The sequence below is a fragment of the Micromonospora haikouensis genome, assembly GCF_900091595.1.
Lineage (GTDB): Bacteria > Actinomycetota > Actinomycetes > Mycobacteriales > Micromonosporaceae > Micromonospora > Micromonospora haikouensis.
In genome coordinates this window covers 170,487-221,375 of sequence record NZ_FMCW01000011.1, presented here as the reverse complement: position 1 = coordinate 221,375, position 50,889 = coordinate 170,487, and the positions used below count along the sequence as shown (strand labels likewise).

The following is a 50,889-nucleotide window of genomic DNA, read 5'->3' as shown; positions in this document are numbered from 1 at the left end:
CGCATCATCCGCTCGACCGGGTAGTCGCGGGTGTAGCCGTACCCACCGAGCAGTTGCACGGCGTCGGTGGTGATCTCCATGGCGGCGTCGGAGGCGAAGCACTTGGCCGCCGCGCCGAAGTAGGTCAGGTCGGCGTCGCCCCGCTCGGACCTGCCGGCGGCGGCGTACGTCAACTGGCGGGCCGCCTCCAGCTTCATGCCCATGTCGGCGAGCATGAACTGGACGCCCTGGAACTCGGCGACCGCCTTGCCGAACTGCTTGCGCTCCTGCACGTACCCCTTGGCGTAGTCGAGCGCGCCCTGCGCGATGCCGACGGCCTGCGCGGCGATGGTGACCCGGGTGTGGTCCAGGGTCTTCATGGCGGTGGCGAAGCCGGTGCCCTCCGCGCCGATCATGCGGTCGGCGGGGATGCGGACGTTGTCGAGGTAGACCTCGCGGGTCGGCGAGCCCTTGATGCCGAGCTTCTTCTCGGGGGCGCCGAAGCTGACGCCCTGGTCGGACTTCTCGACCACGAACGCCGAAATGCCCTTCGATCGGGCTGTGGGATCCGTCACGGCGAAGACGGTGTAGAAATCCGACACTCCGGCGTTGGTGATCCACCGCTTCACGCCGTTGAGCACCCAGTGGTCGCCGTCGCGGACCGCCCTGGTGGTCATCGACGCGGCGTCGCTGCCGGCCTCCGGCTCGGAGAGGCAGTAGGAGAACATCGCCTCCCCGGCGGCCACCGGGGTCAGGTAGGCGCGCTTGAGCTCGTCGGAGCCGGCCAGGATCAGCGGCATGGTGCCCAGCTTGTTGACCGCCGGGATCAGCGAGGACGAGGCGCAGGCCCGGGCGACCTCCTCGATCACGATGGCCGTGGCCAGGGCGTCCGCGCCCGCGCCGCCGTACTCGACGGGGATGTGCGGGGCGTGGAAGTCGGCGGAGCGCAGCGCGTCGTAGGACGCCTTCGGGAACTCGCCCGTCTCGTCCGCCTCGGCGGCGTGCGGCGCCACCTTCGCCGCACAGACCTCACGCACCGCCTCGCGGACCGCCTCGTGCTCCTCGGGCAACCGGTAGACGTCGAACGACTGCTCTGCGGCCATGTCGGCCCCTCCCCTTCACGGCTATCATGCCCAGTCTGTAGCGTCTCGGAACCGCCGACCGCGCAGACTGAAGGATAGCGACCAGCGCTCAGTTGATCCTTACCGGCGCGTAGGCTCGGGCCTGACCGAGGCGTCGAAGCGACGCGGCGCGCGGAGGTCGACGCGGCACGGCGAGCAGAAAACGACACAATTCCCCTTCGGTGCCGGCCAGGCGCCGCAGCCGAATGCGACGCGAGCAAGCGCCGCCAGCGCGAGCGGAGAAGACAGGCGTGACGATCCCGTACCCGAACACCCAACCGATGCCGGCCATCGCCGCGGTCACGCCGCCGTCGGGCGCGGCCCGACCCCGGGTCACCTTCCTCGGCACCGGGTACCTCGGTGCGACGTACGCCATCTGTTACGCCGAGCTGGGCTACGAGGTGCTCGGCTTCGACGTCGACGCCGACAAGATCGCCAAGCTGAACGCGGGCGAGGTGCCGATCCACGAGCCCGGCCTCGACGAGCTGCTGCGGCGCAACCTGGCCGCCGGCCGGCTGCGGTTCAGCACCGACATCGCCGAGACGGCCGACTTCGGCGACGTGCACTTCATCTGCGTGGGCACCCCGCAGCGGGCCGACGGGATGGGCGCCGACCTGTCGTACGTCGAGGCGTCCGTCACCGGCCTCGCCCAGCACCTGACGCGCAAGGCGCTGATCGTCGGCAAGTCCACCGTGCCGGTGGGCACCGCCGAGTGGGTGGAGCAGCTCGTCGGCAAGCACACCCCGGCCGACCTCGGCGTCGAGGTGGCCTGGAGCCCCGAGTTCCTCCAGGAGGGCTTCGCCGTCGACGACGTGCTGCGCCCCAACCGGATCGTGGTCGGCGTCAAGAGCGACTGGGCCAACGGCATGCTCTACGCCGCCCACAAGGGGGTCTTCGACCTGGCCGCCACCGAGGACCGGGAGGTCCCGCTGGTGGTCACCGACTTCGCCACCGCCGAGCTGGTCAAGGTCGCCGCGAACGCCTTCCTGGCCACCAAGATCTCGTTCATCAACGCGATGGCCGAGGTCTGCGAGGTCGCCGGCGGCGACGTCACCCAGCTCGCCAAGGCCATCGGGTACGACCCCCGCATCGGCAACCGCTTCCTCCAGGCCGGCCTCGGGTTCGGCGGCGCCTGCCTGCCCAAGGACATCCGCGCGTTCCAGGCCCGCGCCCAGGAGCTGGGGGCCGGCGAGGCGCTGCGCTTCCTGCACGAGGTCGACCTGATCAACCTGCGCCGCCGGACCCGGGTGATCGCGCTGGCCGCCGAGCTGCTGGGCCGCCGCGCCGGGCCCGCCGGCCCGGACCTGTCCGGCACCCGGATCGCCGTGCTCGGCGCCACGTTCAAACCCAACACCGACGACGTACGCGACGCACCGGCGCTCGCCGTCGCCGGGCTGCTCGGCAAGGCCGGGGCGGACGTGCACGTGTTCGACCCGCAGGGCGCGGAGAACGCCCGCCGGGTGGCCCCCGAGCTGACGTACGAGTCCACGATGGCCGACGCGGTGACCGGGGCGGACCTGGTCTGCGTGCTCACCGAGTGGGCCGACTTCCGCAACGCCGACCCGGTGGCCCTCGGCGAGCTGGTCGCCGGCCGCCGCGTGGTCGACGGCCGCAACTGCCTCGACGCGACACTGTGGAGCCAGGCCGGCTGGGAGTACCGGGGCATGGGCCGCCCCTGACCCCCGACCGACACCGGTGACGGCCGGCCACGGACCTCGTCCGGGGCCGGCCGCCGCACGTCGGGGCCACCGCTCGGCCGCCCCGGTCACCCCGTCGGCCGCTCCGGTCGGCCCGGTGGCGTCCCCGGTCACCCATTCGTCACCGCCGAACCGCCGACAGGTGTCGAAATCCGCGCCGGCTCAGGGCATGCTGCGACAGTGGTAGTCCACAGTGCGGGCCGGCCGGGTGGAGGGGTGTCGTGCAGACCTTTCAGTGCTCCTCGTGCAGTCGGGAGATCAAGCCGGCCGCGCAGTGCCCGCACTGCGGCGCGCACCAGCCCCAGTGGGCCGGTCACCTCGCGGAGGTCGAGCGCTCGATCGCGGAGATGAAGGCCCGCGAAGCCGCCATCGCCGCCGAGCAGCGGCAGATCGCCGCGAAGATGCAGGCCGCCCTCTTCCAGCGGGACATCCTGAGCCACGCCACCGAGGAACGCCTCAAGCAGGCCGCCCGCCCCCGGCGGGTGCTGCGCCGCCGCCCCGGCCGCCGCCCGCCGACCGTGACGACGGGGGCGCCGCCCCGGGTGCCCCGCCAGGGCGCCGCCCCGCCCCCGCCGCAGGATCCGCCGCCGCCCCCGCCGCCGGCGACCGCCCGCTGGCTGGACGTCGACGACCCCGAGAATCCGCCGGAGGCGTCGTCCCGGGAGGTGCAGAACATCCCCCTCGGGCTGGGCGCGCTGCTGCTCGCCGTGGCCGCGGTGGTCTTCGCCGTGGTGGCCACCAGCTCGATGGACGCCCTGTCCCGGCTCGGGGTCCTGCTCGTCGCCACGGTGCTGCTGCTGCTCGCCCCGCCGGTGCTGGCCCGGCGCGGGCTCACCTCGACCGCCGAGACGATCTCCGCCGTCGGCCTGCTGCTGGTGCCCCTCGCCGGGTACGCGCTGTGGGCGGTGGACCTCATCGGCGGCGGGGGGGCGTCCGGTGCGGTCTTCGCCGGGGTGATCTTCCTGGTCACCGCCGCCGTCGGGTTCGGCTACGCCCTCTTCACTGGGCTGCGCGCGCCCCGCTTCGCCACGGTGCTGGCCGCGCAGCCGGTGCTGCCGCTGCTGGCGTACGACCGGGTGTCCGGGCCGGCCGGCTGGGCCCTGGTGCTGACCGTCGTCGCCGTCGTCGACCTCTGGTTGGCCCGGTCCCCGGTGACGGTGGAGCGGCCGGTGCGTGCGGACCCGCCGGGCGGCCGGATCGCCCCGCCCGCCCCGCCGCCCCGGCGGCCCAGCGAGGACGACCGGCCCGCCGGAGCCGACCCGTCCGCCGAGGACGCCGTGCAGGACCGGCCCACCCGGGGCGGCCGGCCCGGCGGGGAACGGCGGCCGGAGGGCGACCCGGAGGAGGCCGGCGAGGTGCTCGACGCCTCCGGCGGGGTGCCGGCCGGCGAGCCGCCCACCCGCCCGGTGCCGGCCCTGCGCGAGCTGACCTGGCTGCTGCACGGCGTCGCGGTGGTGCTGGCCCTGGCGTACGCGGTGACCGCGCTGCTGCGCGCCGCCTCGGTGCCGACGGCGGCCGGGGCGGGCGCGGTGCTGCTGCTGGCCGCCCTGGTGGGGTTGGGCGGCGCGCTGGTGCTGCGCCGGCCGCCGCTGCCGGACGTGGCCGCCGGTGTGCTCACCCTCGCGGTGGTCGGCGCGCTGGGCCGGGTCGCGGCGGTGGCCTTCCCCGGGCGGGCCCTACTGCTCGTCGCCGCCGTCATCACGGTCACCGGCCTGGCGGTGCGGGTCCTGCCGGAGGTCGCCCGGCGCGGCCCGCAGCTCGCCTCGGCGGCGGCGCTCACGGTCAGCGGCCTGGTGGTGGCCGTCGGCGCGCTGCGCGCCGGGCTGGCCCCGGCCCTCGCGGCAAGCCCGGCCTGGGCGGCCGACCTCGACCGCTACCCCGCCGAGCTGGCCGCCTCCGTCGGCCCGGCGGCCTGGCAGCTCGCCGCCAGCGCCTTCCTGCTCACCGTCGCCGCCGTGCTGGCGCTGCCGCCGCAGATCCGCCGCGAGTTCGCGGTGGCCGGGGCGGCGCTGACCGCGCTGGCCGTCCCCGCGTCGTTCGGCCTGGGCTGGGCGGCCGCGCCGTGGCCGATGGTGGTCGCCGCCGTCGGCATCGGCGCGGTCGGGCTCACCGCCACGACGACCCGGTCCGCCACCGTGCACGCGGTCGCCGCCACCGTCGTCGGCCTGCTCGGCGCGGGCGCCGGGCTGGCCCGGCCGGCGCTGACCGCCGCCGTGCTGCTCGCCCTCTTCGTGGGCGGCGCGCTGGTCGCGGTGGTGCCCCGGGTCCGGATGACCGCCGCAGCCGCCGCGGACACCGTCGCCAACTGGGCCGCGGGCGGGGCGGCGTTCGCGCTGCCGGGGGCGGTGGCGGCGTTCGTCGCCGCGACCGTGCCGACCGACCCGACGCCGACCCCGGCGAGCCTGCGCGTGGTCACCGTGCCGGTGCTGGCGGCGAGCTTCCTCGCGGTCTGCGTCACCCTCGGCTACGCGGCCCTCGTGCAGGTCTCCGAGCGGCGCATCCCCATGCCGCTGGCGTTGGGCACCGGGCTCGGGGCGCTGGTGGTGACGGCCGCCGCGTTCACCGCGCCGGGGGCCACCGCCGCCGACGCCTGGGTGGGCGCGCTGCTGTTCGTGGCCGGCCTGCTGGTCTTCCTCGCCCCGTCGATCGACGCGGGGAGGCGGGCGGACGTGACGCTCGACGGCTCCGACCTGGCCACGGCGGCGGTCACCGCGGCGCTGGTCGCGACGCTGGTCCGGGTCGCGGCGGTGCTCACCCCTGGCGGGCAGCTCGTGGTGGCCGCCGCGCTGGTGGCGGCGGTCGCGGCGGTGGCACGGGCGATGCCGGAGGAGTGGCGGCGCGGGCCGATCCTCGGCCTGGCCGTCGGCGGCGCCCTGATCGGGCTGCTCGCGGGCTGGAGCGCGCTGCGCGGCGGCTGGGGCGTGCTGGCCACCCCCGGCCCGATCTGGGCGGGCGACCTGTCCGGCTGGCCGGCCGCGCCGACCGGCGGGTCCACCTGGCAGGCGCCGGTCGCCCTGGCCCTGCTCGGCATCGCCGCCGCAGTGCTGCTCCCGCATCCGTGGAGGCACGACGTCTCGGGTGCCGCCGCCGTCCTCGCCACCATCAGCCTCCCGGCCGCCTTCGACCTGCCCTGGTGGTCCCCGGTGGTGGTCGGCCTGGCGGTCGCCACCGCCTTCGGGACGGCCGCCGCCGCGGCGCTCGACCCGCGCGCCGGGCTGTCCCGGGCGACCGTCGCCGGGGCGGTCGCCCTGCACGCGGCCGGCGCCGGGCTGGTCCGGCCGTGGACGACCGCGCTGGCGCTGGGCGGGATCGTGCTCGTCGGCGTGGTCGTGGCGGCCCTGTCCCGGGTGTTCGCCGCCCCGCTGGTGGACGACGTGGAAGCGGACGGGATGCCGCCGCACCTGGTGCAGATCGGGGGGATCGCGGCCGGGGCCGCGCTGCTCGCGCTCCCCGGCGCGATGGCCGCCCTGGCCGCCGACTTCGGCCGGTCACCCGAGGTGGTGCTGACGGCCGCGTTGGCCGCGTCGAGCCTGGGCCTGGCCGCGATCGCCGCGGTCCGCCGGCAGGTCCCGCAATATCTTCCGTACGCCAGCGCGGCCATCGTCGGCGGCGCGACCGTCAGTGCCGCCGCCGCCATCGTGGCCGGGCTGCCCTCCGGCGTGTACGCGGCGGCCGCCGCGCTGCTCGGGGTGCTCGCCGAGCTGGTCCGCGCGTCGACCGTGCCGCCGGCCGGCTCGGCGCAACGGGTCCGGCGCTGGACGGTGCTGCTCGACGGCGCGCTGCGCCGGGCCCCCGACGACGACGGCACGGCGGTGCGCTGGCGCGTCAGCCCGGCGGCGGGGGCGCTGGCCGCCGCGGCGCTGCCCGTCGCGCTGGCCGTGTTCTCGCTCGCGCCCGCCCTGGAGGTGGCGCTGGTCGAGCCGTACCGGGCGCTGAAGCGGGTGTGGCAGGGGCCGCCGCCGGAACTGCTCGCCCCGCCCGCCGACGCGGTCGACCCGACGCACGTGCTGACCGCGCTGCTGCTCACGCTGACCGCGGCGCTGGCCGCCGTCGGGCTCAGCGGCGGGCGACGGTCCCGGGCGGTGCCGGTGGTGCTGCCCGGGGCGGCGGTGACCCTGCTGATCACGCCGACCGCCCTGGGCCACGGCTGGCCGGTGAGCGTGCTGGCCGCCCTGTCGGTGTTCACGATCTCGATGCTGGGGCTGGCGCTCAGCCCGCCCCCGCCGATCGCGGAGCGGGCGCGGTCGCTGCGTACCGCCCGGGTGCTGGTCTTCGTGATCGGCCTCGCCGGGGGCGGGGCCGGGCTGCTGGGCAGCCTGGCCACCCGGGAGTTGACCCTGTTCACGCTGGGCGGGGCGGTCGGCGTGGGCGTCGTCGCCGCCCTGTACGGCACCACGCAGCGGGCCCGCATCCTCGGCTGGCTGTTCGCCTCGCTGACGGCGCAGCTGTTCGTGCTGGTCGTCGGCCTGGTGGCGGGCCTGGCCGCGGTCTGGTCCGCGTTCGGGGTGCTGGCCGTCGGGGCGGCCCTGCAGGTGTTCGCCGCGACCCTGCCCCGGCTGCGCCGGCCGGAGGCCCGGCGCGAGGCGGCCACGGTGGAGTGGAGCGGGTTCGCCGCCGCGCTGATCGCCCTGGCGCTGGCCTTCGACTCGCCCCGGCACATCGCCGCGCTGCTGGCCGCCTGGGGTGCCGTGCTCGGGGTGGCGGCGGCCCGGCCAGGGCGGCAGCCGGTGGAGCGGCGGATCCTGTTCTGGGCGGTGGTCTTCTGCGAGATCGTCGCCTGGTGGATCCTGATGCGGGTCGCCGACGTGGCGCTGCCGGAGGCCTACACCCTGCCGTTCGCGGCGCTTGCCCTGCTGGTGGGGGTGCTGGAGCTGCGGCAACGGCCGGACCTGTCGAGCTGGGTGGCGTACGGGCCCGCGCTGGTGGCCGCGTTCGTGCCGACCCTGGCGATCGTGCTGGCCACCGACTCCAGCATGCTGCGGCAGGTGCTGCTGCTGCTCGGCGCGGTGGCGGTGCTGATCTTCGGCACCACCAGCCAGCAGCAGGCCCCGGTGATCGTCGGCGCGACGGTCACCGCCATCGCGGCGGTGCACGCGCTGTTCAGCCTCGGCCCCTGGCTGGTGCTGATCCCGGTGGGGCTGGTGCTGCTGGTGCTCGGCGCGAGCAACGAGCGCCGCCGCCGCGCCCAGGACCGCCTCCAGACGGCCCTGCGCGGCATGAGATGACGATCGATCAGGTCAGGGTGGCGTGGAGGGCGGCTTCCTTGTCGGCGACCAGCTGCTCCAGGCTCGCCTGGTAGGCCACCATGCGCGCCCGCAGCCCCTCGTCGGCGGCGGCGAGGATGCGGACGGCGAGCAGCCCGGCGTTGCGGGCGTTGCCGATCGACACGGTGGCCACTGGCACGCCGGCCGGCATCTGCACGATGGACAGCAGCGAGTCCATCCCGTCGAGGTGCTTGAGCGGCACCGGCACGCCGATCACCGGCAGCGGGGTGACCGAGGCGACCATGCCGGGCAGGTGGGCGGCCCCGCCCGCCCCGGCGATGATCACCTTGAGGCCTCGGTCGGCGGCGGTGCGACCGTACTCGATCATCTTGCCGGGGGTGCGGTGGGCGGAGACGACGCCCACCTCGTAGCCGACCCCGAACTCGGCGAGGGCCTCCCCGGCGGCCTTCATGGTCGGCCAGTCGGAGTCGCTACCCATGATCAAACCGACGGTGGTCATGCCGGCGTCCCTTCCGTCAGCCAGTGGGCGGCCCGGGCGGCCCGCGCCCGCACGTCCGCCAGGTCGTCGCCGAGCACCGTGACGTGCCCGATCTTGCGGCCGGGTCGCACCTGCTTGCCGTACAGGTGGACCTTCGCGCCCGGCTCGGCGGCGAAGAGGTGGTGCAGCCGCTCGTCGATGGAGATGCCGCCCGGCTGCCCGCCGAGCACGTTCGCCATCACCACGACGGGGGCGGCGAGCGAGGTGTCGCCCATCGGGTAGTCGAGCACGGCCCGCAGGTGCTGCTCGAACTGCGACGTGCGGGCCCCCTCGATCGTCCAGTGGCCCGAGTTGTGCGGACGCATGGCCAGCTCGTTGACCACCAGCCCGGCCGGGGTCTCGAACAGCTCCACGGCGAGCAGGCCGACCACGCCGAGCGCGGTGGCCAGGTCGATGGCGAGCTGCTGGGCGGCGACGGCCAGTTCCTCGGGCAGGCCCGGCGCGGGGGCGAGCACCTCGACGCAGATGCCGCCCACCTGCACGGTCTCCACCACCGGGTACGCGGCGACCTGCCCGAACGGCGAGCGGGCCACCTGCACGGCCAACTCCCGGCGCAGCGCCACCCGCTCCTCGACGATCAGCCGGGTGCCGCCGGCGAGCAGGGTGGCCGCCAGCTCGGCGGCCTGCACGGCGTCGTCGACCAGCCAGACGCCCCGACCGTCGTAGCCGCCCCGGGCCGCCTTCAGCACCACCGGCCAGCCCTGCGCGTCGCCGAAGGCGACCAGGTCGGCCGGCTCGGCGACGGGCCGCCACGCCGGGTTGGGCGCGCCCAGCTCGCCGAGCCGCTCCCGCATGACCTGCTTGTCCTGGGCGTGCAGCAGGGCGTCGGCCGGAGGGAAGAGCTTCACCCCCTCGGCGGCGAGGGCACGGATGTGCTCCGTCGGCACGTGCTCGTGGTCGAAGGTGACCACGTCGCAGCCCTTGGCGAAGGTGCGCAGGGCGGCGAGGTCGGTGTGGTCGCCGTACTGGACGTCGGCGGCGACGAGGGCCGCCCCGTCGTCCGGGGCCTGCGCGAGCACGCGCAGCGACTGACCGAGGGCGATCGCGGCCTGGTGGGTCATCCGGGCCAGCTGGCCGCCCCCCACCATGCCGACAACTGGCAGACCGGTTCGGGTATCCATCTCGCGGGCCAGCCTAGCGGCGGCTCCGCCGCCATCGGGGCGAGGGGTATAGCGGGGGACCCCGCTATACCGAAGGCGTTAACAAGGGGCCCTTCCTTACAGCTGGGCGAGGAGGTCGTCGACGGTCGTGACCGGGCGTTGGCAGACGAACCCCCGGCAGACGTACGCGGTGGGCCGCCCGTCGCGCATCGGCCGGTCGGCGAGCAGCGGCACGCCCGGCTGGTCGGGCCGGCCCGCGACCAGCACCGCACCCGGCGGGGCGTGCCGGTACGCGGCGGCGACGAGCGGGTCGCCGGCCGGGTCGTCGGTCACCACGGCGATCTCGAACGGGCCGGACAGCAGCGCCTCGCCGGCCGCCGCCGCGTACCCGGTGAACCGGGCGTGCCGGGCGACGATCGGCGCGACGGTGGCGAGGGCCGCCTCGGCGGCCTCCCGGTAGCGGGCCTCCCCGCTCAGGGCCGCGTACGTGACCAGGGCGGCGGCGAGCGCGGACCGGCCGGACGGGGTGGCGTTGTCGGTCGGGTCGGCCGGCCGGGCCACGAGCTGCTCGGCGTCGTCGGCGGTGTCGTAGAACCCGCCACCGGGGGCGGCGAACCGGGCGAGGGCGGTGTCCAGCAGGTTGCCGGCCAGCTCCAGCCAGCGACCCTCGCCGGTGAGCTGGTGCATGGCGCAGAACGCCTCGGCCACGCAGCCGTAGTCCTCCAGCACCCCGGCCGGCTCGCCGACCACGCCGTCGCGGGAGACCCGGCGCAGCCGGCCGTCGACGAGGTGCACGGTGGCCAGGTGTTCGGCGGCGTCCCGCAGCGCGCCGTCGGCGACGATCGTGACGCCCTCCAGCAGGTTGGCGTCGGCCTCGTCGCCGCCCGCGCCGGTGCCGGTGCCGGTGCCGGTGCCGGTGCCGGTGCCGGTGCCGAGGGTCTCGACGAGGCGGACGAACTCGGCGAGCGCGGTGATCGCCAGCCCGTTCCAGGCGGCCACCACCTTGTCGTCGCGGGCCGGCTGGGGGCGGGTGTCGCGGGCCGCGAGGAGCCGCCCGACGACGTCGCGCCAGCGGCCCCGGACCGCCGGGTCGGCGTCGTCGACGTCCCGGGCCAGCCGCAACACGCTCGTGCCGTGTTCGAAGGTGCCGGATTCGGTGACCGCGAAGAGGTCGGCGGCCCAGCGGCCGTCATCCTCGCCGAGGACCTCGACGAGCTGGGCCGGGGTCCAGGCGTACGTGAGCCCCTCGACGCCCTCGGTGTCGGCGTCCAGCGCGGACGCGAAGCCCTCGCCGGGCCGGTGCAGCTCGTCGGCGAGGAACCGGGCGGTGTCGCGGGCGACGCGCCGGGCGAGCGGGTCGCCCGTGAGCCGCCACAGGTGGGTGTAGACGCGCAGCAGCAGCGCGTTGTCGTAGAGCATCTTCTCGAAGTGCGGCACCGTCCAGTGCCCGTCCACCGAGTAGCGGGCGAAGCCGCCGGCCAACTGGTCGTGGATGCCGCCCCGGGCCATCGCCTCGGCGGTGTGCCGGGCGATCTCCAGGCTCTCGGCGGAGCCGGTGCGCTGGTGGTGACGCAGCAGGAAGAGCAGGTTCAGGTGCGGCGGGAACTTCGGCGCCCCGCCGAAGCCGCCGTTTTCCCGGTCGTACTCCCGGGTGAGCTGGGCGGCGGCGGCGTCGAGCAGGTCGGCGGTGAGCGGGGCGGTCGGGCCGCCGACGGCCTGCGCCCCGCCGATCGCCTCGACCACGGCGGAGCCCTGTTGCAGCACGGCCTCGCGCTGCTCCCGCCAGGCGGTGCCGACGGACTCCAGCAGCCGGACGAAGTTGGGCTTCGGGAAGTAGGTGCCGCAGAAGAACGGGGTGCCGTCCGGGGTGGCGAAGACCGTCATCGGCCAGCCGCCCTGCCCGGTCATCGCCTGGGTGGCGGTCATGTAGACGGCGTCGACGTCGGGGCGCTCCTCGCGGTCCACCTTGATCGCCACGAAGCCGTCGTTGAGCAGCTTGCCGACGGCCTCGTCCTCGAACGACTCGTGCGCCATCACGTGGCACCAGTGGCAAGCGGCATAGCCGACGGAGACGAGCACCGGCACGTCGCGCCGCTTCGCCTCGGCGAACGCCTCGTCGCACCACGGCCACCAGTCCACCGGGTTGTCGGCGTGCTGGAGGAGGTACGGGCTGGTGGCGCTCGCGAGTCGGTTCACCCGTCGACCATATCCACCGGGCGGCGGTACCGCGCCGGCCGCCCGCAGGTCTTCCCCCATTCACGTTCATGTATTTATATCGGTGCATGCCCGGCGACGGTCGCCGGCCCGCCGAGGAGGCACGCATGCGCCGATCCCGTTCCCTGCCCGCGCTCACGTCGATCGCGGTGCTCGCGGCGCTCGTCGCCGCCAGCCCCGCCGAGGCCGCCGTCGACCCCGGCGCCCGGGTCTCGGCGACCACCGCCGTCGGCACGCACAACGCGTACGACAAGGGGACGTACGACTACCTGGCGCAGGCCCTCGACGCCCGGCCCGGGATGATCGAGCTGGACGTGTGGCCCGACATCGTCGCCAACCAGTGGCGGGTCAGCCACTCCAACCCGCTCGGCAACAACAACAACTGCGTCGCCGCCACCAGCGCCGCCCAGCTCTACACCGGCACCCGCAACAAGAACCTCGAACACTGCCTCGACGACATCCGGCTCTGGCTCGCCGCCCACCCCGACGCCGGCCCGCTGCACCTCAAACTGGAGCTGAAGACCGGCTTCAGCGCCCGCACCGGGCAGGGGCCGGCGCAGCTCGACGCGCTGCTCGCCGCCCGGCTCGGGTCGGCCGTGTTCCGCCCCGCCGACCTCCTGGGCGGGCACGCCAGCCTCGACGCCGCCGCCCGCGCCGACAACTGGCCCACCCGACAGCAGCTCGCCGGCCGGGTCGTCGTGCACCTCATCCCCGGCACCGTCGAGGAGAGCAACCCCACCGACAAGCTGTGGACCGACATCGAGTACGCCCAGCACCTCGCCGCGCTCGCCGCCGCCGGCACCCTCGGCTCGGCGCAGGCGTTCCCGGCCGTGCACCGCGCCCAGGCCGGCGACCCCCGCACCCGGTACGCCGACACCGCCCTGCGCCCCTGGTTCGTCGTCTTCGACGGCGACGCGTCGGCGTACGTCACCGGCGGCATCGACACCGCCTGGTACGACACCAACCACTACCTGCTGGTGATGACCAGTGCGCAGAACGTACCCCCGGCGGTGGGCGACACCGACCCCGACGCGGCGGCGGCCCGGGTGGCGCAACTGGCGCGGGCCCACGCGAGCATCGCCTCGGCCGACTGGGCGGCCCTGCCCAGCGTGGTCGACGACGTCCTCCCCCGCGGCTGACCGATCCGCGCCACAACACTACCGAGGGCAGCCATTCGATCGCTCTGCGCGTAACGTGCGACGTGGTGCCTGTCGACAGAGGCGACGGGCACCACCCAGCCCCGTACCTGGAGCGGTCATGACGAGCTGGAAACCGGTGCGAAGGCACCCAGCCTGCAGGTGGCTCGCCGGCTCGACGATGCCCTGCGCGCCATGGGAGAACTCGTCGCGCTGGCCGGCTCCCGCCCAGGCTTACGCCGCCGCGAACTCGTCGCCGCCGGCCTGGCCGCAGCGCTGCCCCACTCGTTGCTCACCCACGGTCGACGCATCGGCACGGCCACCCCCGCTCGACTCCTCGAACGCACCGCACGCCTGCGCCGCCTGGACAATCATCTCGGCGGTGCCGACACCTACCACCTGTACGCGGCCGAGGTCGATGCGACCGCCGCTAAACGTCCACCGACCGGGCCACCCACGCCAGATAATCGGTAGAACCACGCACGATCGGCACAGCGATCACCTGAGGATTGCTCCACGGATGCGCGTCGAGCAGATACCGCTCCAACTCTGGGTAGCGAGCGGCAGTGGTGAAGAACAAGATCTGCCACTCCTCGCCGACGCCCCGCTCGCCGTGGTGCCAGAACACGCTCGTCACCGGCCCCACGACCTGAGCACCGGCGGCAAACCGGCCAGCCACCGCGCCCTCGGCGAGAAGTACGCCACTATCGCGGCTGTCCGTCGCCGTGGCCACCTGGAGATAGTCAGTCATCAAGCTCACCATATCGGGCCCATTCGTCTGCTGACGGGACGGACAAGCTGCGGACGCAAACCTCCTGGACGTGTCCGGGCACCGATCCGAGGCTGAACAGGAAGGCGCCGCACGGCCGACTGAAGGAGCGCAGGTCACATGATCGACGACGCGCCGTCCGGTGGGCCGGCCACGCGCCGGAGCCGGGCTCCGCCGCCCGTCGGTAGACTTACCCGGCCCGTGAGCTGCCCCGATTCCCGATCCCCAGGAGAGCGCAACCGTGCAGGTATCCCAGGCCCTGGACATCATGGAAGCCCTCTTTCGGGCCGCCGAGCACCCGGACATCACCGCCGTCGAGCGGTACGGCCGGGACGACCAGCCGGGCGGCCAGTCCCCGCCGGGCGTGAAGGTCGTCCACCGGTCCGGATCGACCGGGATGCTCTGGGCTGCCGTGCCGCCGCGGGACGCCGCAGCGGTGCAGCCGCCCGACGAGATGCCGCCGCCGAGGCTGCGCGCGGCACGTGTTCTCGTGTTCGCCCACCGGCTTCTCGACGCCGCACGGCCAGAGCAGTTCGCCGGCTGGGAGCTGTGCCGTCAGCCCGGCGTCGAAGTGCCGGTCGCCGCCGCGCTCCGGATCACCACCCACGACAAATCGGTGCTCTACCTTCGTGGCACGTCCGCCAGCGGAGCGGGTGCCGAGCCGGAACAGGACCCTCATCCGGACTATCTGATCCCCGAAGGAGTCCAGTCATGGCACCTCAGAGTCAGTGCTCCGTCTGCGGAGCCCGCGTCGGCGTAGCCGTCGGCAAGTCCTGCCCGCCCCACCAGGCCCAGGGCAGCCGAGGCACCTGCCCCGGCAGCGGTCGCTCCACGGTGTGAACAAGCCGGCCCCCGTGCTCGCCGAGCACGGGGACCACTTCACGTACGGGTCAGGAGGCGCCGTCTGCGCGCAGCGGCACGACGTTCGCCTGAGACGTGTCCACCAGCGACCCGAGCACCGCGCTGATCTTGTCGGCCGGCATCGGCTTGAAGAAGTGGTAGCCCTGGGCGGCCGTGCAGCCCAGCTCAGCCAGGGCGAGCCGCTGCTCGGCGGTCTCCACGCCCTCGGCGACCACCCGCAGGCCCAGCTCGTGGGCGAGGCCGACGGTCGCCCGGACGATGGCCGCCGCCTCCGGCGAGTCCGCCATCCGGATCACGAACGACCGGTCGACCTTCAGCTCGTCCACGGCGATGCGGGTCACGAACGCCAGCGACGAGAAGCCGGTGCCGAAGTCGTCCACGGCGAGCTGCACGCCCATCGACCGCAGGGTGGCCAGCACCTCGTCGATGACCTCCAGCTCGCTCATCACCACCGTCTCGGTGATCTCCAGCACCAGCCGCTGCGGCGGCACCTGGTGGCGGCGCAGCGCCTCGCCGATCTCGGCGGGCAGCCGGGGGTCGAGCAGGCTGCGGGCCGACAGGTTCACCGAGATCGGCACGTCGAGGCCGGCGCGGGCCCACTCGGCGGCCACGGTGAGCGCCTTGTCCAGCACGTACCGGGTGAACGTGCCGAGCTGCTCGCTGTTCTCCACCGGGCGGATGAAGTCGCCGGGGCCGAGCCAGCCCCGACGCGGGTGCCGCCAGCGGATCAGCGCCTCCACCCCGGTCGGCGCGCCGGTGGCGAGGTCCACCGCCGGCTGGAGCGCCAGCACCAGCTGGTCGTCGGCGGCGAGGGCCTCCCGCAGCTCCGCGAGCAGCGCGAGCTGGTCGGTGCTCGCGGCGTCCTTCGAGCTGTCGTACGCGGCGACGCTGCCGCCGCCCTCCTTCGCCTGGTACATCGCGATGTCGGCCCGGCGCAGCAGCTCCGTCAGGTCGGCGGTGCCGGCATCGGCCACCACCACCCCCACGGACACCTCGACGGACATCCGCACCCCGGCCACCTCGGTCGGGGCGGCGAGCCGCTCGGCGATCTCCCGGGCCTGGCGCAGCGCGTACGCCATGGGTGCGGTCCGGGCACCGACCACCGGAACCGACGTCAGCAGCAGGGCGAACTCGTCGCCGCCGAGGCGGCCGAGCAGGTCCCCGGAGCGGGTCAGCGCGCCGAGCCGGTTGGCGGTCAGCCGCAGCAGCTGGTCACCGGCGGCGTGCCCGAGGGTGTCGTTGACCTCTTTGAACTGGTCGATGTCGAGCAGCAGCAGGGCCACGGGGTGGTCGTGCGCGCGCTGCCGCAGCGCCTGGTCGCCCTTGCCGAGCATGGCGGCCCGGTTGAGCAGGCCGGTCAGCGGGTCGTGCACCGCCTCGTACGACGAACGGGCGGTGACGAGGCGCAGCTCGCGGTGGGTGGCGGCGTCGTGCAGGGCGGCGGCGAGGGCGTCGGAGTATGCGGCGGCGGCGTCCTGCTCGCGGGCGTCGGGGGGCGCCGAGCCGGGGAACCGGACGCGCAGCTCGCCGACCCGGCTGCTGCCGACGGTCAGCGGGCGGACCAGCTCGTGCGGGCCGGCGGCGGAGCCGGTGGGCGGGTCGATCTCCCGGTCGGTCACCCGGCCCCCGCTGTCGCCCCGGTAGCGTCGCCACCGGCCGTCGCCCCGCGCCACGTCCACGTCGACCAGCTCGGCGCCGAAGAGGGTCAGCGCGCCGGTGACGGCCGCGGTGGCGACGCCCCGCTCGTCGAGCTGGTTGAGCGCTGCGGTGGCCTCGGCGAAGGCCCGCCAGGTGCGCCGCTCCTGGTCGGCCCGCAGCCGGTGCCGGTAGGTCTGCTGGAGCAGCCACAGCACGGGCGGGAACGCGAGCAGCCAGCGGGCGTCGAGCTCCAGCAGCGCCACGGCGGCCAGGCCGACGGCCACGTTCCCGACGAACATGAGCAGCTTGGCGCGCAGCGCGGCGAGCAGCGGCGGGCCCATCGGCACGCCGTGCCGCAGGGCGACGGCGACCCCGCCGAGCCAGGCCGTGGCGAGCAGGTACGTCACCGCGCCGGCCGCCAGCGCCAGCGCCAGCTCCGGGGTGGGGGTGGCCAGCAGGGGCGCGCCGAGGGCGCTGGTGACCGCGACGGCGAGGGCGGTGGCGGCGCTCAGCGAGGCGGCGATGCGGACGGTCTCCAGCGGCGGCTGACGGTCGGCGGCCAGGGAGAGCAGCGCCCAGGCCAGCCCGGCGCCGACGAGGGTGGTGGCCGGGAGCCAGCCGGCGGGGACCAGGTGGAGCCCGACGACGAGGGCCGCCTCGCCCCAGGTGGTGCTCACCATTCCGGAGGCGGTGCGGAAGCGCAGCCGGGCGAGCTGGGCGACCACGACGACGGCGACGCCGATGCCGAACCGGGCGGGTGCCGGGAGCGGGTCGTCGGGCGGCAGGTGGGTGGGGAGGGTGAGGCCGATCGCGGCGGCCACGAGGGCGGTGAGCGCCACGGCGACGGTCAGGGCGAGGACCCGGTGCGGGGTGCTCCGTTCCGCCGACCGGTCGGGGTCTCCGGCGGTGCCCCGCCCCGGCGGACCGGATTCGGTGCCGGCCCGCGCCTGCGGGTCGGATTCGGTGCCGGCCCGCCCCGACGGGCCGGGATCGGCGCTGGCCGGCTCCGGCAGGCCGAGCGGATCGTCGGCCCTGGCGGAGGTCACCGACCTCCCCCGTCCGCCGGTCGCCGCACCGCGCCGCGGGCAGTCGGTCGCGCCGCATGGCGGCGGGCAGCCGATCGCGCCGCACCGCAGGCAGCCGGGCAGAGCGCCGCAAGACGGACAGCCCGTCGCACCGCACAGCGGGCAGCCGTCGCTGACCCGGTCATCGGTGCCCCCTCCCGCGCGCGGCCCGGGGACTTTTGGTCCCCCGGCGGAAGGCTAAGCCAAAGCCGGGGAGCGCAACAGGGGGCGACGGCCGGCTTCGGCGTGAATCACGCCCCGATCACCCGTTTCCGTGCTGCTGGGGGCCCTTCGGGGCGGTCGAGCGTGAGTCGTGCCCCAAGGTCCCGTCTGTCGGATCGACGACTGTGGCGTCGGCCCGCCCCGCGTCGGTGGCCGCTGGCCCGCCCCCGACGGCGGCGTCCACCCGGCCCGCGTCGGCGGACTCGCCGGGCGCGGGGAAGTGGTCGGGCAGGCGGCGCAGCCGGGAGTTCATGTTGCGGATGAGCAGCACGGTGGCGGTGCCCAGCAGCACGATGAGGAAGAGGCCCATCGGGCCGGCCAGGCCACCCGTACGCGTGTCACCGAAGTTGTTCTGCGCGAGCACCTGGGCGGCGGTCAGCATGGTGTTCCTCCGGATCGTGGCAGGACCCCAGGGTAGCCCGGCGCCGGATCGGCGGTCACGGCCGGCTCGGTGAGCCGCACGGGCCGTGCGGCCCGCGCAGCTCCGGCCGGCACGGCCGGCTCAGCAGGCATGGGCCGTCTCGCGGACCCCGGCGAAGAGGTCGGACTCGGGCAGCGGGCTGTCCACCACCGAGCGGGCGAGCTGGAAGTCCTCCGTGGGCCAGGCCTGCCGCTGGAGCTCCATCGGCACGTGGAACCAGAAGCCGTCCGGGTCGATCTGGGTGGCGTGGGCGCGCAGCGCATCGTCGCGGACCGGGAAGTAGTCGGCGCACTCGACGCGGGTGGTGATCCGGGGGCCCTTGTCGGGGCGGTCGTCCCAGCGCTTGAGCCACTCCTCGTAGGGCGACGCGAGGCCGGCGGCGAGCATGCCCTCGTGCAGCGCCAGGATCTTGCCCTTGGAGAAGCCCACGTCGTAGTAGAGCTTGAGCGGCTGCCAGGGGTCGCCGAGGTCGGGGTGGCGCTCCGGGTCGCCGGCGGCGTCGAACGCGGCCACGGTGACCTTGTGGGTCATGATGTGGTCGGGGTGCGGGTAGCCGCCCTCCTCGTCGTACGTGGTGATCACGTGGGGACGGAACTGCCGGATCAGCCGCACCAGCGGGCCCGCGGCCACCTCGACGTCCTGGAGGGCGAAGCAGCCCTCGGGCAGGGGCGGCAACGGGTCGCCCTCGGGCAGCCCCGAGTCGACGAAACCCAGCCAGGCCTGCTCGACGCCGAGGATGGCGCGGGCGGCGTCCATCTCGGCGCGGCGGATCTCGGCGATGTTGGCCCACACGTCCGGCCGGTCCATCTTGGGGTTGAGCACGCTGCCGCGCTCGCCACCGGTGCACGTCACGACCAGCACGTCGACCCCCTCGGCGACGTACTTCGCCATGGTCGCGGCACCCTTGCTCGACTCGTCGTCGGGATGCGCGTGGACGGCCATGAGACGCAGCTGCTCTGCCACTTGCGGCGCTCCTCGTCTGTGCCCACCGGCGCTGCCTGCCGGCGTCGCCCGCCGACCTGTCATCCTTACCTCAGCGAAGGTGACTGAGGACTCGTCCACGAGCCGGCGCCGGGCTGGAAAGATTGGACTCTGCCATTCTTGCCGATGGGGCCGACAACAACGCCAGGAGACCGCCGCCGGTGACCGAGACGCACGCCACAATCACGCCGGGTGCGCCCGTGTTCCCGCCGGGCCGCTACGGCCGGCGCAGGGAGCCGGGCCGACGCCGGCCGGCGCTGGTCGCGCTGCTCGCGACAGCCCTGGTGGCGGCACTCGGGCTGGCGGCGTTCAGCATGTACGGCAAGTACGGCGACCCGACCTACGACGCCCAGGTGATCACGTACACGGACATCACCGACTCCCAGGTGGTGGTCGACTTCCGGGTGACGGTCCCGGCGGGCGGCTCGGCGACCTGCGTGCTGCGGGCCCGCTCCCACGACGGGGCGGAGGTGGCCCGCGAGGAGGTCACCGTGGCCGCCCGGCCGGGCGAGTCCCAGGCCGCCGCCCGGCACCGGCTGGCCACCACGGCCCGCCCTTTCATCGGTGAGGTGGTGCGCTGCCGACCGGCCGACTGAGCTGCTGAAACGCCACCGCGCCACGCGCACCGCGGGTCTTGCCGCCGGCACCCGCGGTGATCGTCCGCACCCGGACGGGCACGGCACTGGTAACTTGGTAGTTCACCCGTCAGCCAGTCCGCACAACCGAGGAGATCGCCTGTGTCCAACAAGGGGAACGAGGCGCCCGCCACCTGGCTGTCCCAGGACGCGCACGACCGCCTCCAGGCTGAGCTCGACGAGCTGATCGCCAACCGGCCCGTGATCGCGGCCGAGATCAACGCGCGGCGCGAGGAGGGCGACCTCCGGGAGAACGGCGGCTACCACGCCGCCCGCGAGGAGCAGGGCAAGCAGGAGGGGCGGATCCTCTACTTGAAGGAACTGCTCCGCACCGCCAAGGTCGGCGAGGCGCCGAGCGCCGACACGGTCTCCCCCGGGATGGTCGTCACGATCTACTTCGACGACGACACCGACGACACCGAGACCTTCCTGCTCGGCTCGCGGGAGATCTCCTCCACCACGGAGCTGACCGTCTACAGCCCCGAGTCGGCGCTGGGCAAGTCGATCCTGGGCAGCCGGCCCGGCCAGACGGTGACCTACACCGCGCCGAGCGGCGCGGACATCAAGGTGACGGTGGTCAGCTTCGAGCCGTTCACCGGCTGACCCGGCCGTCGAGCCGAACAACTGTTAACAAGGGCCCCTTGTACAACGGAATGCGTTAACAAGGGGCCCTTCCTTGCACCGGCAGCAGCTCAGCGGTCGGCGGCGAAGACCACCTGGTAGCCGCTGGCCCGCAGGGCGCTGATCAGCGTGTCGGAGTGCTCGACGCCCCGGGTCTCCACCGACAACGCCACCTCGACCTCGCCGAGCCGCAGGTGCGGGTTGGCCCGCTGGTGCTCCACGTCGACCACGTTCGCCCGGTGCTCGGCGATCTCGCTGAGCAGCGAGGCGAGCTGCCCGGGGCGGTCCGAGCAGCGCACGGTCACCCGCAGGTAGCGTCCGGCCGCCGCGAGCCCGTGCTCGATGACGCGCAGCATCAGCAGCGGGTCGATGTTGCCGCCGGAGAGCACCGCCACCACCGGCGTCTCGACCTCCAGCACGCCGGCCAGCAGCGCCGCCACCCCGACCGCGCCGGCCGGCTCGACGACCTGCTTGCCCCGTTCCAGCAGCATCAGCAGCGCCCGGGAGATGTCCTCCTCGGAGACCGTGACGATCTCGTCGGCGAGCTTGCGGACGTGGTGGAAGGTGATCTCCCCCGGGCGGCCCACGGCGATGCCGTCGGCGATGGTGCTGAACGCCGGCAGGCGTACCGGCTCGCCGGCCGCCAGCGAGGGCGGGTAGGCCGCCGCGCCCGCCGCCTGCACCCCGACCAGCCGCACGTCGGGCCGCAGCGCCTTCGCCGCCACCGCCATGCCGGAGATCAGGCCGCCGCCGCCGACCCCGGTGACGATCGTCCGCACGTCGGGGCACTGCTCCAGGATCTCCAGCGCCACGGTGCCCTGACCGGCGATCACGTCCGGGTGGTCGAACGGGTGGATGAGGATCGCCCCGGTCCGCTCGGCGAAGGTCTGCGCCGCCACCAGCGACTCGTCGACGGTGTTGCCCATCAGCTCGACCTGCGCGCCGTAGCCCTTGGTGGCGGCGACCTTCGGCAGCGGCGCGTTCACCGGCATGAAGACCGTCGAGTGCGTGCCGACCAGCCCGGCGGCGAGGGCTACCCCCTGGGCGTGGTTGCCGGCGCTCGCGGCCACCACCCCCCGGTCGCGCTCCGCCGCCGACAGCCGGGAGATCCGCACGTACGCCCCGCGCACCTTGTACGAGCCGGCGCGCTGCACGTTCTCGCACTTGAGCCACACCGGCCCGCCGAGCGCGGCGCTCAGCGGGCGGGAGGGCTCCAGCGGGGTGGTGCGGGTGACGCCGGCGAGCAGCTCCCGCGCGGCGCGTACCTCGGCGAGGCCGACCAGTTCCGTCATGCCCCGATCGTGCCACCCGCCCCCTGCGGGAGCTGCGGGGACGTCGCCGACGCCCCGCCCGGCGACCAGCCGGGGTGACCGGGCCAGGCCTGTGCGGCCCGGGCGATCCGGTCCTGCTGGGCGGCGGATATCCGGCGGAGCAGCACGATGAACGAGACCCCGGCGACCAGGCAGACGGCGCAGAGGAGCAGCCGGGTGTCGAGCGTGTCCTGGTAGTAGCGGACGTAGCTGCCGAACTCCACGTCGTTGCGGGGCCACTCGGTCAGCCGCTCGTACCGCCGGCTGTCGTCCCGGGCGACGAGGATGTCGCCGACGGTGAAGGTCAGCCAGGCGGCCCACCAGATCCCGACCAGGGCTGGCGTGGTCCGGCGCGGCAGGCTGTCCCGGGCCACGTTCGCCACCATCCGGGCCGGTACGACGAGGTTGGCGAAGGGCACCAGCCAGCCGGCGATCGCCCAGCCGGCGCCGAGGCTCGGCAGAGCACCCGGGAACGCGTCGAGGTTCGTCCGCGCCCGCCACGTCCAGATGATCACCAGAACCGAGGCGACCACCCCGGCCAGGCCGTACGGCAGCCCGAGCAGCACCTCGGCGAGGGCCGCGACCATCACCAGGTCCCGGTCTTCCCGCTCGCCCGCGACGCGGGCCATCCGCTCGCCGACCAGTGGGAACAACGCGCCGGGCAGGTAGAGCACGGTGGCCGCGCCGACGGCGACCGCCGCTGCGGTGCCGAGACCCCGGACGGGGTACGTAGGCACGTTGGGCAGCACCGAGGGCTGACCGAACGGCGTGCCGCAGCGCTGGCAGTCGGGGTCTTCCGGGGACGTGGCGTCCCCGCAGGTGTGGCATTGCACTTCGGAACCGCCCAGGGTGTGTGCGTGCGGGACGCACACACGCTAGGCGGTCACGCGGCGGTCGGCGACCCCGTGCCGACGCGGGGGTAGCCGGGGGCGTGCCGGGCCCACGGGGCCTGCATCTCGAACTGGCCGGCGACGCCGAGCAGCAGCAGCTCCGAGCCGGGCGGGCCGACGAGCTGCACCGCCACCGGCAGCCCGTCGGGGCGGCGGCCCACCGGCACCACGATCGCGGGCAGGCCGGCGATGTTCCACGGGGCGGCGAACGGGGCGTACCGGATGCTGGCCTTCATGTTCGCCGCCCAGGACCGGCCCGACCAGCCGGTGGCCTCCGGCGGCGGCCCGGCCAGCGCCGGGGTGAGCAGCAGGTCGACCGAGTGGTCGGCGAAGAAGCCGATGGACCGCTCGCGCCAGGCGACCCGGTCGGACTCGCGGACGTACCCCCGGCGTTGCGCCCACTCCCCCAGCGCGACGTGCCGGCGGCTGCGCGGCTGGAGGCTGCGCCGGTCGAGCCCGGCGGCCCGCACGTCGGCGGCGGCAGCGGCGAACCAGGTGGCGATGCCGGCCAGGCCGAGGCGGGTCGGGTAGACCGGGTCGGCGGGCACGGTGTCGTGGCCGGCGGCGGCGAGCAGGCGGCCGGCGGCGGCGACCGCGTCACGGTTCGGCGCGTCCGGGGCGACGCCGCGCACCGGGGACCGCAGCGAGACGCCCACCCGCAGCCGCTGCGGCGGGACCAGCTTCTCCTGCGGGCGGCCGGCGAGCACCTGGAAGCCGACCGCCGCGTCGGCGACCGTGGACGTCAGCATGCCGTGCTCGGTGAGGCCGAACCAGTCGTCGGCGCCGAGCTGGCAGGGCACCACGCCCCGGCCCGGCTTGAGCCCGACGAGGCCGCAGCAGGCCGCCGGGATGCGGATCGAGCCGAGGCCGTCGTTGCCGTGCGCCATCGGCACCAGCCCGGCGGCCACCGCCGCCGCCGCGCCGCCGGACGAGCCGCCGGGGGTGCGCCGCGGGTCCCACGGGTTGCGGGTGACCGCGCTCGCGTCGTCGGTGAGCGCCCAGAGGCCCAACTCGGGCATCCGGGTCACCCCGAGGATCACCGCGCCCGCGCCGCGCAGCCGCCGGACCACCTCGTGGTCGGCCTCGGCGACGGCGCTGCGCACCGCCGCCGAGCCGTGCCAGGTGGGCAGGCCCGCGACGGCGGTGTTCTCCTTGACCGCGACCGGCACGCCGGCCAGGGGGAGGTTGGCCAGCTCCTCCTGCTCGTCGACCTTCTCCGCCTCGGTGATCGCCTCGCCGCCGCGCACCGTGCGGAACGCGGCGAGGTCGGCGTCGGCCCGGGCGATGTGGTCGAGGTGGTCGGCCACGACCTGCGTGGCGGAGACGTCACCCCGGCGTACGCCGCGGGCGATCTGCTTCGCGGTCGCGCCCACCCAGGTCGGCATGAGGTCCTGCACGGCCACCCTCCCTCACCAGCGGTCAGCCCAGTGCCTGCTCCAGATCGGCGAGCAGGTCGTCGACCGTCTCGATGCCGACAGACAGTCGCACGAGATCACCAGGAACTTCAAGCGGCGAGCCGGCGGCACTTGCGTGTGTCATCCGGCCCGGGTGCTCGATCAGGGACTCCACCCCGCCGAGGGACTCGGCGAGCACGAACAACTTGGCCCGGTTGCAGATCTCGACGGCGTGCTCCTCGCCGCCGGCCGCCCGGAACGAGATCATGCCGCCGAAGCGGCGCATCTGCTTGGTGGCCACCTCGTGCCCGGGGTGCGACGGCAGGCCCGGATAGATCACCTGGGCGACCTTCGCGTGCCCGTCGAGGTACGCGGCGATCCGCTCGGCGTTGTCGCAGTGCCGGTCCATCCGTACGCCGAGGGTCTTGATGCCGCGCAGCGTCAGCCACGCATCGAACGGGCCGTTGACCGCGCCCATCGCGTTCTGGTGGTAGCGCAGCTCCTCGCCGAGCGCCCGGTCGGCGGCGACCAACGCCCCGCCGACGACGTCGGAGTGCCCGCCGACGTACTTGGTGGTGGAGTGCACCACGACGTCCGCGCCGTACGCGATCGGCTGCTGCAGGTACGGCGAGGCGAACGTGTTGTCGACCACCAGCAGCGCGCCCGCGTCGTGGGCGACGGCGGCCAGGGCGGCGATGTCGGCGATGCCGAGCAGCGGGTTGGTCGGCGTCTCCAGCCACACGATCCGGGTCGCGCCGGGGCGGATCGCGGCCCGCACTGCGTCGACGTCGGAGACCTTCGCCGGGGTGTACGTCAGCCCCCACCGCTCGGCCACCTTGGCGAAGAGCCGGTACGTGCCGCCGTACGCGTCGTCGGGGATGACCACGTGGTCGCCCGGCTTGCAGACGGTACGCAGCAGGGCGTCCTCGGCGGCCAGGCCGCTGGCGAAGGCCAGCCCGACAGGGCCGCCCTCCAGCGCGGCGAGGCACTCCTGGAGGGCGTCGCGGGTCGGGTTGCCGGAGCGGCTGTACTCGTAGCCCTGCCGGGGCGCGCCGACGGCGTCCTGGGCGTACGTGCTGGTCTGGTAGATCGGTGGGATCACCGCGCCGGTGCGGGCCTCCGGGTCCTGTCCGGCGTGGATCGCGAGCGTCTCGAAGCCGTGGTTCATGCCGCAGACGTTAGCCGGTGGGAAGGAGGGGTCCCTTGTTAACGCCTACGGTAGAGAAGGGTTCCCCGCTCACCGCCTCCCGCGCTGCGACGGGGCGAGGGCGTGGCGCAGGGCAGGCGGGGGGGCGCGGGGCGCGGCTAGCCTGGCCGGATGGGCGGGTGTGTGTTCTGCGGGATCGTGGCCGGTGACGTCCCGGCGTTCCGGGTCGCCGACACCCCGGAGGGGGTGGCGTTCCTCGACACCCGGCCCGTGTTCAAGGGCCACGTGCTGGTGGTGCCGCGCGCCCACCTGGTGACCCTGGCCGACCTGCCGGCGGGCGACCTGCCCGGCTACTTCGGGCTGGTGCAGCGGCTCGCCGTGGCCGTCGAGGCGGGGCTCGGGGCCGGCGGCACGTTCGTGGCGATGAACAACAAGGTGTCCCAGTCGGTGCCGCACCTGCACACCCACGTCGTGCCGAGGACGAAGGGCGACGGCCTGCGCGGGTTCTTCTGGCCCCGCACGCGCTACGCCGACGACGCCGAGGCCGGGGCGTACGCCGCCCGGGTCGCCGCCGCCCTGGCCTGAGGCCCCGCCCGACGGGCGTCGGTTACCCACCGCCGGGGCGGGTAAGGAACCGGGGCCCGGCGGTGTTGCACGCGGGGAGAGGTACGAGAGGAGTTCCACCGTGTTCCTTCGTCGCATGCCCGCCGAGCTGCCCACCCCCGACCGGGCCCTGCCCGGCCGCCCGATCGCGATGCCGATCGGCGACCGCCACGAGGTGCTCGGCTCCTCGCTGAAGGGGCCGTTCCCGGCGGGCGCGCAGGTCGCCGTGTTCGGGATGGGCTGTTTCTGGGGCGCCGAGCGGCTGTTCTGGACCCTGCCCGGCGTGCTCACCACCTCCGTCGGCTACGCGGGCGGGATCACCCCGAACCCGACGTACGAGGAGGTCTGCTCGGGCATGACCGGGCACACCGAGGTCGTCCAGGTCGTCTACGACCCCACCGTGATCAGCTACGAGGATCTGCTGAAGGTGTTCTGGGAGAACCACGACCCGACCCAGGGCATGCGCCAGGGCAACGACGTGGGCACCCAGTACCGGTCGGCGATCTACGCCAGCACCGACGAGCAGCTCGCCACCGCCACCGCGTCGCGGGACGCGTTCGCGCCGATCGTGGCGCGGGCCGGCAAGGGTGAGATCACCACGGAGATCGACCGGCTCGGCGGCTACTACTTCGCCGAGGACTACCACCAGCAGTACCTGGCCCCGACGAAGAACCCGAACGGGTACTGCAACCACGGGCCGAACGGGCTGAGCTGCCCGGTGGGCGTGGCCCGCACCGCCTGAAAGGGACAGGCTGGCCCGCACCTCCGGCGGCCCTGACCCGTTACCCTGACAGAGACGTCTAGGAGGGCACGATGGCCGGTGACATCCGCCCACGCGGATACGCCAAGCCGGTCGTCGTGCCCGATTCCCTCGATCGGCTCGACGGTCCGACCAGCGGCGTCGTCGACCTTCCCCGACACCTCAAGTGGTCGGGAAACGCCCGCTACGACCTCGCGGACCCCGGCCGCATCCTTGACCTGTACCGCACGGTACTCAACGAGGCCGCCGCCCCCGAGGACCTGCACACGTTCCTCGACCGTCAGACCTTGATCCGGTTGTGGCCCTCGATGTGGCTGCCTACTTCCGTGCGGGAGTCGTGGGAGAGTCGTTTCCCCGAACTTCGGCGGACGCGCCAGGTTGCCGCCTGAGGTCATGCAGCAGCAACACGCCCTCATCGCCGAGATCGCACTCGCTGTCGCGGGCCGTTACGGCTTTGCTCTGGCGGGCGGATACGCGGTGAGCGTCCATGGGATGGGTGCCCGACTGAGCTGGGACGTGGATCTCTTCACCGCCTGGCAGACTCGCGCCGAGTTCCCCCGTGCCGTTGACGAGGTCGTCAAGGCGTTCGACGCGCACGGCTTCGAGGTGACCGCTGTCATCCGCAACGAGACCTTCGCCCGTCTCCTTCTCGCTGATCGGTCCAGACCCGGGAGCGAGCCGGAGAAACTGGAGATGTCGGCGGACTGGCGTGCCCATCCTCCGGTCCCGTCGCCAGTCGGCCCTGTCCTTCATCCGGACGACGCCGTCGCCAACAAGATGTGTGCCCTGTTCGGCCGCGCCGAGGCGCGGGACTTCCTCGACGTGGATGCAGCGCTCAGCAGTGGCCGCTACACCCGGGGGCGTCTCCTCGATCTGGCGATGAACGCCGATCCCGGGTTTGAGGTGGCGGCCTTCGTTGACGCCTTGGGCGCCTTGACGCAGATCACCGACGCGGACTTCGACTGCTACGGCGTCTCTCCCGCTGAGCTGCCGGGCCTGCGGGAACGGTTCGCGCAGTGGCGGCGCGACCTCAGTCGTTCTCTGGAGCAGAGGTAGGCCGACCGGCGTCACGCGGGGCGGAGCACGACGGTCCAGGTGGTCGTGGTGGTGCTGGCCGCCGCGGCGGTCGCGCCGAGGCCGCCGTACGCGCCGGTCGGCACCGACGCGCCCGAGTCGGCGAGCAGCCCGGTGACCCGCCCCCCGCCGGTCTGGGAGCCGTTGCTGCGCACCTGCACCCCGGGCGGCGGGGTCAGCGCGGTCGACGTGGCGTCGCCGTGCAGCCAGTACGACACGCCCCACCCGCGCTCGGCGGCGATCGGGGCGGTCGGGGTGACCCGGGTGGCGGAGCTGGCCGGGTCGGCGGAGCTGGCGAACGCGGCCACCGGGGCGGTCGGGTCGGCGCCCCGGTAGGCGGCGAGCACCAGGTTGCCCTTCGACTGCTTGCCGAGGGTGACCCGCAGGGTCGTCCCGGCGTCACCGGTGGCGGCGATCTTCCACCAGGCGGTGGTGGTGGCGTAGCCCCCGTCGAGGCGGTCCAGCCGCGTCCAGTCGGTCACCCCGGTGGGCTCCCCGGTGTCGGCGTGGGTGTTCTGGCTGAGGAACAGCAGCAGGACGTCCCCCGGCCGGACTCCGGCGGGCACGACGACGGAGTGGTTGGTGACGTTCGCGTTGGCGGTGGCCTGCCCGACGTACGAGATCAGCTCGGGCAGCGGCGCGACGGTGACGTCCCGGGTGGCGGTGCCGGTGGCCCCCCGGTCGTCGGTGACGGTGACGGCGACGCGGTAGGTGCCGGCCTGGGCGTACGTGTGGGTGGTGGTGGGGACGCTGGCGGTGTCGGCGGTCGCGCCGTCGCCGAAGTCCCAGGCGTGGTCCTGGACCGCGCCGTCGGGGTCGGTGGAGCCGGCAGCGGAGAAGGCGCACACCAGCCCGGAGCAGGACGCGGCGAGGTCGGCGCTGGGCGGGGTGTTGGCCGCGCCGCCGGTGCCCTTGACGAGCCGGATCCAGTCGATGTCCCCGGCGAAGTAGTCGCAGGTGACGTTCACCCCGTCGCAGGAGCTCTTGCCGCCGATCGAGAACTGCCAGTTGTTGGCGATCGTCCCGGTGGGGCCGGTGAGCCGGCTGGTGCGCACGCCGTCGACGTACATCTCGACGTAGCTGGCGGTGCGGTTGCAGGTGACGGTGTGCCACTGCCCGTCGGAGATGGACGTGCCGGTGTAGCCGGTGCGCGTCGCCCCGTCGCCGCCCCGGAACATGCACCGGGGCTTGCCCTCGGGGGCCTCGAACTTCCAGTAGCCGCCGGCCGTGCCGCCCTGGCCCTTCTGCATGATGTTGCCGAAGGACTTCGTGGTGCGGTAGCGGATCGAGAACGAGAAGTCGCCGGCCTCGGGGTTGAAGTCGTTGCTCGCCGGCACCAGGTTGACGTGCCCCGGCACGTACTCCTTGTCGGCGGGGTTGTGGTAGGCGAAGCGGTGGGCGGTGGCGCCGTCGTAGCGCGTCCCGGCCACCACCTCGTCGCCGACGCGGCCGTGCCGGCCGTTGCCGCTGCTGTCGGTGAGCACCGTGGCGCCCGTCGGCTCGTCCATGCTCCAGAAGGCCACGGTGCGGGTGGCGACGGCCTGCGCGGGGGCGACCCCGGCCAGCACCCCGGCCGCCGCGACCGCCGCCGCCAGCGCCAGCCGGCCGGCGGTACGCACGCCGCGTCCGGTCCGCACGCCTGTCCGTCGCGTCGCGACCATGGTCATCGCCTCCTCGTGGGCCCGATCTCACCCTGGCACGGCGACGTTCGGCGCTGAATGCCCCGTCCGGGGGACAACGGGGCACCGGCGGCGGGCGCGGCGCGACCGTCCGGTCGGACGCGGTCGGCCGTGGGCCCGGCGGCGTCGCACCGATGCGGGGTTTCTCACAACCGGCCGGGCAGGCTGAGTAGGGGCCGAGCGCGGCGGCGGCGGGTGAGGGCGGCGGCGCCGGCGGGCTGCGGCCCACCGGGGCGCGACGGCGCGCATCTTAGCAAGCACGTAACGCCGACGACATCATCTCAACAGGCGAGCGGGGCTCACCTCTGGCAGCATTGTCTGGCATGTGCGGACTGGCTGGGGAGTTCCGCCGTGACGGCTCGCGGGCCGACGTCGCGGCGGTGGAACGCATGGCGGCCACGATGAGCGACCGGGGCCCCGACGACAGCGGCGTGTGGTCCCAGGGGGCGGTCGCCCTCGGCCACCGCCGCCTCAAGATCATCGACCTGTCGGCGGCGAGCGGGCAGCCGCTGGTCGACCCGGCGTCGGGGCTGACCGGCGTCTTCAACGGCTGCGTCTACAACTACCGCGAGCTGCGCGAGGAGTTGCAGGCCAGGGGGCACCGCTTCTTCTCCTCCGGCGACAGCGAGGTGGTCGTCAAGGCGTACGCCGAGTGGGGGCTCGACTTCGTCGACCACCTGGTCGGGATGTTCGCCGTGGCGATCAGCGAGCGGGACACCGGCCGCCTCGTGCTGGCCCGCGACCGGCTCGGCATCAAGCCGCTGTACGTGGCCGAGTCCCCGGGCGTGGTGAGCTTCGCCAGCACCCTGCCCGCGCTGCTGGCCGGCGGCGGCGTCGACACCGCCATCGACCCGGTGGCGCTGGCCCACTACCTGAGCTTCCACAGCATCGTGCCGCCGCCGCGCACCATCCTGCGCGGGGTCGCCAAGCTGCCCCCGGCCACCGTCCGGGTCTACGAGGCCGACGGCTCCACCCACGAGCGGGTCTACTGGGACCCGGCGTTCACCCGGCGCGACGAGCGGGCCGGCTGGTCCGCCCGCGACTGGGAGGACGCCCTGCTGGAGTCGCTGACCACGGCGGTGCGCCGCCGGATGGTCGCCGACGTGCCGGTCGGCGTGCTGCTCTCCGGCGGGCTGGACTCCAGCCTGGTCGTCGCCCTGCTCGCCGAGCAGGGGCAGCGCGGCCTGGCCACCTTCTCCATCGGCTTCGACGCCGTCGGCGGCCGCTCCGGCGACGAGTTCGTCTACTCCGACATCGTGGCGAAGACGTTCGACACCGACCACCACCAGATCCGGGTGGCCGCCCGGGACCTGCTGCCCCCGCTGGAGGCGGCGGTGGCGGCGATGAGCGAGCCGATGGTCAGCCACGACTGCGTGGCGTTCTGGCTGCTCAGCCAGGAGGTGTCGCGGCACGTCAAGGTGGTCCAGTCCGGTCAGGGAGCGGACGAGATCCTGGGCGGCTACCACTGGTACCCGCCGCTGGCCGGCGTCGACCGGGAGCGGGCCGTCGAGACGTACGCGAAGGCGTTCCTCGACCGGGACGCGGCCGGGCTGGCCCGGGTGCTGGACCCGGCGTGGCTGGCCGACGGCGACCCGGCCCGCGAGTTCGTGGCCGCCCACCTGGCCCGGCCCGGCGCGCAGACCGCCGTCGACGCGGGCCTGCGGATCGACACCCAGATCATGCTGACCGACGACCCGGTGAAGCGGGTCGACAACATGACCATGGCGCACGGGCTGGAGGCCCGGGTGCCGTTCCTCGACCACGAGTTCGTGGAGTTGGCCGCGACCTGCCCGCCGGAGCTGAAGCTGGCCCAGGGCGGCAAGGGCGTGCTGAAGGAGATCGGCCGCCGGGTCCTGCCACACGAGGTCATCGACCGGCCGAAGGGCTACTTCCCCGTGCCGGGCCTCACCCACCTGGAGGGCAAGCTCCTCGACCGGGTACGCGACGCGCTGCACGCGCCCGCCGCCCGTCACCGCAACCTGTTCCGCACCGAGTACGTCGACGCGCTGCTGGCCGACCCGAACGCCGAACTCACCCCGTTGAACGGAAACAAGCTGTGGCAGCTGGGACTCCTGGAAATGTGGCTCCAGAGCCACGGAATCGACTGACCGTGAGCGACACCCTGGCGACCGGGACGGCGCGCACCGACCGGGAACGGGTGCTGGGCCGCCGCCGCGAGCGGGTGGGGCCGGGCGGCGATCCGGTGGCCCCCGCCCCGGCCCCGCCGGACGCCCCGGACGGGCAGGCCGAGGGGGAACAGCCGACCGGCGGCGGCGTGGTGCTCGACTGCGGCTGGGGGCGGCTGGTGTTCGGCCAGACGTTCACCGAGCAGGCCGCCGTGGCGGCGGTGCTGCGCTCGGAGGCGGCCGGGGCGCGGGACATCTGCATCTACCTGCGCGACCCGCACGTGCTGGTGTCCCGGCTGCCCGACGAGCTGTTCATCGACCCGTCGCTGACGTACCGGCTGCGGCTGCCCGCGGCCCCGGCCGCCGCCGACGACCGCGACGGGCTGCCCGGCCTGCGGATCCGGACGCTGCGCGACGCCGACGACGCGGACGCGGTGAACCGGATCTACGCCCGCAACGGCATGGTCACCGCCCCGGTCGACGTGCTGGTCGACAACGCCCGCACCGAACGGTTCCTGCACCTGGTCGCCGAGGACGCCACCGGGGACGTGGTCGGCACGATCACCGGAGTGGACCACGTCGCGGTCTTCGCCGACCCGGACAACGGGGCGAGCCTGTGGTGTCTCACCGTCGACTTCAACACCGCGCCGCCCGGCACCGGCCAGGCGCTGCTGACCGAGCTGGCGGCCCGGCTCACCGCGCGCGGCCGGGCGTTCGTCGACCTGTCGGTGCTGGCCGAGAACACCGGGGCGATCCGGCTGTACGAGCGGCTCGGCTTCTACCGCACCGCGACGCTCTGCGTGAAGCGGAAGAACCCGATCAACGAGCGGCTGTTCCTGCCGGCCGCCCCGAAGGGGTACGACCGGCTCAACCCGTACGCGAAGATCGTCGCCGACGAGGCGATGCGTCGGGGCATCCGGGTGGAGGTCACCGACCCGGAGTGGGGCGAGCTGCGGCTGAGCAACGGCGGCCGGACGATCGTCACCCGCGAGTCGCTGTCCGAGCTGACCTCGGCGGTGGCGATGAGCCGCTGCGACGACAAGCGGGTCACCCGGCGCATCCTCACCGAGGCGGGCCTGTCGGTGCCGGCCGGGCGCACCGCGACCGGCGACGACGCCGACGTCGCGTTCCTGGCCGAGGTGGGCCGGGTGGTGGTGAAGCCGGCGCGCGGCGAGCAGGGCAACGGCATCACCGTCGGCGTACGCACGCCGGAGGCCCTGACCGCCGCCGTGGCCCTGGCCCGCGGCTTCTGCCCGGACGTGCTGATCGAGCAGATGCGCGACGGCGAGGACCTGCGGGTGATCGTCATCGACCACGAGGTGGTGGCCGCCGCCGTCCGGCGGCCCGCCCAGGTCACCGGCGACGGGGTGCACGACGTCGCCGAGCTGATCGAGCGGCAGAGCCGCCGCCGGGCCGCCGCCACCGGGGGCGAGTCGCGCATCCCCGTCGACGACATGACCCGGGAGGTCGTCGCCGAGGCCGGCTACGAGCTGAGCGACGTGCTGCCCGAGGGCACGGTGCTGGCCGTGCGCCGCACCGCGAACCTGCACACCGGCGGGACGATCCACGACGTGACGGGCGAGCTGCACCCGGCGATCGCCGAGGCGTGCGTGGCGGCCAGCCGGGCGCTGGACGTCCCGGTCACCGGGCTGGACCTGCTGGTCAGCGCCCCGGACGGCCCGGAGCACGTGTTCATCGAGGCGAACGAGCGGCCGGGCCTGGCCAACCACGAGCCGCAGCCGACCGCCGAGCGCTTCGTCGACCTCCTCTTCCCCGGCACGCGGGCACCGCAACGCCTCTGGACCCCGGCGGGTGCGGCAAGCTCTCAGGCATGACCGCACGCAAACCCGTCCCCCTGAAGATCGACCTGGACTACCTCCGCCAGGTGCTGGTGGAGCTGCTGGAGATCCCGAGCCCGTCGGGGCGCACCGACCACGTGCAGCAGTACGTGGGCGAGCGCCTCTGGGCGCTCGGGATCTCCTCCACGCTGACCCGGCGCGGCGCGCTCAGCGCCTGCCTGCCGGGGCCCCGGGAGACCGGGGCGGACCGGGCGGTCGTGGTGCACACCGACACCATCGGCGGCATGGTGAAGCGGCTCAAGGAGAACGGCCGGCTGGAGCTGATGCAGGTCGGCACGCACAGCGCCCGGTTCGCCGAGGGCGCGCACGTGCGGATCTTCACCGACGACCTGGACCGGGTGATCAGCGGCCAGGTGCTGCCGCTGAAGGCCAGCGGGCACCGCTACAACGAGGCCGTCGACCTCCAGGGGGTCGGCTGGGAGCAGGTCGAGGTGCGGGTCGACGAGCCCGTGGCCGACGAGGCCGGGCTGCGGGCGCTCGGCATCGACGTCGGGGACTTCGTGGCGTTCCTGCCGAATCCGACGATCACCCCGAGCGGGTACGTCAAGTCCCGGCACCTGGACGACAAGGCCGGGGTGGCGGCGGTGCTGACCGCGTTCAAGGCGATGGTCGACGCGGGCGTCACCCCGGCGGTGACCGCGCACCTGCTGGTGACGGTCACCGAGGAGATCGGCCACGGGGCGAGCCACGGCCTCGACCCGGACGTCGCCGAGATCGTCTCCGTGGACGCCGCGGTGGTCGCCCCCGGGCAGCAGTCCCGGGAGAACGCGGCCACCCTGGCCATGGGCGACGGGGTGGGGCCGTTCGACTACCACCTGACCCGCAACCTCGCCGCGATCGCCCGCGAGCACGGGGTGGACCTGGTCCGCGACGTCTTCGAGTTCTACCGCTCGGACGTGGCGGCGGCGGTGGAGGCGGGCGCGCACGCCCGGGTGGCGCTGCTCGGCTTCGGGGTGGACGCCACCCACGGCCACGAGCGCACCCACCTCGACGGGCTGGGTCACCTCACCCAGCTGCTCTGCCTCTATCTCCAGAGCGAGCTGGTGTTCCCCGAGTGGGACGCCGAGCCGGAGGGCGACCTTGCCGACTTCCCGTCGCTGGCGGTGCAGCCGGCCAGCGAGGAGGGCCCGCGCGAGGGCCCGATCGGCATCGCCGACTGACCGCTCCGGCAGCGCCGTGAGGGCCGCTCCGGCAGCGCTCGGCGGGCCCGCCCCGGCCGCGCCGGCCGACCGCGCCTGAGCCGCTGGTCGAAATCCGTTGCCGACGCCCCCGGGAAGTGGATAGCGTGGCGGTACACGGGAAAGGAGGTGGTCCAGACTTGTATAGCAATCGGACTCGTGAGGTGGCTGTCCGCTAGCCGCTGTCCTCGACAGTGAGAACCTGCCCGCCGCGAGGCGGGTGCACGATCGTCGAGACCGTGTGGCAGCGGTGCGGCGAAACCACGACAGCCACCCGACCCCCGGGGTGCCGGCCAAGTCCAGCCGGCCCGTGCGCGAGCACGGAAGCCCCGGGGGTCGCTTCATGTATCCGCCGGGGAGAACGCCGTGTCCATGCGTGAACTGGTGGTGCTCGGGACGGCCAGCCAGACCCCGACCCGGGCGCGCAACCACAACGGGTACGTGCTGCGCTGGGACGACGAGGTGATCCTCCTCGACCCGGGCGAGGGCAGCCAGCGGCAGCTCCTGCACACCGGCGTCACCGCCACCGACCTGACCAGGATCTGCGTCACCCACTTCCACGGCGACCACTGCCTCGGCCTGCCCGGCACCATCCAGCGGCTCTCCCTGGACCGGGTCCCGCGCCCGGTGGCGGTGCACTTCCCGGCCGGCGGGGCCGACTACTTCGCCCGGCTGCGGCACGCCAGCTCCTTCCACGAGACCGCCGAGCTGGCCGTCGAGCCGATCAGCGCCGACGGGCAGCGGATCGCCCTGCGCGGCGGCGGCATCCTGGAGGCCCGCCGGCTGCGGCACCCCATCGAGACGTACGGCTACCGCCTCGTCGAGCCGGACGGCTGCCGGATGCTGCCGCAGCGGCTGGCCGCGTACGGGATCGCCGGGCCGGCCGTCGGCGAGCTGCGGCGCGTCGGCCACCTCGACGTCGGCGGGCGGCGCGTCACCCGCGACGAGGTGAGCGTGACCCGCCCCGGGCAGCGGTTCGCGTTCGTGATGGACACCGGGCTCTGCGACAACGTGTACGCCCTCGCCGAGCACGCCGACCTGCTGGTCATCGAGTCGACGTTCCTGGCGAGCGAGGCCGCGCTCGCCGCCGAGGTCGGGCACCTCACGGCGGGCCAGGCCGCGCGGGTGGCAACCGAGTCGGGGGTACGCACGCTGGTGCTCACCCACTTCTCCCAGCGCTACGGCGACGTCCGGCGCTTCGCCGACGAGGCCCGGGAGCACTTCGCCGGTGAGCTGGTCGTCGCCGAGGACCTGACGACCGTCCCGGTCCCGCCCCGGCGGGTACCCTCGGCCGGGTGACGATCACCCTCCGCCACGCCACCATCGACGACCTGCGCGCCGTGGGGGCGCTGCACCAGCGCTCCCGGGTGGCGGCGTACTCGTCGTTCCTGCCGGCGGAGGCCCTCGCCGACCCGACGGAGGAGGCGATGGGGTCGTACTGGGTGGAGCGGTGGACCTGGGAGCGTGACGACCACCTGATGACCGTCGCCGAGCGCGACGGCCGGCTGGTCGGCTTCAGCTACGTCGGCCCGGACGACGCGGGCGACCCGGCGACGGGGCTGCTCAACGCCATCCACCTCGACCCTGGCGAGCGGGGCCGGGGCACGGGCCGGGCGCTGATGGACGACGCGCTGGCCACCATGCGCGACCGGGGCCGGACGCGGGCGGTGCTGTGGGTGCTGGAGGGCAACGCGCCGGCCCGGCGCTTCTACGAGCGGGGCGGCTGGCGGCACACCGGCGAGCGCCGGGAGGACCGGATCGGCACGGCCCGCACCCGCCAGCTCCGCTACGCGCGTGCTCTGTATGGAAGGGCCCCCTGTTAACGCATACGGTAGAGAAGGGTCCCCTTCTTACCCCGCCCCCGGCGGGGGCGGGGCGGGGCGGGCTCACGCGCCGTCCTGGTCCGAGTCGACCGAGAAGTTGAGCACGCCGAGGTAGCCGTCGCCGTCCTCGACGACCTTCATCAGCATGCTGTCGGCGTAGATCGTGTCGTTGTCGTTGAAGGTGTCCCGCCCGGTGTGCGCCGAGTACGGCGCGGCGGCGTACACCTTGGTGTTGAGGGCCTCGTCGAACATCATCTGGGTGGTCAGCACCCGGTTGTTGTCGACGTGCACCATGGCGTGGATGTGCGTGGTGCGGCCCCGGTACCAGCCCGGCCAGATGGTGGTGAACTCGACGATCCCGTCGGAGTTGGTGACCTGGGCCCCGCGCAGGTAGCGCTTGTCGTCGGTCGGCGTGAGGTCGGCCGCCGACCCCTCGGAGCCGCCGCCCGGTGCCGCGCCGCCGCCGGGCGCACCGCTCGGCGGGGCCCCTCCGGCCGGGCCGCCGCTCGGCGGGGTGCCGTCCGGCGCGCCGCTGGGCGGGGTGCCGCCGCCCGGGGCCCCGCCGCCCTGCGCGCCGCCCGCGCCGGAGGACTGCGCCTCAGCACCCGAGTACAGCCCCTCGGCGTCGCAGTGCCAGATCTCCACGACGGCGTTGGCCAGGGGCCCGCACTGCTCGCTGTCCTGCACCCGGACCGCCACCCGCAGCCGGGTGCCCTCCCGGTCCTCCCGGATGTCGCTGCGGATCTTGTCGGCGTCGAAGTAGTACGGGCCCTGGGTGGTGCTCGCGGTCAGTGTGCACGTGTTGGCCTCGCCGAACAGCGCGGTCAGGTCGGTCGACGTGCTGGCGGTGGCCTGCGGGGAGACGGTCTCGCCGGTGGACGTGGTGACCGTGCCGCCGTCCCGGCCGCAGGCCGCCAGCAGGCCGGCCAGCCCGACCGAGCCGATCCCGGCGATCAGCCGGCGGCGGCTGACCCGCTGCCCTTCGTGGTGGTCGAGGTCGTGGCGCATGGGTTCCTCCCGGGGTCGGTGTTCGTCGGCTGGTCCCGACGCTAGACACGCCCGGCCGGCGCCCTCTGTGGCCCGCTTGTGGCCGGGCTGTGAATGGTCGCCCCGCCGGTCGGCCCGACGATCAACCCGGAAGGGCGGCCCGACGACCACCCCGGAACGTCGGCCGACGACCACCCCGGAAGGCCGGCCCGGCGGCTGATCCGACCGGCGGTTATACCGGACGCATACCGGTGGCTCGCATGCTCGCGGCAGTCCGGCCGGCACGGGCCGGGGCGAGGGAGAAGGTTGCATGCGACACCGAGCAACGAGCCGGCTGCTGGCCGGCCTGACCGTCGTCGCCGTGACGGCGGTCGGCACCGGGCGGCCCGCCGCCGCCGACCCGGCCGCCGGGCCGCCGCCGGCCGCCGCCGCGCAGATCACGACCGCACAGCTCTCGGCGGCCAGCGCCGGCCGGGTGACGACCGCCGTCGCACCGGCCGCCGTCGCGTCCCAGTCGAAGACCGGGTTGGCCGTCATGAGCCCGTGGAGCCTGCGGCCCGCCGTCGAACCGAACCTCACCGACGCGCAGCGCGTCGCGTTCGAGGACCAGATGATCAAGGACCTGGTCGAGGCCAAGGTCAAGACGGTACGCCTGGAGATCGCCGCCCCCGGCGAGACGGCCGTCGACTTCACGCTCTACCGCCGGTTGATCGACAAGCTGCCCAGCGACGTCAAGGTCATCGCGGTGCTGAACTTCGCCCTGGTCGAGGGCGGGGTCAGCAACAGCGGGGTGCCGGCGAGCGAGCCCTACCTGTACCAGTTGCAGGACTCCGTGGCGGTCAGCCAGTATCCGGAGTACGGCACCACGACGAAGTTCATGAAGGTGTGGATCGACAAGGCGCTGTCGGTGGTCACCACGTTCGGCAGCCGGCTAGCCGCCGTCGAGGTGCTCAACGAGGCCAACAAGCTGTACCACCCCGGCACCGCCGCGCACCCCGGCCCGTACGTGGTGCCGGGCGACGCGTACGGCCGGCTGATCGGGAAGTTCTACCGGTACTGCCGGCTCGCCGGCAGCAAGCCCTGCGGCAGCACGGTCAAGGTGATCACGCACGGGATGCACCCCGGAATGGACGGCGGCGACTCCGGCACCGCCAACGACGACACCAATCACCTGAGCGGGGTGCTGAGCTCCGCCTCGGTCGCCGCGTTCCGCTCGGCCAACGGCGGGGCGTGGCCGTTCGACGGGATCGGCTACCACCCGTACCCCTTCGCGATGGGGCTGAGCCTGCCCGGCGGCTACGCCAACACCGCCACGGCGACGCTGCTGGCCGGCATCAACGGCCGCCTCGACGCCGTCCGGGCGGTGCTCACCGCCGCGGGCGTGCCGCAGTCCACCTCGCTGTTCTGGCTCACCGAGGTCGGCTTCAACTCCAACGACGTGTCCGCGTCCACCCTGGAGGAGAAGGAGGCCAAGCAGGGCCAGTACGTCAAGGACGTCTTCACCGCCCTGGCCAACCGCGCCGACACCGCCCAGGCGATCTGGTACCGCTACCACCAGGGCAACGCCGACGCCCCGGCGGAGAACTGGGGGCTGGTGGCGCACACCGACCGCGTCTACTCGAAGCTGCCGCCCCGCTACAAGCGGGCGTACTGCGACTTCGTCTGGGAGCGGGGGGTCGGCGCCACCGAGCACTGCCCGCGCCCGAAGGAGGTCGTCTGGCGCACCTACTTCAACAACGTGCTCTACCCGGTCAGCTACTGGGAGCTGCCGCAGTACGTGGTGGACGCCGGGGCGTCGTACCCGTCGTGGCATGTCCAGCAGGACATCGGCGGGCAGGTCAAGCAGCTCAGCGGCTACTGCTCGCCGGTCGACAAGTACCTCTGCTCGACGTCGGACTACAGCCGGTTCCCGGTGCCGTCCGCCCGGGACGCCTCGGCGCGGTTCCGGGTGCGCTTCGCCGGGCTCGGCATGACCGGCCCCTGGTCGGACTGGATGTCGTACGCCCCGCTGATCGGCTCGGGGGCCGGGGTCTACGGGCCCGCCTCGGGGGCGACGCTCAACTTCAAGACCCAGTACGTCTCGTTCCCGGTGGCGGTGCCGACCCAGTGGCTGCGCAACAACCCGGGCGGCCAGCCGTTCATGCGCTTCCACCAGAACACCGCGAACGGCGGGTGGGTCCGGCTGTGGAGCCGGCCGAGCATGCCGAGCACCGGGGCCGACCTCCAGGAGACCTCCGACCACGTGCTGTACGTGTTCAACCTCAGCATCACCGCAGACTCCAGCCGGTCGTTCACCGCCGGCCCGGTGCAGTTCCTGTTCGGCATCGCCCCGGCGGCCTGCAAGACCGACGTCGCACAGTGCCTGCCGACCAACTCGGCCGAGACCATCACCTACTCGTTCAACCACTCCTAGCGCCGCGGTGGGCGGCGGCGGCGCGCCGCCGCCCACCCGTCGGGACACCCTCGGCATGTCGGCGGGCGGGCCTACAATCATCGACTGAGTTGATCGTCAGGATGGGCTCGCGCCGCCGGCTGCCGTGGGGGTTCGGATACTCGTTCGCATTCTCGGCCCGGTCGAGGCGGAGCTGGCCGGCGAGCCGGTGGCGCTGGGGCCGCCCAAGCAGCGTGCGGTGCTCGCCGTCCTGGTGCTCCGGCCGGGTCGGCCGACCGCCGTCGCCGACCTGGTGGACGCCCTGTGGCCCGCCGCGCCGCCCCGGTCCGCGCTGAAGAACCTCCAGCTCTACGTGCACCAGCTCCGCAAGCTGCTCCCCGGCGGGCTCACCTTCGGCAACGGGGCCTACCGGCTCGACCCGGGCGCCTACCGCCTCGACGCCGACGAGTTCGACGCCCGGGTCACCGCAGCCCGGCGGCTGGCCGCGGGCGGCGACCTGGCCGCCGCGCGCGACGCGTACCACGATGCCCTGCTCTGGTGGCGCGGCCCGGCGCTGGCCGACCTCGTCGGCCGGGGCCTGCTCTGCGGCGAGGCCGCCGCGCTGGACCAGGGCCGGCTGCGGGCGATCGGCGAGTCGGTGGAGACGGCGTTGCGCCTGGGCGGGCACGAGGACCTGCTCCCCCGGCTCACCCGCCTGGTCGCCGACCACCCGCTGCACGAACGCTTCCGGGAACAGCAGGTACGCGCGCTCCAGGCGGCCGGCCGGCACGCGGAGGCGGTCGCCGCGTACCGGGACGCCGAGCGGGTCCTCGCCGACGACCTCGGCGTGCCCCCCGGCCCGGCCCTGCGGGCGCTGGCCCCCGGGCTGCGCCGCCCGGCCGTGGCCGCCCCGGCGCGGGTCAGCCGGCCCGTGCCGGCGGAGCTGCCCGCCGACATCCCCGACTTCACCGGGCGGCACGAGCAGGTCGCCGACGCCGTCGCCTTCCTCGGCCGGCCGCCGGCCGCGGCGATGCGGATCTGGGCGCTCTCCGGCACCGCCGGGGTCGGCAAGAGCTGCCTCGCCGTGCACGTCGCGCACCGGCTCCGGCCGCACTTCCCCGACGGCCAGCTCCACGTGAGCCTGCACGGCCAGGGCGCGCACCGGGTCGACCCGGCGGACGTGCTGGCCCGCTTCCTGCGCGCGCTCGGCATGACCGACCAGCAGCTCCCGGTCGAGTTCGACGAGCGGGTCCGCTGCTACCGCAGCCGGCTGGCCGACCGCCGGGTCCTCGTGGTGCTTGACGACGCGACCGACGAACAGCAGGTGCGACCGTTGCTGCCCGGCGGCCCGGGGTGCGCCGCCGTCGTCACCAGCCGGATGCCGCTGGCCGGGCTGGCCGGGGCGCGGGCGCTGCACCTCGACGTGCTCGACCGGGAGCAGGCCGTCGAGCTGCTCGCCGCGGCGGCCGGACCCGCCCGGGTCGCGGCCGAGCCCGCGGCGGCCGGCGCGATCGTCGAGCTGTGCGGCCGGCTGCCGCTGGCCGTCCGGGTCGCCTCCGCCCGGCTGGCGACCCGGGGCCACTGGAGCCTGAACCGGTTCGCCGACCGGCTCGCCGACGGCCGGCGCCGACTCGACGAGCTGCGCGTCGGCGACCTCGACGTCCGGGCCAGCTTCCAGCTCAGCTACGACAGCCTCGAACCGGCCGCCCGCCGGGCGTTCCACCTGCTCGCCCTGCTCGACCAGCCCACCGTCCCCGGCTGGCTGGCCGCCGCGCTGCTCGACGCCGACCCGGCCGCCGCCGAGGACACGCTGGACCATCTCGTGGACGCCCAACTGCTGCAACTGACCGGCGCCGACCAGGACCGCTACCACACCCACGACCTGCTGCGGGTGTACGCGGCGGAGCAGGCGGCCGTCGCCGAGCCGGCGGGCGACCGGGCGGCGGCCCTGGACCGTGCCTTCGCCGCCTGGGTGGCCGCCGCCGAGCGGGCCGCCGCCGCGCTGACCGGCGCCGCCGGGGCGGGCCGGTTCGGGGCGGAGTCGCGCCGCTGGTTCGCCCGGGAACAGACCGACATCGTGGCGGCCCTGGGCCAGGCGCACCGAACCGGGCGGTGGGAGGTGACCTGGCGGCTGGCGCGGGCGTCGACCATGTTCCTGGCGGAACGGTCGCAGTGGAGCGCCTGGCAGGCCACCCACGAGCTGGCCCAGGACGCCGCCCACCGGGCCGGCAACGCCGACGTGGCCGCCGACCTGGCCGAGCGGCTCGGCGACCTGTACCGGGACCGGGGCCGGTTCGACCGGGCCGAGACGTACTTCCGGCGGTCGCTGGAGCTGGCCGAGACGATCGGCAGTCCGGTCCGCAGGGCGTACGCGCTGCGCGGCCTCGGCGACGCCCGGTGGGGGCACGGCGACGCCGAGGGGGCCGTCGGCCGGTACGTCGAGGCGCTCCCGCTGTTCGAGGCGGCCGGGGAGCACCAGGGCAGCGCCCACGCGCTGCGCGGGCTGTCGGTGGCGTACCGGGGGCTCGGCCGGCTCGACGAGGCGCTGGACGTGGCCCGGCGCAGCGTCGGCGCGTTCCGGGCGCTCGGCGACCGGTCCGGCGAGACGTACGCCCGGCGCACGCTGGGCAGCATCCACCTGGACCTCGGGCACCTCGACGAGGCCGAGGAGTGCCTCCTGCACTGCCACGCCGACTTCGAGCGGCTCGGCGACCGGCTGGGCATGGCGGCGGCCCTGCTCGGGCTCGGCATGACCCAGGTGGAGCAGGGCAGGCACGACGAGGCGCGGGAGACGTACCACCGCTGTCGGGAGACCTTCGCCGAGGTCGCCGACCCGCTCGGCGAGGCGTACGCCCGGCGCGGGCTGGGCGACGCGCTCACCGGGTCCGGCCGGCTGGACGAGGCGCAGGCGGAGCTGGCAGCCGCCCTGGCGGTCTTCGTCGCGCACGCCGACCTGCGCTGGGAGGCGTACGCCCGGACCAGCCTCGCCGCCCTGTGCCTGGCCCGGGGCGAGCCCGCGACGGCCCGGGAGCACCTCGACCGGGCGCTGGCGATCTTCGACCGGATGGGCGCCCGGCTGTGGTCGGCACGCGCCCGACGCCTGCTCGCCCGGGCGGGCGCGGACGGGGACGGGCCGCCGCCCGGCTGACGGCGCGTTCGCCCGCCGCCCCGATATACCGGCGCTATACCGGGGGCCCACATCCTCGTCCCGGAAGGCGCCCGGCCGGTCGTGCCGGGGCCGAGTTGCGGAGGCAGGATGAACAGCTTCGGATTCCGGCGTCGCCGCCGGGTCGCCCTGGCGCTCGTGCCGGCGCTGGCCGGCACACTGCTGGCGGCGTCGGGCCCGGCGGCCCCCGCGCGGGCCGCCGACGGGGGCGACCTGGTGATCGCCAACGTGCTGTGGCGGGTCGCCGTCGGTTCCCGGCCGACCTGATGACCACCAACAACCCCGCCGAGCGGGACCAGTTCCCCGTCGACGGGCAGACCCACTACGTGCCGAAGTACGCGGGCTCCGGGCGGTCGGCGCTCTACCGGCTGCACAATCCGAACTGGAACGGCGGCTCCGACCACATGGACTCCCGCACCGCCGGCGAGGCCGGCTTCGGCACCGAGTACGCCCTCGGCTATCCGTACACCTCGCAGGCCGCCGGCACGCAGCCGTACCTGCGCACCTTCAACGGGTGCACCGGCGACCACGGCACCCGGTCGCAGAACGAGGGGGCGAAGTCCTGCTACGGGGACGAGTCGGCCAGCTACGGGTACGCGTGGCCCCGGTACCTCAACACCCCTACGTCGCTGGCGTCGCTGAGCGCGGGCGGGGTGACCATCTCGTCCAACCGGGTCACCGGCGGGGCGCTGTGGAACTGGACGTACAACGGCACCCAGTACATCAACAACCTCGACTACGGCCGGCAGCTGCAGTCGTCGTTGTTCTTCTCCCGCGACGGGGTGACGGCCAACCCGACCGAGGCCGGCGACACCTGGTCCAACCCGGCCTGGCCGGCGTACCGCCGGCACGGGTCGCCGCTGCTGGCGCTGAACACGGACACCGCGTCGAAGACCCAGTCCACCCGGTCCGTGCCGATCGACTTCGTCCCGCAGAACTTCGGCGGCGGCGAGCAGAACCCGGCGATCTACCGGGACTTCCAGCTCGGCAAGGACATCACCCTGGACTGGGGCGGGCTCGGCCCCGTCGCCCGGTACCAGACCGTGCTGAACTCGCCCGCCCTGACCTACCCGGGCATCGAGGTCCCGACGGCGTACCTACGGGCCGAGTTCAACCGCTACTTCACCTACGACGCGGTCAGCCAGACGCTGACCGAGCGCACCAACTTCGGCCAGTGCTCCGACGCGAGCTACTTCTCCTGGACCCCGCCGAACCGGGGCGGGGTGATCATCGCCAACGCCGACCTGAGCAAGGCGATGGCCGTGTACGGCGCGAACACCAGCCAGGGCGGCTCGGTGTCGGAGATGCGGATGTACAAGTTCATCGGCGGCGGGTGCGGCACCGGCACCGGCGAGTTCGACATCGCCTCGTCGAAGTTCACCGTGCTGCGGCACGGCAACGTCGGGGCCGGCGAGAAGCGCTTCAACAGCTGGGTGATGACCGGCTCGGTCGGCCAGATCCAGGGGTGGATGAACACGCTGCGGTCCTGGGGGGCGGCGTGACCGTCGCCTGAGCGGTAAGGAAGGGCCCCCTGTTAACGCATACAGTAGAGAGGGGTTCCCCTCTCACCCTCACCCCCGGTGCGCCGGTGCGCCGGTGCGCCGGTGCGCCGGTGCGCCGGTGCGCCGGTCCAGCCGGCCGACCGTCAAGGCGGTGATCCGGTACCCGTTCGGGTTGAAGTTGGCGTGGGTGGCGTCGTGGCCGCCCTGCACCCGGTCGGAGGCCGCCGGTGGCGGGTTGGCCGGGGCCGGGCTACTTCGCGGAAGTTCTCTTCACCGTGTCGGCAAGGGCCTTCAGTCGACCAGCCCCGCGCGGAACGCGGTCAGGGGTGCATCCGGGCCAGCCCGGACGGCCGAAAGCCGGACGGCCGCGAGATGCCGTGGACTGTCGCTCGATCTATGTCCGGCCGGCGGGGCTGCAGTGGTTGAACCACGCCGCGAGGTCGCCAGCCCGGCCCCGTTCACCGATCACGCGGACTCCGGCCCAGCCGAGGCGTCGCGCGTGATCGACGGCTGACGCTGCCAAGGCCGGTGCGGAGCGGGCGGGGCCGAACGCTGGCCTCGCCCGCTCCGCACCGGGCGGCGGCGTTAACAAGGGGCCCTTCCTCTACCGAAAGCGTTAATAAGGTGCCCTTCCTTGCAGGGTCAGCGGGCGCCGAGGTGGGCCAGCAGGTCCTGCCGGGTGAGCACCCCCTTGGGCTTCCCGTCGACCAGCACCAGAGCCGCGTCGGACTTCTCCAGCAGGGCCACCGCCTCGCTAACCGGCTGACCGCCGCCGATCATCGGCAGCGGGTCGGCGGTGTGCCGCTCGATGGTGTCGTGCAGGTGCGCCTGGCCGGTGAACAGGGCGTCGAGCAGGTCCTTCTCGGCGACCGAGCCGGCCACCTCGCCGGTGACCACGGGCGGCTCGGCCTTGAGCACCGGGAGCTGGGAGACGCCGTACTCGCGCATGTAGTCGATGGCGTCGCGGACCGTCTCGGTCGGGTGCACGTGCACCAGCTCGGGCAGCCCGCCGGGCTTGCCGGCGAGCGCGTCGGCGACGGTCGGCTCGGTGCCGGAGTTGTCGAGGAAGCCGTACCGGGCCATCCACGAGTCGTTGAAGATCTTCGACAGGTAGCCCTTGCCGCTGTCGGGCAGCAGCACCACGATCACGTCGTCCGGGCCGGCCTCGCGCGCCACCTCCAGGGCGGCGACCACGGCCATCCCGCAGGAGCCGCCGACCAGCAGCCCCTCCTCGCGGGCCAGCCGCCGGGTCATCTCGAACGACGCCTTGTCGGAGACCTCCACGATCCGGTCGGCGATGTCCCGGTCGTACGTGGTGGGCCAGAAGTCCTCGCCGACCCCCTCCACGAGGTAGGGCCGGCCGGTGCCGCCGGAGTAGACGGAGCCCTCCGGATCCGCCCCGACGATCTTCACCCGGCCGTCGGAGGCCTCCTTGAGGTAGCGACCGATGCCGGAGATGGTGCCGCCTGTGCCGACCCCGGCGACGAAGTGGGTGAGCTGGCCGCCGGTCTGCTTCCACAGCTCGGGGCCGGTGGTCTCGTAGTGCGAACGCGGGTTGGCCGGGTTGCTGTACTGGTCGGGCTTCCACGCGCCCGGGATCTCGCGGGCCAGCCGGTCGGAGACGTTGTAGTAGGAGCGCGGGTCCTCCGGGGCGACGGCGGTCGGGCAGACCACCACCTCCGCCCCGTACGCCCGCAGCACGTCCTGCTTGTCCTGGCTGACCTTGTCGGGGCAGACGAACACGCACCGGTAGCCCTTGAGCTGCGCCACCAGGGCCAGGCCGACGCCGGTGTTGCCGCTGGTCGGCTCGACGATCGTGCCGCCGGGCCCGAGGATGCCGGCGGCCTCGGCGTCCTCGACCATGCGCAGCGCGATGCGGTCCTTCACCGAGCCGCCCGGGTTGAGGTATTCCACCTTCGCCAACACGGTGGCCCGGATGCCCTCGGTCACGTTGCGCAGCCGCACCAGCGGGGTGTTGCCGATCATCTCGACGACGTTGTCGTAGTAGTGCACCTCGTTGTGCCCTTCGTTGCGGCGCCGGCGACGGCGGCCGGGCAGACGTTGATTCGACGCCCAGGGTACGTCCCGTCAGGGCACCACATGCCCCGGGATGACGGAGGCCCGGCGGACCTCCCATTCCAGGAACCGCTCGGTCTCCGCGAGCACCGCGCCGGCCAGCCAGGTCACCATCACCGCGTCGTCGGCCAGGCCGAAGACCGCCAGCGGGATCTCCGGGAGCAGGTCGATCGGCGAGACGATGTACGCCGTCGCCGCGGTCATCAGGGCCAGCCGGAGGCCGCCGTCGTACTCGCCGCGGGTGGTGGCCCGGATCATCCGGGGCAGCGCCGCCAGCCGGGCCCCCAGCGACGGGCCGCCCCGCGCCCCGGCGGTCAGCGCCCGGGCCAGCGCCGCGAACGCCGCGCCGCGCTTCAGTGTCTTCCCCATCTCCACGCCCCTTCCGACTCCACAGCGTGCCGTGTCCCCGCAAGGGGTACCCGCAACAGTCGCCTCCCAGCCAGAAACCGGGCAGTACGACGACAGCGGCGTGTCGTACCGGCGCGATAATGTCGGTGCATGGGGGTCGCTGGTTCCGTCGCACCGGCCGGTCCGCGCGAGCAGTCCGCTCCGCGCTGGCAGCTCGGCCCACGCTGGCAGCGTGCGCGGCGGGTGGCCCGCGTCGCGGCGATCGGCACGGGCGCCACCGCGGCGGCCGCCGCGGCGACGACGGGCGTCCTGCTCGGCCAGGCCCGGCAGGCCCGCCGCACCATCCCGATGGCCGAGGCGCCCCCGCCCCGCTGCGACGGCGTCTACGGCGCGAAGCTCCCCGGCCCGCCGCTGACCATGGTCGTCCTCGGCGACTCCTCCGCCGCCGGCTACGGCGTGCACCGCCGCCGGGAGACGCCCGGCTCGCTGCTGGCCACCGGGCTGTCCCGCCGGCTGCACCGGCCGGTCCGGCTGCACCGGTTCGCCGTGGTGGGCGCCATCTCCCCCGGCTTGAAGCCGCAGGTGGAGGCCGCGCTGGAGGTGTCGCCCGACGTAGCGGTGATCCTGATCGGCGGCAACGACGTCACCAACCGCACCCCGCCGGCCCTGGCGGTGCGCTACCTGGTCGACGCGGTCCGCGCGCTGCGCGGGGTCGGCTGCGAGGTGGTGGTCGGCACCTGCCCCGACCTCGGGGCGATCCAGCCGATCCAGCCGCCGCTGCGCTGGCTGGCCCGGCGGTGGAGCCGGCAGCTCGCCGCCGCCCAGACGGTGGCGGTGGTCGAGGCGGGCGGCTGGACGGTCTCCCTCGGCGACCTGCTCGGCCCCCGCTTCGTCGCCGAGCCGACCCGGATGTTCGCCTGGGACCGGTTCCATCCCTCCGCAGAGGGGTATGCGGTGGCCGCCGCCGCGCTGCTGCCGACGGTGCTCTCCGCGCTCGGCGGGGTGCCGGAGCGCCGCACCGGGCTCGCCCGCGGCGAGGGCGTCCGGTCGCTGCCGGAGGCGGCCCAGGAGGCGGCCCGGCACGCCGGCACGGAGGTCAGCGCCACCCAGGTCCGGGGCCGCGACCGCGGGCCGGGCGGGCGGTGGGCGCAGCTGCGTCGGCGGGCCTTCTTCGGCGTCGGCGCGGTGCCGCAGGCCGGCCCGACCGCCGACTCACCCACACTGGAAGGACGGCCATGACCGAGCAGGGCGGCAGGCGCGGTGGTGGTGACCGGGGGCTCGGCGCGGAGCTCGCCGTCCGGCTGGGCCGGGCGGCGGCGGTGTCCCTGGTCGCCGGGACGATCGGCGGCGCGGCCGTCCTGGCCGGCGAGGCGTTCCTGGCCCGCAACCGCCCGTACGCGCAGCCCGAGCTGGGCCTGGCCCTGCGCGCCACGATCGGCCGGGCCGGCGCGCCGCCGCTGCGGCTGGTCCTGCTCGGCGACTCGTCCGCGCTGGGGGTCGGGGTGGCCCGGCTCGGCGACACCGTCGGCGGCCAACTGGCCAACCTGCTCGCCGAGGGGCCGGCCGGCCGGCGGGTGCACCTGTCCAGCGTCGGGGTGTCCGGCTCCCGCTCCACCGACCTGGCCACCCAGGTGGCCCGGGCGCTGCTCGGCCCGCGCCCCGACGTGGCGGTGGTCCTGATCGGCGCCAACGACGCGACCGCGCTGCGCAGCCCGGCCGAGGCCGGGGCCTACCTCGGGTCGGCCGTGCGGCGGCTGCGCGAGGCGCAGGTCGAGGTGGTCGTCGGCACCTGCCCGGATCTCGGCGCGGCCCGCGCGATCGCGCCGCCGCTGCGGCAGCTGGTCGGCTGGTCCGGCCGGCGGATCGCCCGCGCGCAGACGGCCGCCGCGCTCGACGCGGGCGGCACGGTGGTCGACCTGGGCACGGAGACCGGTCCGGTGTTCCGGGCCGACGCCGGCACGCTCTGCCACGACGGCTTCCACCCGTCCGCCGACGGGTACCGGATCTGGGCGCACGCCCTGCTCCCGGCCGTCGCCGCCGCCGCGAACGTCGCCTCCCGCCAGTGATCGGGCCGGCCCCGGTGCGCGGCGGGCCGGGGTGACATTTCCCGCTGGTCGCTCCGCTTCCCGGTAGGTTACCGCCAAGTTAACGTTGGTTCATGCCGACTGAGTCGTCCCGCGACGCCGTCATCGTCGCCACCGCCCGCTCCCCCATCGGTCGGGCGCACAAGGGTTCCCTGCGCGACGTCCGCCCCGACGACCTCGCCGCCACCATCGTCCGGGCCGCCCTGGACAAGGTCCCCCAGCTCGATCCCACCGAGATCGACGACCTCTACCTCGGGTGCGGCCTGCCCGGCGGCGAGCAGGGCTTCAACATGGCCCGCGTGGTCGCCACCCTGCTGGGCCTCGACGGCCTGCCCGGCGCCACGCTCACCCGCTACTGCGCCTCGTCGCTGCAGACCACCCGGATGGCGATGCACGCGATCCGGGCCGGCGAGGGCGACGTGTTCGTCTCCGCCGGGGTGGAGACCGTCTCCCGGTACGCGCGCGGCAACTCCGACGCGCTCCCGCCGGAGGCACAGGCGCTGGTCGGCGGCGGTTGGGAGAACCCGCGCTTCGCCGCCGCCCGGGAGCGCTCGGCGCGGCGGGCCGAGGGCGGCGCGGAGGTCTGGGCCGACCCCCGCTCCACGGGGGAGCTGCCCGACATCTACCTGACCATGGGGCAGACCGCCGAGAACCTGGCCCAGGCGTACGACGTGAGCCGCGCCGACATGGACGCGTTCGGCGTACGCAGCCAGAACCTGGCCGAGAAGGCGATCGCCGACGGCTTCTGGGCCCGGGAGATCACCCCGGTCACCACGCCCGACGGCACCGTCGTCGACACCGACGACGGCCCCCGTCCCGGGGTGACCCTGGAGGGCGTCGCCGGGCTCAAGCCGGTGTTCCGCCCCGACGGCCGGATCACCGCCGGCAACTGCTGCCCGCTCAACGACGGGGCCGCCGCCGTGGTGATCATGAGCGCCCAGCGGGCCCGGGACCTCGGCCTCACCCCGCTGGCGCGGATCGTCTCCACCGGCGTCACCGCCCTCTCCCCCGAGATCATGGGCCTCGGGCCGGTGGAGGCGTCGAAGCAGGCCCTGCGCCGCGCCGGGATGACCATCGACGACGTCGACCTGGTCGAGATCAACGAGGCGTTCGCCGCCCAGGTCATCCCCTCCTACCGGCAGCTCGGCATCGACGAGGAGAAGCTGAACGTGATGGGCGGGGCGATCGCCGTCGGCCATCCGTTCGGCATGACCGGCGCCCGGATCACCGGCACGCTGCTCAACGCGCTCCAGTGGCACGACAAGAGCATCGGCCTGGAGACGATGTGCGTCGGCGGCGGCCAGGGCATGGCCATGGTCCTCGAACGCCTGAGCTGAGCCGCGCGGCGCCTCCCGGCGCTCGCGCTGGCCGCGCGGGCGGCCGGGAACCCGGGCCTTAGAGCGCGGGCGGCCGGGAACGCGGGCCTTAGAGCGCGGGCGGCCGGGAACGCGGGCCCTGGCCGCGCGGGTAGCCGGGAGCGCGGGGGGTCAGAGCGCGGACCGGGTCGCCGTCACCTCGGCGGCGGCCCGGTGCAGCACCGCGTCCGGCGGGGCCGCCGCCAGCAGGTCGGCGGCGACCACCCGGAGCTGGTCGGGCAGGGCGAGGTCGTTGTCGAGCCGGGGCACCGCCCGGCGGGGCTGCCCCTCGGCGTCGGCGGCGAGGTTCGCGATCTCCTGCACCAGCCGGTGCACCAGGTCGGCCCGGGGCACGTTGCCGCCGCCGGCCGAGGCCGCCCAGCGCGGCTGCTGCCAGTGCCCGACCTGACGGACCAGCAGCTCCACCGCCCGGCCCAGTTCCGCTGCGCTCACCGCGCCGAGTCTACGGACGCCGGGCCGACGTACCCCCTGCGGTCGCCGCTCGCCCGCGCAGCCGGCGGCGGTCGGCGGACGCCCGGGGCGGGTCGGCCGGGCCGGAACACGACGGCGCCCGCCGCCGCGAGATCGCGGGGCGGGCGCCGTCGAGCGACGAGGGTCAGTCGTCGCCCTGGAAGTAGCTCAGCAGGCGCAGGATCTCGATGTAGAGCCAGACCAGGCTGACCAGGATGCCGAACGCCGCCGTCCAGGAGTAGCGCTGGGGCAGCCCCATCCGGACGCCCTCCTCGACCTCCGCGAAGCTGAGCACGAAGCTCAGCGAGGCGACCACGATGCAGACCAGGCTGAAGCCGATGGCCAGCGGGCTGCCGTCGCGCAGGCCGGTGTTGACGCCGAACAGCGCCAGCACCAGGTTGATCAACATGACCGCGAACAGGCCGACCATCGCCGCGACCATGCCCCGGACGAACTTCGGGGTG

Annotated in this window: 40 protein-coding genes and 3 pseudogenes (1 of these 43 cut by a window edge); 23 read left to right on the top strand and 20 right to left on the bottom strand. The window is 74.5% G+C overall.

The annotated features are described in order from the left end of the window. The coding region (locus tag GA0070558_RS13645; RefSeq protein WP_091279324.1) for an acyl-CoA dehydrogenase family protein at window positions 1-1,082 on the bottom strand (1,082 nt) is incomplete at its 3' end. A 269-nt stretch (window positions 1,083-1,351) separates the two neighbouring features. On the opposite strand from GA0070558_RS13645, the gene GA0070558_RS13640 reads away from it, so the two are divergent. Both GA0070558_RS13640 and GA0070558_RS13635 read left to right on the top strand, forming a co-directional pair. After that, entirely contained in the window at window positions 1,352-2,779 is a 1,428-nt protein-coding gene (locus GA0070558_RS13640; protein ID WP_043961973.1) for a UDP-glucose dehydrogenase family protein, read from the top strand. Window positions 2,780-3,018: 239 nt separating this feature from the next. After that, the gene (locus GA0070558_RS13635) at window positions 3,019-8,022 is read left to right on the top strand and encodes an SCO7613 C-terminal domain-containing membrane protein (protein ID WP_091279322.1); all 5,004 of its coding nucleotides are present in this window, start codon (window positions 3,019-3,021) and stop codon (window positions 8,020-8,022) included. A gap of 7 nt (window positions 8,023-8,029) precedes the next feature. On the opposite strand, the gene purE is transcribed toward GA0070558_RS13635, so the two are convergent. The 4 genes and pseudogenes from purE to GA0070558_RS35190 form a co-directional block, all read right to left on the bottom strand. Further along, the gene (gene purE, locus GA0070558_RS13630; RefSeq protein ID WP_077936220.1) at window positions 8,030-8,521 is read right to left on the bottom strand and encodes a 5-(carboxyamino)imidazole ribonucleotide mutase; all 492 of its coding nucleotides are present in this window, start codon (window positions 8,519-8,521) and stop codon (window positions 8,030-8,032) included. Then, window positions 8,518-9,681, bottom strand: coding sequence for a 5-(carboxyamino)imidazole ribonucleotide synthase (locus GA0070558_RS13625; protein WP_077936219.1), 1,164 nt, complete (start codon window positions 9,679-9,681; stop codon window positions 8,518-8,520). Before GA0070558_RS13625 ends, purE begins: the two co-directional genes overlap by 4 nt. A 96-nt stretch (window positions 9,682-9,777) precedes the next feature. Beyond that, window positions 9,778-10,533, bottom strand: a pseudogene (locus GA0070558_RS35195) (hypothetical protein); the annotation flags it as partial. 77 nt (window positions 10,534-10,610) lie between these two features. Next, window positions 10,611-11,856 (bottom strand): annotated as a pseudogene (locus GA0070558_RS35190) (thioredoxin domain-containing protein); the annotation flags it as partial. Between the two features lie 125 nt (window positions 11,857-11,981). On the opposite strand from GA0070558_RS35190, the gene GA0070558_RS13615 reads away from it, so the two are divergent. Together GA0070558_RS13615 and GA0070558_RS34310 are read left to right on the top strand one after the other, a co-directional pair. Further along, window positions 11,982-13,013, top strand: coding sequence for a phosphatidylinositol-specific phospholipase C domain-containing protein (locus tag GA0070558_RS13615; protein ID WP_256091919.1), 1,032 nt, complete (start codon window positions 11,982-11,984; stop codon window positions 13,011-13,013). A 123-nt stretch (window positions 13,014-13,136) separates the two neighbouring features. Then, window positions 13,137-13,436, top strand: a pseudogene (locus GA0070558_RS34310) (helix-turn-helix domain-containing protein); the annotation flags it as partial. Window positions 13,437-13,440: 4 nt separating this feature from the next. Here GA0070558_RS34310 and cutA read toward each other — a convergent pair. Then, the gene (gene cutA / locus GA0070558_RS13605; protein ID WP_091279369.1) at window positions 13,441-13,761 is read right to left on the bottom strand and encodes a divalent-cation tolerance protein CutA; all 321 of its coding nucleotides are present in this window, start codon (window positions 13,759-13,761) and stop codon (window positions 13,441-13,443) included. Window positions 13,762-14,020: 259 nt separating this feature from the next. On the opposite strand from cutA, the gene GA0070558_RS13600 reads away from it, so the two are divergent. Beyond that, the gene (locus tag GA0070558_RS13600; RefSeq protein WP_091279312.1) at window positions 14,021-14,539 is read left to right on the top strand and encodes a hypothetical protein; all 519 of its coding nucleotides are present in this window, start codon (window positions 14,021-14,023) and stop codon (window positions 14,537-14,539) included. 130 nt (window positions 14,540-14,669) lie between these two features. On the opposite strand, the gene GA0070558_RS13595 is transcribed toward GA0070558_RS13600, so the two are convergent. The 3 genes from GA0070558_RS13595 to mca form a co-directional block, all read right to left on the bottom strand. Beyond that, on the bottom strand, window positions 14,670-17,117 hold the full coding sequence (locus GA0070558_RS13595; protein WP_091279365.1) for a putative bifunctional diguanylate cyclase/phosphodiesterase: 2,448 nt from the start codon (window positions 17,115-17,117) through the stop codon (window positions 14,670-14,672). Window positions 17,118-17,604: 487 nt separating this feature from the next. Beyond that, entirely contained in the window at window positions 17,605-17,946 is a 342-nt protein-coding gene (locus GA0070558_RS13590) for a hypothetical protein (RefSeq protein WP_077936216.1), read from the bottom strand. Window positions 17,947-18,066: 120 nt separating this feature from the next. Beyond that, window positions 18,067-18,948, bottom strand: coding sequence for a mycothiol conjugate amidase Mca (gene mca / locus GA0070558_RS13585; RefSeq protein ID WP_077936215.1), 882 nt, complete (start codon window positions 18,946-18,948; stop codon window positions 18,067-18,069). Between the two features lie 179 nt (window positions 18,949-19,127). On the opposite strand from mca, the gene GA0070558_RS13580 reads away from it, so the two are divergent. Both GA0070558_RS13580 and greA read left to right on the top strand, forming a co-directional pair. After that, the gene (locus tag GA0070558_RS13580) at window positions 19,128-19,562 is read left to right on the top strand and encodes a DUF4307 domain-containing protein (protein WP_077936214.1); all 435 of its coding nucleotides are present in this window, start codon (window positions 19,128-19,130) and stop codon (window positions 19,560-19,562) included. Between the two features lie 141 nt (window positions 19,563-19,703). After that, window positions 19,704-20,204: a transcription elongation factor GreA gene (gene greA / locus GA0070558_RS13575; RefSeq protein WP_077936213.1), complete on the top strand. Its 501-nt coding sequence runs from the start codon at window positions 19,704-19,706 to the stop codon at window positions 20,202-20,204. 89 nt (window positions 20,205-20,293) lie between these two features. On the opposite strand, the gene ilvA is transcribed toward greA, so the two are convergent. The 4 genes from ilvA to GA0070558_RS13555 all read right to left on the bottom strand — a co-directional run bounded on the left by ilvA (window position 20,294) and on the right by GA0070558_RS13555 (window position 24,984). Further along, window positions 20,294-21,514 (bottom strand): threonine ammonia-lyase, encoded by a 1,221-nt coding sequence (gene ilvA, locus GA0070558_RS13570; RefSeq protein WP_091279309.1) that lies wholly within the window; start codon window positions 21,512-21,514, stop codon window positions 20,294-20,296. Beyond that, on the bottom strand, window positions 21,511-22,269 hold the full coding sequence (locus GA0070558_RS13565) for a DUF4328 domain-containing protein (protein ID WP_256091918.1): 759 nt from the start codon (window positions 22,267-22,269) through the stop codon (window positions 21,511-21,513). Before GA0070558_RS13565 ends, ilvA begins: the two co-directional genes overlap by 4 nt. A gap of 146 nt (window positions 22,270-22,415) precedes the next feature. Then, complete coding sequence (locus tag GA0070558_RS13560) at window positions 22,416-23,825, bottom strand: amidase (RefSeq protein ID WP_091279302.1); 1,410 nt, start codon at window positions 23,823-23,825, stop codon at window positions 22,416-22,418. 16 nt (window positions 23,826-23,841) lie between these two features. Beyond that, a complete protein-coding gene (locus tag GA0070558_RS13555) occupies window positions 23,842-24,984 on the bottom strand; it encodes a cystathionine gamma-synthase (RefSeq protein WP_091279299.1) in 1,143 nt (380 codons plus the stop codon). A 150-nt stretch (window positions 24,985-25,134) separates the two neighbouring features. On the opposite strand from GA0070558_RS13555, the gene GA0070558_RS13550 reads away from it, so the two are divergent. From GA0070558_RS13550 to GA0070558_RS13535, 4 genes are all read left to right on the top strand, one after another. Next, entirely contained in the window at window positions 25,135-25,548 is a 414-nt protein-coding gene (locus GA0070558_RS13550; protein WP_091279296.1) for an HIT family protein, read from the top strand. 100 nt (window positions 25,549-25,648) lie between these two features. Further along, the gene (msrA, locus tag GA0070558_RS13545) at window positions 25,649-26,308 is read left to right on the top strand and encodes a peptide-methionine (S)-S-oxide reductase MsrA (RefSeq protein WP_077936206.1); all 660 of its coding nucleotides are present in this window, start codon (window positions 25,649-25,651) and stop codon (window positions 26,306-26,308) included. A 71-nt stretch (window positions 26,309-26,379) separates the two neighbouring features. Then, complete coding sequence (locus GA0070558_RS13540; RefSeq protein ID WP_077936205.1) at window positions 26,380-26,715, top strand: hypothetical protein; 336 nt, start codon at window positions 26,380-26,382, stop codon at window positions 26,713-26,715. A gap of 4 nt (window positions 26,716-26,719) precedes the next feature. Continuing rightward, window positions 26,720-27,382 (top strand): nucleotidyl transferase AbiEii/AbiGii toxin family protein, encoded by a 663-nt coding sequence (locus GA0070558_RS13535; RefSeq protein WP_091279362.1) that lies wholly within the window; start codon window positions 26,720-26,722, stop codon window positions 27,380-27,382. Between the two features lie 11 nt (window positions 27,383-27,393). Here GA0070558_RS13535 and GA0070558_RS13530 read toward each other — a convergent pair whose 3' ends face one another. Continuing rightward, on the bottom strand, window positions 27,394-29,037 hold the full coding sequence (locus GA0070558_RS13530) for a PKD domain-containing protein (protein WP_256091917.1): 1,644 nt from the start codon (window positions 29,035-29,037) through the stop codon (window positions 27,394-27,396). A 365-nt stretch (window positions 29,038-29,402) separates the two neighbouring features. Here GA0070558_RS13530 and GA0070558_RS13525 point away from each other — a divergent pair, with 365 nt between their 5' ends. From GA0070558_RS13525 to GA0070558_RS13505, 5 genes are all read left to right on the top strand, one after another. Further along, the gene (locus GA0070558_RS13525; RefSeq protein ID WP_091279293.1) at window positions 29,403-31,187 is read left to right on the top strand and encodes an N-acetylglutaminylglutamine amidotransferase; all 1,785 of its coding nucleotides are present in this window, start codon (window positions 29,403-29,405) and stop codon (window positions 31,185-31,187) included. A gap of 2 nt (window positions 31,188-31,189) precedes the next feature. After that, window positions 31,190-33,040, top strand: coding sequence for an N-acetylglutaminylglutamine synthetase (gene ngg, locus GA0070558_RS13520; RefSeq protein ID WP_091279290.1), 1,851 nt, complete (start codon window positions 31,190-31,192; stop codon window positions 33,038-33,040). Then, complete coding sequence (locus GA0070558_RS13515) at window positions 33,037-34,224, top strand: osmoprotectant NAGGN system M42 family peptidase (protein ID WP_091279287.1); 1,188 nt, start codon at window positions 33,037-33,039, stop codon at window positions 34,222-34,224. Before ngg ends, GA0070558_RS13515 begins: the two co-directional genes overlap by 4 nt. 384 nt (window positions 34,225-34,608) lie before the next feature. Beyond that, on the top strand, window positions 34,609-35,541 hold the full coding sequence (locus GA0070558_RS13510) for a ribonuclease Z (RefSeq protein ID WP_091279284.1): 933 nt from the start codon (window positions 34,609-34,611) through the stop codon (window positions 35,539-35,541). Then, entirely contained in the window at window positions 35,538-36,065 is a 528-nt protein-coding gene (locus GA0070558_RS13505; protein ID WP_091279280.1) for a GNAT family N-acetyltransferase, read from the top strand. The genes GA0070558_RS13510 and GA0070558_RS13505 overlap by 4 nt, the downstream gene beginning before the upstream one ends. Window positions 36,066-36,128: 63 nt before the next feature. On the opposite strand, the gene GA0070558_RS13500 is transcribed toward GA0070558_RS13505, so the two are convergent. Further along, window positions 36,129-37,073, bottom strand: coding sequence for a peptidase associated/transthyretin-like domain-containing protein (locus GA0070558_RS13500; RefSeq protein WP_091279277.1), 945 nt, complete (start codon window positions 37,071-37,073; stop codon window positions 36,129-36,131). Between the two features lie 289 nt (window positions 37,074-37,362). Between GA0070558_RS13500 and GA0070558_RS13495 the strand changes: the two genes are divergently transcribed. From GA0070558_RS13495 to GA0070558_RS13485, 4 genes are all read left to right on the top strand, one after another. Then, window positions 37,363-39,465, top strand: coding sequence for a hypothetical protein (locus tag GA0070558_RS13495; RefSeq protein WP_091279274.1), 2,103 nt, complete (start codon window positions 37,363-37,365; stop codon window positions 39,463-39,465). Between the two features lie 124 nt (window positions 39,466-39,589). Continuing rightward, the gene (locus GA0070558_RS13490) at window positions 39,590-42,571 is read left to right on the top strand and encodes an AfsR/SARP family transcriptional regulator (protein ID WP_091279271.1); all 2,982 of its coding nucleotides are present in this window, start codon (window positions 39,590-39,592) and stop codon (window positions 42,569-42,571) included. A gap of 108 nt (window positions 42,572-42,679) precedes the next feature. Then, a complete protein-coding gene (locus GA0070558_RS33400; RefSeq protein WP_176734206.1) occupies window positions 42,680-42,856 on the top strand; it encodes a hypothetical protein in 177 nt (58 codons plus the stop codon). Continuing rightward, the gene (locus GA0070558_RS13485) at window positions 42,856-44,091 is read left to right on the top strand and encodes a hypothetical protein (protein ID WP_141722211.1); all 1,236 of its coding nucleotides are present in this window, start codon (window positions 42,856-42,858) and stop codon (window positions 44,089-44,091) included. The genes GA0070558_RS33400 and GA0070558_RS13485 overlap by 1 nt, the downstream gene beginning before the upstream one ends. 69 nt (window positions 44,092-44,160) lie before the next feature. Here GA0070558_RS13485 and GA0070558_RS33395 read toward each other — a convergent pair whose 3' ends face one another. The 3 genes from GA0070558_RS33395 to GA0070558_RS13475 form a co-directional block, all read right to left on the bottom strand. Further along, window positions 44,161-44,301: a hypothetical protein gene (locus tag GA0070558_RS33395; RefSeq protein ID WP_176734205.1), complete on the bottom strand. Its 141-nt coding sequence runs from the start codon at window positions 44,299-44,301 to the stop codon at window positions 44,161-44,163. 432 nt (window positions 44,302-44,733) lie between these two features. Further along, window positions 44,734-46,104 carry a cystathionine beta-synthase gene (locus tag GA0070558_RS13480; protein WP_091279265.1) on the bottom strand — a complete coding sequence of 457 codons (1,371 nt, stop codon included), beginning with the start codon at window positions 46,102-46,104 and terminating at the stop codon, window positions 44,734-44,736. Window positions 46,105-46,179: 75 nt separating this feature from the next. Further along, window positions 46,180-46,536, bottom strand: a complete 357-nt coding sequence (locus tag GA0070558_RS13475; RefSeq protein WP_043963969.1) for a YkvA family protein — start codon at window positions 46,534-46,536, stop codon at window positions 46,180-46,182. 129 nt (window positions 46,537-46,665) lie between these two features. Here GA0070558_RS13475 and GA0070558_RS13470 point away from each other — a divergent pair, with 129 nt between their 5' ends. From GA0070558_RS13470 to GA0070558_RS13460, 3 genes are all read left to right on the top strand, one after another. After that, entirely contained in the window at window positions 46,666-47,754 is a 1,089-nt protein-coding gene (locus GA0070558_RS13470) for an SGNH/GDSL hydrolase family protein (RefSeq protein ID WP_256091916.1), read from the top strand. Beyond that, entirely contained in the window at window positions 47,751-48,581 is an 831-nt protein-coding gene (locus GA0070558_RS13465) for an SGNH/GDSL hydrolase family protein (RefSeq protein WP_077936191.1), read from the top strand. The genes GA0070558_RS13470 and GA0070558_RS13465 overlap by 4 nt, the downstream gene beginning before the upstream one ends. Before the next feature lie 92 nt (window positions 48,582-48,673). Continuing rightward, complete coding sequence (locus GA0070558_RS13460; RefSeq protein ID WP_091279262.1) at window positions 48,674-49,936, top strand: acetyl-CoA C-acetyltransferase; 1,263 nt, start codon at window positions 48,674-48,676, stop codon at window positions 49,934-49,936. A 150-nt stretch (window positions 49,937-50,086) separates the two neighbouring features. Here the strand turns inward: GA0070558_RS13460 and GA0070558_RS13455 are convergent, their stop codons facing one another. After that, on the bottom strand, window positions 50,087-50,407 hold the full coding sequence (locus GA0070558_RS13455; RefSeq protein WP_077936189.1) for a hypothetical protein: 321 nt from the start codon (window positions 50,405-50,407) through the stop codon (window positions 50,087-50,089). 163 nt (window positions 50,408-50,570) lie between these two features. Next, a protein-coding gene (locus GA0070558_RS13450) for a Bax inhibitor-1/YccA family protein (RefSeq protein WP_043961937.1) crosses the window boundary here: on the bottom strand, window positions 50,571-50,889 show its final stretch. The gene runs 497 nt beyond the window's last position; the window shows 319 of its 816 coding nt (coding positions 498-816); its start codon lies beyond the right edge, outside the window; it ends in the stop codon at window positions 50,571-50,573.

What these genes read in the sequence shown, in the direction of transcription:
- purE (WP_077936220.1), bottom strand. Translation starts at nt 8,521, where the DNA reads ATGACCACCGTCGGTTTGATCATGGGTAGCGACTCCGACTGGCCGACC.
- GA0070558_RS13625 (WP_077936219.1), bottom strand. Translation starts at nt 9,681, where the DNA reads ATGGATACCCGAACCGGTCTGCCAGTTGTCGGCATGGTGGGGGGCGGC.
- GA0070558_RS13615 (WP_256091919.1), top strand. Translation starts at nt 11,982, where the DNA reads ATGCGCCGATCCCGTTCCCTGCCCGCGCTCACGTCGATCGCGGTGCTC.
- cutA (WP_091279369.1), bottom strand. Translation starts at nt 13,761, where the DNA reads ATGACTGACTATCTCCAGGTGGCCACGGCGACGGACAGCCGCGATAGT.
- GA0070558_RS13590 (WP_077936216.1), bottom strand. Translation starts at nt 17,946, where the DNA reads ATGCTGACCGCCGCCCAGGTGCTCGCGCAGAACAACTTCGGTGACACG.
- ilvA (WP_091279309.1), bottom strand. Translation starts at nt 21,514, where the DNA reads ATGACGGAACTGGTCGGCCTCGCCGAGGTACGCGCCGCGCGGGAGCTG.
- GA0070558_RS13555 (WP_091279299.1), bottom strand. Translation starts at nt 24,984, where the DNA reads ATGAACCACGGCTTCGAGACGCTCGCGATCCACGCCGGACAGGACCCG.
- GA0070558_RS13550 (WP_091279296.1), top strand. Translation starts at nt 25,135, where the DNA reads ATGGGCGGGTGTGTGTTCTGCGGGATCGTGGCCGGTGACGTCCCGGCG.
- GA0070558_RS13540 (WP_077936205.1), top strand. Translation starts at nt 26,380, where the DNA reads ATGGCCGGTGACATCCGCCCACGCGGATACGCCAAGCCGGTCGTCGTG.
- GA0070558_RS13535 (WP_091279362.1), top strand. Translation starts at nt 26,720, where the DNA reads ATGCAGCAGCAACACGCCCTCATCGCCGAGATCGCACTCGCTGTCGCG.
- GA0070558_RS13525 (WP_091279293.1), top strand. Translation starts at nt 29,403, where the DNA reads ATGTGCGGACTGGCTGGGGAGTTCCGCCGTGACGGCTCGCGGGCCGAC.
- GA0070558_RS13515 (WP_091279287.1), top strand. Translation starts at nt 33,037, where the DNA reads ATGACCGCACGCAAACCCGTCCCCCTGAAGATCGACCTGGACTACCTC.
- GA0070558_RS13500 (WP_091279277.1), bottom strand. Translation starts at nt 37,073, where the DNA reads ATGCGCCACGACCTCGACCACCACGAAGGGCAGCGGGTCAGCCGCCGC.
- GA0070558_RS13495 (WP_091279274.1), top strand. Translation starts at nt 37,363, where the DNA reads ATGCGACACCGAGCAACGAGCCGGCTGCTGGCCGGCCTGACCGTCGTC.
- GA0070558_RS33400 (WP_176734206.1), top strand. Translation starts at nt 42,680, where the DNA reads ATGAACAGCTTCGGATTCCGGCGTCGCCGCCGGGTCGCCCTGGCGCTC.
- GA0070558_RS13485 (WP_141722211.1), top strand. Translation starts at nt 42,856, where the DNA reads ATGACCACCAACAACCCCGCCGAGCGGGACCAGTTCCCCGTCGACGGG.
- GA0070558_RS13475 (WP_043963969.1), bottom strand. Translation starts at nt 46,536, where the DNA reads ATGGGGAAGACACTGAAGCGCGGCGCGGCGTTCGCGGCGCTGGCCCGG.
- GA0070558_RS13470 (WP_256091916.1), top strand. Translation starts at nt 46,666, where the DNA reads ATGGGGGTCGCTGGTTCCGTCGCACCGGCCGGTCCGCGCGAGCAGTCC.
- GA0070558_RS13465 (WP_077936191.1), top strand. Translation starts at nt 47,751, where the DNA reads ATGACCGAGCAGGGCGGCAGGCGCGGTGGTGGTGACCGGGGGCTCGGC.
- GA0070558_RS13460 (WP_091279262.1), top strand. Translation starts at nt 48,674, where the DNA reads ATGCCGACTGAGTCGTCCCGCGACGCCGTCATCGTCGCCACCGCCCGC.